Source organism: Pseudomonas sp. RL, from assembly GCF_000647775.1.
Lineage (GTDB): Bacteria > Pseudomonadota > Gammaproteobacteria > Pseudomonadales > Pseudomonadaceae > Serpens > Serpens flexibilis.
Genome location: NZ_JBOY01000005.1, coordinates 1 through 46,243, shown reverse-complemented (window position 1 = coordinate 46,243; position 46,243 = coordinate 1). Strand labels below are relative to the sequence as shown.

46 protein-coding genes are annotated in these 46,243 nt (G+C 64.5%); 36 read left to right on the top strand and 10 right to left on the bottom strand.

Annotation, left to right across the window (positions count from 1 at the left end; translation table 11 throughout):
- The first annotated feature begins 2 nt into the window (after positions 1-2).
- From rsmB to AS93_RS0101590, 3 genes are read left to right on the top strand one after another with little or no spacing between them, the layout of a single operon-like run.
- Entirely contained in the window at positions 3-1,286 is a 1,284-nt protein-coding gene (gene rsmB, locus AS93_RS0101600; protein ID WP_027588946.1) for a 16S rRNA (cytosine(967)-C(5))-methyltransferase RsmB, read from the top strand.
- Positions 1,287-1,324: 38 nt separating this feature from the next.
- On the top strand, positions 1,325-2,698 hold the full coding sequence (gene trkA / locus AS93_RS0101595) for a Trk system potassium transporter TrkA (protein ID WP_027588945.1): 1,374 nt from the start codon (positions 1,325-1,327) through the stop codon (positions 2,696-2,698).
- A 30-nt stretch (positions 2,699-2,728) separates the two neighbouring features.
- A complete protein-coding gene (locus tag AS93_RS0101590) occupies positions 2,729-3,046 on the top strand; it encodes a tetratricopeptide repeat protein (protein WP_027588944.1) in 318 nt (105 codons plus the stop codon).
- Between the two features lie 71 nt (positions 3,047-3,117).
- Here AS93_RS0101590 and AS93_RS0101585 read toward each other — a convergent pair whose 3' ends face one another.
- From AS93_RS0101585 to AS93_RS0101570, 4 genes are all read right to left on the bottom strand, one after another.
- Complete coding sequence (locus AS93_RS0101585; RefSeq protein ID WP_027588943.1) at positions 3,118-3,765, bottom strand: 7-cyano-7-deazaguanine/7-aminomethyl-7-deazaguanine transporter; 648 nt, start codon at positions 3,763-3,765, stop codon at positions 3,118-3,120.
- 75 nt (positions 3,766-3,840) lie between these two features.
- A complete protein-coding gene (locus tag AS93_RS0101580) occupies positions 3,841-4,128 on the bottom strand; it encodes a hypothetical protein (protein WP_037008361.1) in 288 nt (95 codons plus the stop codon).
- The gene (locus tag AS93_RS0101575; protein ID WP_027588941.1) at positions 4,125-5,012 is read right to left on the bottom strand and encodes a lysophospholipid acyltransferase; all 888 of its coding nucleotides are present in this window, start codon (positions 5,010-5,012) and stop codon (positions 4,125-4,127) included. Before AS93_RS0101575 ends, AS93_RS0101580 begins: the two co-directional genes overlap by 4 nt.
- A gap of 147 nt (positions 5,013-5,159) precedes the next feature.
- Positions 5,160-5,720 carry a DNA-3-methyladenine glycosylase I gene (locus AS93_RS0101570; RefSeq protein ID WP_027588940.1) on the bottom strand — a complete coding sequence of 187 codons (561 nt, stop codon included), beginning with the start codon at positions 5,718-5,720 and terminating at the stop codon, positions 5,160-5,162.
- A gap of 134 nt (positions 5,721-5,854) precedes the next feature.
- Between AS93_RS0101570 and glyQ the strand changes: the two genes are divergently transcribed.
- The 7 genes from glyQ to AS93_RS0101535 all read left to right on the top strand — a co-directional run bounded on the left by glyQ (position 5,855) and on the right by AS93_RS0101535 (position 13,263).
- Entirely contained in the window at positions 5,855-6,802 is a 948-nt protein-coding gene (gene glyQ, locus AS93_RS0101565) for a glycine--tRNA ligase subunit alpha (RefSeq protein WP_027588939.1), read from the top strand.
- Positions 6,802-8,856, top strand: a complete 2,055-nt coding sequence (gene glyS, locus AS93_RS0101560; RefSeq protein ID WP_027588938.1) for a glycine--tRNA ligase subunit beta — start codon at positions 6,802-6,804, stop codon at positions 8,854-8,856. Before glyQ ends, glyS begins: the two co-directional genes overlap by 1 nt.
- 51 nt (positions 8,857-8,907) lie before the next feature.
- Entirely contained in the window at positions 8,908-9,450 is a 543-nt protein-coding gene (gene gmhB / locus AS93_RS0101555; protein ID WP_027588937.1) for a D-glycero-beta-D-manno-heptose 1,7-bisphosphate 7-phosphatase, read from the top strand.
- Positions 9,447-10,211, top strand: coding sequence for a lysophospholipid acyltransferase family protein (locus AS93_RS0101550; RefSeq protein ID WP_027588936.1), 765 nt, complete (start codon positions 9,447-9,449; stop codon positions 10,209-10,211). Before gmhB ends, AS93_RS0101550 begins: the two co-directional genes overlap by 4 nt.
- A 44-nt stretch (positions 10,212-10,255) precedes the next feature.
- Positions 10,256-11,632, top strand: coding sequence for a diguanylate cyclase (locus tag AS93_RS0101545; protein ID WP_027588935.1), 1,377 nt, complete (start codon positions 10,256-10,258; stop codon positions 11,630-11,632).
- Positions 11,633-11,703: 71 nt separating this feature from the next.
- Entirely contained in the window at positions 11,704-12,318 is a 615-nt protein-coding gene (gstA, locus tag AS93_RS0101540) for a glutathione transferase GstA (RefSeq protein ID WP_027588934.1), read from the top strand.
- Positions 12,319-12,822: 504 nt separating this feature from the next.
- Positions 12,823-13,263 (top strand): YqaA family protein, encoded by a 441-nt coding sequence (locus AS93_RS0101535; protein ID WP_027588933.1) that lies wholly within the window; start codon positions 12,823-12,825, stop codon positions 13,261-13,263.
- A gap of 60 nt (positions 13,264-13,323) precedes the next feature.
- On the opposite strand, the gene gyrB is transcribed toward AS93_RS0101535, so the two are convergent.
- From gyrB to dnaA, 4 genes are read right to left on the bottom strand one after another with little or no spacing between them, the layout of a single operon-like run.
- Positions 13,324-15,747 (bottom strand): DNA topoisomerase (ATP-hydrolyzing) subunit B, encoded by a 2,424-nt coding sequence (gyrB, locus tag AS93_RS0101530; RefSeq protein WP_027588932.1) that lies wholly within the window; start codon positions 15,745-15,747, stop codon positions 13,324-13,326.
- On the bottom strand, positions 15,744-16,847 hold the full coding sequence (gene recF, locus AS93_RS0101525) for a DNA replication/repair protein RecF (protein WP_027588931.1): 1,104 nt from the start codon (positions 16,845-16,847) through the stop codon (positions 15,744-15,746). The genes gyrB and recF overlap by 4 nt, the downstream gene beginning before the upstream one ends.
- A gap of 22 nt (positions 16,848-16,869) precedes the next feature.
- Positions 16,870-17,973 carry a DNA polymerase III subunit beta gene (gene dnaN, locus AS93_RS0101520; RefSeq protein WP_027588930.1) on the bottom strand — a complete coding sequence of 368 codons (1,104 nt, stop codon included), beginning with the start codon at positions 17,971-17,973 and terminating at the stop codon, positions 16,870-16,872.
- Between the two features lie 26 nt (positions 17,974-17,999).
- Positions 18,000-19,433 carry a chromosomal replication initiator protein DnaA gene (dnaA, locus tag AS93_RS0101515; RefSeq protein ID WP_027588929.1) on the bottom strand — a complete coding sequence of 478 codons (1,434 nt, stop codon included), beginning with the start codon at positions 19,431-19,433 and terminating at the stop codon, positions 18,000-18,002.
- A 517-nt stretch (positions 19,434-19,950) separates the two neighbouring features.
- Here dnaA and rpmH point away from each other — a divergent pair.
- The 26 genes from rpmH to AS93_RS0101385 all read left to right on the top strand — a co-directional run bounded on the left by rpmH (position 19,951) and on the right by AS93_RS0101385 (position 44,381).
- Entirely contained in the window at positions 19,951-20,085 is a 135-nt protein-coding gene (rpmH, locus tag AS93_RS0101510) for a 50S ribosomal protein L34 (protein ID WP_021702523.1), read from the top strand.
- A gap of 17 nt (positions 20,086-20,102) precedes the next feature.
- Entirely contained in the window at positions 20,103-20,495 is a 393-nt protein-coding gene (gene rnpA / locus AS93_RS18560) for a ribonuclease P protein component (protein WP_175610502.1), read from the top strand.
- Positions 20,488-20,733: a membrane protein insertion efficiency factor YidD gene (gene yidD, locus AS93_RS0101500; protein ID WP_027588928.1), complete on the top strand. Its 246-nt coding sequence runs from the start codon at positions 20,488-20,490 to the stop codon at positions 20,731-20,733. The genes rnpA and yidD overlap by 8 nt, the downstream gene beginning before the upstream one ends.
- A 2-nt stretch (positions 20,734-20,735) precedes the next feature.
- Entirely contained in the window at positions 20,736-22,400 is a 1,665-nt protein-coding gene (yidC, locus tag AS93_RS0101495) for a membrane protein insertase YidC (protein ID WP_027588927.1), read from the top strand.
- A gap of 70 nt (positions 22,401-22,470) precedes the next feature.
- Positions 22,471-23,835, top strand: coding sequence for a tRNA uridine-5-carboxymethylaminomethyl(34) synthesis GTPase MnmE (gene mnmE, locus AS93_RS0101490; RefSeq protein ID WP_027588926.1), 1,365 nt, complete (start codon positions 22,471-22,473; stop codon positions 23,833-23,835).
- A gap of 383 nt (positions 23,836-24,218) precedes the next feature.
- A complete protein-coding gene (gene mnmG / locus AS93_RS0101485) occupies positions 24,219-26,111 on the top strand; it encodes a tRNA uridine-5-carboxymethylaminomethyl(34) synthesis enzyme MnmG (RefSeq protein ID WP_027588925.1) in 1,893 nt (630 codons plus the stop codon).
- On the top strand, positions 26,111-26,758 hold the full coding sequence (gene rsmG, locus AS93_RS0101480; protein ID WP_027588924.1) for a 16S rRNA (guanine(527)-N(7))-methyltransferase RsmG: 648 nt from the start codon (positions 26,111-26,113) through the stop codon (positions 26,756-26,758). The genes mnmG and rsmG overlap by 1 nt, the downstream gene beginning before the upstream one ends.
- A 19-nt stretch (positions 26,759-26,777) precedes the next feature.
- Positions 26,778-27,554, top strand: coding sequence for a ParA family protein (locus AS93_RS0101475; protein ID WP_027588923.1), 777 nt, complete (start codon positions 26,778-26,780; stop codon positions 27,552-27,554).
- 14 nt (positions 27,555-27,568) lie between these two features.
- Positions 27,569-28,441 (top strand): ParB/RepB/Spo0J family partition protein, encoded by an 873-nt coding sequence (locus AS93_RS0101470; RefSeq protein WP_027588922.1) that lies wholly within the window; start codon positions 27,569-27,571, stop codon positions 28,439-28,441.
- Between the two features lie 121 nt (positions 28,442-28,562).
- Positions 28,563-28,961, top strand: a complete 399-nt coding sequence (locus AS93_RS0101465; RefSeq protein ID WP_234702712.1) for a F0F1 ATP synthase subunit I — start codon at positions 28,563-28,565, stop codon at positions 28,959-28,961.
- A 16-nt stretch (positions 28,962-28,977) separates the two neighbouring features.
- Complete coding sequence (atpB, locus tag AS93_RS0101460) at positions 28,978-29,832, top strand: F0F1 ATP synthase subunit A (RefSeq protein ID WP_027588920.1); 855 nt, start codon at positions 28,978-28,980, stop codon at positions 29,830-29,832.
- 51 nt (positions 29,833-29,883) lie between these two features.
- The gene (gene atpE / locus AS93_RS0101455; RefSeq protein ID WP_027588919.1) at positions 29,884-30,123 is read left to right on the top strand and encodes a F0F1 ATP synthase subunit C; all 240 of its coding nucleotides are present in this window, start codon (positions 29,884-29,886) and stop codon (positions 30,121-30,123) included.
- A gap of 87 nt (positions 30,124-30,210) precedes the next feature.
- On the top strand, positions 30,211-30,681 hold the full coding sequence (locus AS93_RS0101450) for a F0F1 ATP synthase subunit B (protein ID WP_027588918.1): 471 nt from the start codon (positions 30,211-30,213) through the stop codon (positions 30,679-30,681).
- 12 nt (positions 30,682-30,693) lie between these two features.
- Positions 30,694-31,230 (top strand): F0F1 ATP synthase subunit delta, encoded by a 537-nt coding sequence (locus AS93_RS0101445; protein ID WP_027588917.1) that lies wholly within the window; start codon positions 30,694-30,696, stop codon positions 31,228-31,230.
- A 15-nt stretch (positions 31,231-31,245) separates the two neighbouring features.
- Positions 31,246-32,790 (top strand): F0F1 ATP synthase subunit alpha, encoded by a 1,545-nt coding sequence (gene atpA / locus AS93_RS0101440; protein ID WP_027588916.1) that lies wholly within the window; start codon positions 31,246-31,248, stop codon positions 32,788-32,790.
- A gap of 50 nt (positions 32,791-32,840) precedes the next feature.
- The gene (gene atpG / locus AS93_RS0101435) at positions 32,841-33,707 is read left to right on the top strand and encodes a F0F1 ATP synthase subunit gamma (RefSeq protein ID WP_027588915.1); all 867 of its coding nucleotides are present in this window, start codon (positions 32,841-32,843) and stop codon (positions 33,705-33,707) included.
- Positions 33,708-33,737: 30 nt separating this feature from the next.
- Positions 33,738-35,114, top strand: coding sequence for a F0F1 ATP synthase subunit beta (gene atpD, locus AS93_RS0101430; protein WP_027588914.1), 1,377 nt, complete (start codon positions 33,738-33,740; stop codon positions 35,112-35,114).
- 74 nt (positions 35,115-35,188) lie between these two features.
- Positions 35,189-35,617, top strand: a complete 429-nt coding sequence (locus tag AS93_RS0101425) for a F0F1 ATP synthase subunit epsilon (RefSeq protein ID WP_027588913.1) — start codon at positions 35,189-35,191, stop codon at positions 35,615-35,617.
- A gap of 134 nt (positions 35,618-35,751) precedes the next feature.
- The gene (glmU, locus tag AS93_RS0101420; RefSeq protein ID WP_027588912.1) at positions 35,752-37,116 is read left to right on the top strand and encodes a bifunctional UDP-N-acetylglucosamine diphosphorylase/glucosamine-1-phosphate N-acetyltransferase GlmU; all 1,365 of its coding nucleotides are present in this window, start codon (positions 35,752-35,754) and stop codon (positions 37,114-37,116) included.
- A 103-nt stretch (positions 37,117-37,219) separates the two neighbouring features.
- Complete coding sequence (locus AS93_RS0101415; protein ID WP_037008356.1) at positions 37,220-38,005, top strand: DeoR/GlpR family DNA-binding transcription regulator; 786 nt, start codon at positions 37,220-37,222, stop codon at positions 38,003-38,005.
- A 12-nt stretch (positions 38,006-38,017) separates the two neighbouring features.
- Entirely contained in the window at positions 38,018-39,853 is a 1,836-nt protein-coding gene (gene glmS / locus AS93_RS0101410; RefSeq protein WP_027588910.1) for a glutamine--fructose-6-phosphate transaminase (isomerizing), read from the top strand.
- A gap of 287 nt (positions 39,854-40,140) precedes the next feature.
- Positions 40,141-40,737: a paraquat-inducible protein A gene (locus AS93_RS0101405; RefSeq protein WP_027588909.1), complete on the top strand. Its 597-nt coding sequence runs from the start codon at positions 40,141-40,143 to the stop codon at positions 40,735-40,737.
- Complete coding sequence (locus tag AS93_RS18555) at positions 40,734-41,360, top strand: paraquat-inducible protein A (protein WP_037008355.1); 627 nt, start codon at positions 40,734-40,736, stop codon at positions 41,358-41,360. The genes AS93_RS0101405 and AS93_RS18555 overlap by 4 nt, the downstream gene beginning before the upstream one ends.
- Entirely contained in the window at positions 41,360-42,970 is a 1,611-nt protein-coding gene (locus AS93_RS0101395; RefSeq protein WP_037008354.1) for an MlaD family protein, read from the top strand. Before AS93_RS18555 ends, AS93_RS0101395 begins: the two co-directional genes overlap by 1 nt.
- Positions 42,971-42,989: 19 nt before the next feature.
- Complete coding sequence (locus AS93_RS0101390; protein WP_051587302.1) at positions 42,990-43,577, top strand: PqiC family protein; 588 nt, start codon at positions 42,990-42,992, stop codon at positions 43,575-43,577.
- Between the two features lie 132 nt (positions 43,578-43,709).
- Positions 43,710-44,381, top strand: coding sequence for a DUF3313 domain-containing protein (locus tag AS93_RS0101385; protein ID WP_027588906.1), 672 nt, complete (start codon positions 43,710-43,712; stop codon positions 44,379-44,381).
- Positions 44,382-44,408: 27 nt separating this feature from the next.
- On the opposite strand, the gene AS93_RS0101380 is transcribed toward AS93_RS0101385, so the two are convergent.
- Both AS93_RS0101380 and AS93_RS0101375 read right to left on the bottom strand, forming a co-directional pair.
- Entirely contained in the window at positions 44,409-45,437 is a 1,029-nt protein-coding gene (locus tag AS93_RS0101380; protein ID WP_027588905.1) for a DUF2955 domain-containing protein, read from the bottom strand.
- The coding region (locus AS93_RS0101375) for an efflux RND transporter periplasmic adaptor subunit (protein ID WP_027588904.1) at positions 45,427-46,243 on the bottom strand (817 nt) is incomplete at its 5' end. The genes AS93_RS0101375 and AS93_RS0101380, both read right to left, overlap by 11 nt.

The following is a 46,243-nucleotide window of genomic DNA, read 5'->3' as shown; positions in this document are numbered from 1 at the left end:
CCCTGGCGGCCGTCCTGCAGGGCCGCGCCTCGCTGGGCAGCAGCCTGCCGCCGCTGCTCGAGCGCGTCGAAGCCCGCGACCGCGGACTGGTGCAGGAACTGGCCTTCGGCACCGCCCGCTGGCAACCGCGCCTGGCGCTGTTGGCCGAGAAGCTGCTGCAGAAGCCGTTCAAGGCCGCCGATCGCGATGTCGAGGCCCTGCTGCTGGTCGGCCTCTACCAACTCTTCCACACCCGCGTCCCGGCGCATGCCGCCATCGGCGAAACGGTTGGCTGCACGGACAAGCTGAAGAAGCCCTGGGCCAAGGGCCTGCTGAATGCCGTGCTGCGCCGCGCCCAGCGCGAAGGCGAGGCGCTGTTCGCCGAACTGGAGCGCGATCCGGTCAGCCGCACCGCTCATCCGCGCTGGTTGCAGAAGCGCCTGAAGGCCGACTGGCCGGAGCACTGGGAAGCCATCTGCGCGGCCAACAACCTGCACCCGCCGCTGATCCTGCGCGTCAATCGGCGCCACGGCAGCCGCGACGCCTATCTGGACGAATTGCGCGCCGCCGGCCTTTCAGCCGAACCCTGCGCGTTCAGCGCCGACGGCATCCGCCTGCTGCAGCCCTGCGACGTCACCGGCCTGCCGGGCTTCGCCGAGGGGCGGGTCAGCGTGCAGGACGAGGCCGCGCAGCTGGCCGCCGGCCTGCTGGAACTGGCGCCCGGCCAGCGCGTGCTGGACGCCTGCGCCGCACCGGGCGGCAAGACCTGCCACCTGCTGGAGCGCGAGCCGGGCCTGGGCGAGGTGATCGCGCTGGATGCCGAGCCGCTGCGCCTGACCCGAGTGCGTGAAAACCTGGATCGCCTGCGCCTGCAGGCCACGCTGGTCGCCGCCGATGGCCGCGACATCGCCGCCTGGTGGGACGGCACGCCGTTCCAGCGCATCCTGCTGGATGCCCCCTGTTCGGCCACCGGGGTAATCCGCCGCCATCCAGACATCAAGCTCACCCGCCAGGCCGAGGACATCAGTGCCCTGGCCACTTTGCAGAGCGAACTGCTGGATGCCCTGTGGCCGACCCTCGAGGTCGGCGGCATTCTGCTCTACGCCACCTGCTCGGTGCTGCCCGAGGAAAACAGCGCTAACATCGACGCCTTCCTGGCGCGCACGCCGGGCGCGCGCGAACTGGATATTCCGGGCAACTTCGGCATCAAACCGGCCCACGGACGCCAGCTGCTGCCGCAGCCGGACGGCCACGATGGTTTCTACTACGCCAAGCTGATGAAGATTGCCGCTGGCCCGCGCGGCTAGTGGCTGACCTCTCAGTGGCCTGCTAACGGAGCTAACAGGTGAAGATCATCATTCTCGGCGCCGGCCAGGTGGGTGGCACCCTGGCCGAGCACCTGGCCAGCGAGGCCAACGACATCACCGTGGTCGACACCGACGGCGACCGCCTGCGCGAGCTGGGTGATCGCCTGGACATCCGCACCATTCAGGGCCGCGGCTCGTTTCCCACCGTGCTGCGCCAGGCCGGCGCCGACGATGCCGACATGCTGGTGGCGGTGACCAACAGCGACGAGACCAACATGGTCGCCTGCCAGGTGGCCTACACCCTGTTCCACACGCCGACCAAGATTGCCCGCGTGCGCGAACCCGCCTACCTGACCCGCGCCGGGCTGTTCGACAACGAGGCCATCCCGGTCGACGTGCTGATCAGTCCCGAGCAGGTAGTGACCAACTACATCAAGCGCCTGATCGAATACCCCGGCGCCCTGCAGGTGATCGACTTTGCCGATGGCAAGGCCCAGCTGGTGGCCAGCAAGGCCTACTACGGCGGGCCGCTGGTCGGCCAGCAGCTCAAGGAACTGCGCGCCCACATGCCCGGCGTGGACACTCGGGTGGCGGCCATCTACCGGCGCAACCGGGCCATCGTGCCGCGCGGCGACACGGTGATCGAGGCCGACGACGAGGTGTTCTTCATCGCCGCGCGCGGCAACATCCGCGCGGTGATGAGCGAGCTTCGTCGCCTGGAAGACAGCTACCGGCGCGTGGTGATCGCCGGCGGCGGCAACATCGGCGAGCGCCTGGCCGAGGCCATCGAAAGCCGCTACCAGGTGAAGATCATCGAGAAGAGCCCGGCGCGCTGCCGGCATCTCTCGGAAGTGCTGGACAGCACCATCGTGCTGCAGGGCAGCGCCTCGGACCGCGACCTGCTGCTGGAAGAGAACATCAACGACGCGGACATGTTCCTGGCGCTGACCAACGACGACGAGGCCAACATCATGTCCTCGCTGCTGGCCAAGCGCCTGGGCGCGCGCAAGGTGATCACCCTGATCAACAACACCGCCTACGTGGACCTGGTGCAGGGCGGCGAGATCGACATCGCCATCAGCCCGCAGCTGGCCACCATCGGCACGCTGTTGACCCACGTGCGCCGTGGCGATGTGGTCAGCGTGCACTCGCTGCGCCGGGGCGCCGCCGAGGCCATCGAGGCCATCGCCCATGGCGACGCCAAGTCCAGCAAGGTAGTGGGGCGGCGCATCCGCGATATCGCCCTGCCGCCGGACACCACCATCGGCGCGGTGATCCGCGACGAGGAAGTACTGATCGCCCACGACGACACCCTGATCGAGTCCGGCGACCACGTGATCCTGTTCCTGATGGACAAACGCCATATCCGCGATGTGGAACGGCTCTTCCAAGTGGGGTTGGCATTCTTTTAAGGTGAGCGGGTCCGCACGGAGACCGCCGTCATGCTCGCATCGCTGGAAAACATGCTCGCCAAGGGAATCGACAACCCGCTGCTGCGCTTCGGGCTCGGCAAGGGCTATCTGGATGCCGGCGATCCGGCCAGGGCCGCCGAGCATCTGCGCCGCTGCGTGGCGCAGGACCCCAAGTATTCCGCCGCCTGGAAGCTGCTGGGCAAGGCGCTGCAGGCCAGCGGCGACCTCGACGGCGCGCGCCAGGCCTGGCAACAGGGCCTGCAGGCGGCGCAGGGTCACTGCGACAAGCAGGCCGAGAAGGAGATGACGGTGTTCCTGAAGAAGCTGGACAAGCCGGCGCGCTCGTAAACAGCGCCGACCGCCCTACACGGAGACGCACCGTAGGGTGGGCAACGCACAGCGTTGGCCACCACCAGCGATTACACCGTGGCCGGGTGCCCCGGCAGCAGTCGCATCAGCGCGTTGAGCAGCATGCCGTAGAGCGGCACGAACAGCGCCAGGCTGATGGCCAGCTTGATCACATAGTCCACTGCGGCGATCTCCACCCAGTTGGCCGCCATGAATGCATTGCTGCTGTTCCAGAAGGCCACCGAAAAGAACACGAAGGTGTCCACCAGCGTGCCCAGCGTGGTCGAGGCGGCGGGCGCCACCCACCACTGGCGCAGACGACGCAGGCGGTCGAACACCTGGATGTCCAGCCACTGGCCGACCACATAGGCGGCGAAGCTGGCCAACGAGATGCGCAGCACGAAGTCGTTGAACTCCAGCAAGGCCGCGACGCCGCGGTAGGTGCCTTCCTGGAACAGCACCGAGACCCCATAGGAGACCAGCAGCGCCGGCAGCATGACCCGGGCAATCACCCGCCGCGCAACCTGCTTGCCGAGCAGACGCACGGTGAGGTCGGTGGCCAGGAAGATGAACGGGAAACTGAAGGCGCCCCAGGTGGTGTGCCAGCCGAACAGGCTGACCGGGATCTGCACCAGGTAGTTGCTGGCGATGATGATGAGGATGTGAAACGCGATAAGCACGGCCAGCGCACGCTGGACCGCCAGGGTAGGCAACGGCATCGGATGATCCTTTTTTTGACCTGGGGTGAGGGAACCCATGAAGCCCGCTTGGGGCGGGCGGCATTCTAGCGGCTTTCAGCCGCGCGCGTCATTGAGGATGAACAGCAGACCGGCGCCGCGCTCGTCGGTACGCTGAATCTCCATCTCCAGCACCGGAGCGGGGGATGGCAGTCCCTGGATCTGCGCCTTCAGGCGCGTACCCACCGGCAGCCTGACCAGCTCGCGCAGTTCCACATAGACACCCACGGCGGATACGTCCCGGGTATGTGCGTCCTTTTCACCGAAGCTCTCGTGCCAGACGCGGATATGCCAGTAGAGCGGCGTACGCGAATGGCGACGGCGGTCGCCGCTGACAGCAGTCAATACCACTTCGCCTCACCCTCGGGGCGTTGCTTGAAGCGCTTCATGGTCCACATGTACTGGTCCGGGTAGGCGCGCACATAACGTGCGATGACCTCGCTCTGCGCCGCCACGGCGGTTTGTGCATCTTCGCTGTACATGGCCTCCGGAGCGGCTTCCATGATCACCTTGAAACCGGAGCCGTCGGGCAGACGCACCGCATGCAGGAACAGCGCCTCCGCCTTGTGGCCGCTGATCATGCCGTGCACGAACTTGCTGGTCAGCGCCTGGGTACCCAGGAAGGGCACGAACAGACCGCTGCTGCGGCTCGGCTCCGGATCGGCCGGAATGCCGGCCTGCCCGCCACTGCGCACTTCCTTGATCACGCTGAGGATGCCTTCCTTGGTGGAAGGTGCCACGCGGTTGCCCATCTGGGTGCGCTGCGCGGCCAGCAGGTCATCGAGCGCCTGGATCTTCGGCGGACGGTAGAAAATGATCGGCTTGCAGTGCGAGCAGTAGAAGTGGTTGAGCACTTCCCAGTTGCCCAGGTGGCTGGTGATGCCGACCACGCCCTTGCCCGAGGCCAGGGCCCGCTCGAGGACGTCGAGACCCTCCACTTCACGCACCTTCTGCAGCGTGCGCTGCGGATGCCAGATCCAGGCGCAGGCGCTTTCGGTGAAGGTCTTGCCAATGGCTTTCAGCGTGTCGCGCAGCAGGGCTTCCCGGGCGGCCGGGTCAAGCTCCGGGAAACAGCGTTCAAGGTTGATGCGCGCCACCTCGCGGGAGCGGTTCGGCAGGCGATACATGAGTACGCCCACGGCGGAGCCCAGCGCCTGCACGGCGCGCCAGGGCAACAGGGCCAGCAGCTTCAGGAAACCGACTGCCAGGGCTCCCTTGATTCTTTCCACACGCGTTTCCTCTCTACAGGAATGGCATTTCGTCATCACGAAACGTTCATTGCAAAAAAATGGCCAGCCGCTATCAGGCCGGGGCGGCAAGGATCTTTCACAGGGGCATCCCGCGCAAGCGCAATCCGGGTCGGGAAGGCTCGCCGACTAGCGCGGCGGCTGGCTGAGCTCGGCGTGACGCGAGCAATCCACGACATGGTCCATCACCATGCCGGCCGACTGCATCAGCGCATAGCAGATGGTCGGCCCGACGAAGCTGAAGCCGGCCTTCTTCAAGGCCTTGCTCATCGCCTCGGCCTCGGGGGTGTGTACCGGCACCTCGCCGATATGCGCAGGGCGGTTGATTATCGGCGTGCCGCCGACGAACGACCACAGCCAGTCGGCGGGTGCGTCGATGCGCAGCCAGGCGCGGGCGTTGCCACGCACCGCCTCCAGCTTGCGGCGATTGCGGATCAGGCCAGGATCCTGCAGCAGACGCAGGATGTCCTCGTCACTGAAACTGGCCAGACGCTGCGGGTCAAAACCGTGCAGTACCTGACGAAAATAGTCACGCCGGCGCAGCACGGTCAGCCACGACAGTCCCGCCTGGAAACCTTCCAGGATCAGCAATTCGAACAGCACCGCCGGATCGCGCTGGGGGACGCCCCATTCGCGGTCGTGGTAGGCGATGTAGATCGGATCGTCAGTGCACCAGGCGCAGCGTGGCATCGGTGTTTCCTAGCATCGAGGGCCGGTCATTCGGATATACTTCGCGGCTTTGAACGTCGTCAAAGCGCCTGTCGGATCCACCAGGCTTCATCCGGCCGGGACGCTTCTCCCCGCATCAGCACAGGTGAAATTCCGTGAGCCAGACTACGCCCGCCGTGCGCACCTTCCAAGACCTGATCCTGGCCCTGCAGCAATTCTGGGCCGAACAGGGCTGCGTGATCCTGCAGCCCTACGACATGGAAATGGGCGCCGGCACCTTCCACACCGCCACCTTCCTGCGCGCCATCGGTCCGGAAACCTGGAACGCCGCCTACGTGCAGCCGTCCCGCCGGCCGACCGACGGTCGCTACGGCGAGAACCCCAACCGCCTGCAGCACTACTACCAGTTCCAGGTGGTGCTCAAGCCCAACCCGGCCAACATCCAGGAGCTGTACCTGGAATCGCTGCGCCGCATCGGCGTGGACACCTCGGTGCATGACATCCGCTTCGTCGAGGACAACTGGGAATCGCCGACCCTGGGCGCCTGGGGCCTGGGCTGGGAAGTCTGGCTCAACGGCATGGAGGTGACCCAGTTCACCTACTTCCAGCAGGTGGGTGGGGTGGAGTGCTACCCGGTGACCGGCGAGATCACCTACGGCCTGGAACGCCTGGCCATGTACCTGCAAGGCGTGGACTCAGTGTACGACCTGGTCTACTCCGACGGCCCGTTCGGCAAGGTCACCTATGGCGACGTGTTCCACCAGAACGAGGTGGAACAGTCCACCTACAACTTCGAACACGCCAACGTCGACAAGCTGTTCGAGCTGTTCGACCACTACGAGTCCGAGGCCAACCGGCTGATGGAGCAGCAGCTGCCGCTGCCCGCCTACGAAATGGTCATCAAGGCCTCGCACAGCTTCAACCTGCTGGACGCGCGCCGCGCCATCTCGGTGACTGCCCGCCAGCAGTACATCCTGCGTGTGCGCACCCTGGCGCGGAACATCGCCCAGAGCTACCTGCTGGCCCGCGCCCGCCTCGGCTTCCCGATGGCCACCCCCGCACTGCGTGACGAAGTCCTGGCCAAGCTGAAGGAGGCCGAATAATGAGCGCACAAGATTTTCTGGTCGAACTGGGCACCGAAGAGCTGCCGCCCAAGGCGCTCAAGAGCCTGGCCGAAGCCTTCCTGGCCGGCATCGAGAAGGGCCTGAAGGACGCCGGCCTGGCCTATGCCACTGCCTGCTACTACGCCGCGCCGCGCCGGCTGGCCGTGCAGGTCAGCCAACTGGCCGTGCAGCAACCCGATCGTGAAGTGAACCTCGATGGCCCGCCGGTGCAGGCCGCCTTCGACAAGGACGGCAACCCGACCCAGGCCGCCCTGGGCTTTGCCCGCAAATGTGGCGTGGACCTCGCGGAGATCGACCGCAGCGGCGCCAAGCTGCGCTTCTCCCAGCGCATCGCCGGCCAGCCCGCCGTGGCCCTGCTGCCGGGCATCGTCGAAGCGTCGCTCAATGCCCTGCCGATCCCCAAGCGCATGCGCTGGGCCGATCGCAAGGAAGAATTCGTGCGTCCGACCCGCTGGCTGGTGATGCTGCTCGGCGACAGCGTGGTCGAGTGCGAGATCCTTGCCCAGAAGGCCGGCCGCACCTCGCGCGGGCATCGCTTCCATGCCAACCACGACGTGCGCATCAGCCGTCCGGACAGCTACGTGGAAGATCTGCGCAGCGCCTACGTGCTGGCTGATTTCGCCGAGCGCCGCGCGCAGATCGAATCCCGCGTCGCCGAACTGGCCAAGGCCGAGAACGGCACCGCCATCGTGCCGCCGGCACTGCTGGATGAGGTGACCGCGCTGGTCGAGTGGCCGGTGCCGCTGGTCTGTTCCTTCGAAGAACGTTTCCTGGCCGTGCCGCAGGAAGCGCTGATCTCCACCATGCAGGACAACCAGAAGTACTTCTGCCTGCTGGATACCCACGGCAAGCTGCTGCCGCGCTTCATCACCGTGGCCAACATCGAATCGAAGGACCCGGCGCAGATCGTTTCCGGCAACGAGAAGGTGGTGCGTCCGCGCCTCACCGACGCCGAGTTCTTCTTCAAGCAGGACAAGAAGCAGAAGCTGGAAAGCTTCAACCAGCGCCTGGCCAACGTGGTGTTCCAGGCGCAGCTGGGCACCGTGCTGGACAAGGCCGAACGCGTCTCGGCGCTGGCCGGTTTCGTCGCCGAACGCATCGGTGGCAATGCGGACAACGCCCGCCGCGCCGGCATCCTCTCCAAGTGCGACCTGGCCACCGAGATGGTCGGCGAGTTTCCGGAAATGCAGGGCATCGCCGGCTACTACTACGCCAAGCATGACGGCGAAGCCGACGACGTCGCCCTGGCGCTCAACGAGCAGTACATGCCGCGCGGCGCCGGCGCCGAGCTGCCGCAGACCCTGACCGGCGCTGCCGTGGCCGTGGCCGACAAGCTGGATACCCTGGTCGGCATCTTCGGTATCGGCATGCTGCCCACCGGCTCCAAGGACCCCTACGCCCTGCGCCGCGCCGCCCTCGGCGTGCTGCGTATTCTCATCGAGAAGCAACTGGACCTGGACCTGGTCGAAGCCGTCGAGTTTGCCGTCGCCCAGTACGCCGACAAGGTCAAGGCCGCCGGCCTGGCCGAACAGGTGCTGGAGTTCGTCTTCGACCGTCTGCGCGCTCGCTACGAGGACGAAGGCATCGACGTCTCCACCTACCTGTCGGTGCGCGCCGTGCAGCCGCGTTCCGCGCTGGACTTCGACCAGCGCGTGCAGGCCGTGCAGGCGTTCCGTGCGCTGCCGGAAGCCGGCTCGCTGGCCGCGGCCAACAAGCGCGTGTCCAACCTGCTGAGCAAGCAGGAAGGCCAGCTTCCAGCCGCTGTCGAGGCCCGCTATTTCGACCACGCCAGCGAGTTCTCGCTGAATGCTGCCATCCAGCATGCCCTGCAGGACGTACAGCCGCTGGCGGCCGCGCGCTGCTACCGCGAGGCGCTGGAGCGTCTGGCCAAGCTGCGCGAGCCGGTGGACGCGTTCTTCGATCAGGTGCTGGTCAATGCCGAGGACGCCAGCGTGCGCGCCAACCGCTATGCCCTGCTGGCGCAGCTGCGCGGCCTGTTCCTGGGCGTGGCGGACATCTCGCTGCTCGGCTAGGTGACGATCGGGCTTCAGGCACCCCCTGAAGCCCCTCTTCGAGGCTGCTGTATGAAGCTGATCATTCTTGACCGCGACGGCGTCATCAACCAGGACTCCGACGACTACGTGAAGAGTCTGGAAGAGTGGGTTCCGATTCCCGGCTCGATCGAGGCTATCGCCCGACTCAGCCGAGCCGGCTGGACGGTGGCGGTAGCCACCAACCAATCCGGGCTGTCCCGCGGCTATTTCAGCGCGCAGACCCTGGACGCGATGCACCAGCGCCTGCGGCGGCTGGTGGAAGAGCAGGGCGGCGTGATCGCCCTGATCGAACACTGTCCTCACGGTCCGGACGACGCCTGCGATTGCCGCAAGCCGCTGCCCGGCCTGTTCCGGCGCATCGCCACGCATTTCCGCCTGAGCGACCTGCGCGGCGTCCCCGCGGTGGGCGACAGCCGCCGCGATCTGGAAGCCGGCCTGGCGCTCGGTGCCGATCCGTTCCTGGTGCGCACCGGCAAAGGCCAGCGCACGCTGGAGAAGCCGCTTCCATCCGGCACACAAGTCTTTGATGACCTGGCCGCCGTGGCCGACCATTTGCTGGAAACCCGTCCATGAGCGCAACGCAACGCCTGAGAACCGTGGTGTTCTATCTGCTGCTGTCGGCCAGCGCCTTTGTGTGGGGCACCGCCAGCCTGGTCATCGCGCCGCTGCTGCCGTTTCGCCAGCGCTACCGGATCATCGTGCAGAGCTGGTGCCGGCTGGCGATCTGGCTGGCCCGCTCCCTGGTGGGTATCCGCTATGAGGTGCATGGGCTGGAGAACATTCCCGAGCGCCCCTGCGTGATCCTTGCCAAACACCAGAGCACCTGGGAAACCTTCTTCCTGTCCGGGCTGTTCAGTCCGCTGAGCCAGGTGCTCAAGCGCGAACTGTTGCTGGTGCCGTTCTTCGGCTGGGCCCTGGCGCTGATGCGCCCCATCGCCATCGACCGCGACAATCCCAAGTTGGCCCTCAAGCAGCTGGCCAAGCAGGGACATGAGCACCTGATGCGCGGCAACTGGGTGTTGGTATTCCCGGAAGGCACCCGCGTGCCGGTAGGGGAAACCGGCAAGTTCTCCCGCGGCGGTTCGGCGCTGGCCGTCAACGCCGGTCTACCGGTGCTGCCTATCGCACACAATGCCGGCCACTGCTGGCCCAAGCAGGGCTGGGCCAAACACCCCGGCACCATCCAGGTGTTCATCGGCCCGCCCATGTACGCCGAAGGCGAAGGCCCGCGCGCGATCAGCGAGCTGAATCAGCGTGCCGAACGCTGGATCGGTGAGCGCATGGCCGAGATCGATCCCCCTCGTGCTGTCAGCAGCGCCTCGCTGGCCAGCTGACGGTCTACCCCGTATTCCGGGCCGGCGTTGCCGGCCCCGCCTTGATCCGTGCTCCCATGAATGAAGAACTTCTCGCGCAAGAATGGCAGGCACTGATCCGCCAATACGCCGATGCCCTGCCGATTCTCCAGTCGCTGGCCGAGACGTACCGCGTCGCGCTGGCCCGCGAATTTTACGAACAGATGCTGGAAAACCCCGGTTCCTCTCCCTACCTCAGTCATGAGCAGGTACGTACCCAGCTGAGCAGTTCGCTGCAGCGCTGGATCATCAACGTGTTTGCCGCCCAGCAGACGGAACAGGTGATCGAGTGCATTCGCCTGCAGCAGCACGTCGGCAAGGTGCACGCACGCATCGAGGTGCCGGTGTCCCTGGTGCTGCGCGGCGCCCGCCAGCTGAAGACCCACCTTTCCCGGCTGCTCATGGACAGCGGCCTGGACGATCACGCCCAGCACGCCGCCACGCGCCTGGCCTGCCAGTTGATCGATCTGACCATGGAGATCATGAGCCAGGCCTATTCGCTGTCCCACGACCGCAACTCGCGTGCCGAAGAGGCCTACCGACTGTTCTCGGTGTCGCAGAACCTGGGTACGGAGAAGGAACGGCAACGCGGCGCACTGCTGGACTGGGAGAACCAGCTGATGTTTGCCCTGGCCACCGGCCAGCAGGCCAGCTATCTGCCGAAGCTCAGCGATTCGGAGTTCGGCCTGTGGTTTCGCCACAAGGCCTCGCACGCCTTCCAGGGTTCGCCGGAGAGCACGTCCATCCTCACCTACATCCGTGCCATCGATGCCCAGCTGGAGGATTTGCGCAGCCAGGAACACGGCGGGCGCAGCGATCTGCCCATCGATCTGCTGCGCCAGATCCGCGAGCAGACCAAGTCGATCCGATTCCTGCTCGACAGCCTGTTCGAGCAGGCCAACGACCTGGAGGCCGGCCGTGATGCACTCACCCACCTGCTCAACCGCAAGTTCCTGCCGGTGGTGATGAGCAAGGAGGTGCTCTACAGCCGACAGAGTGGTCATAGCTTCGCGGTGCTGCTGATCGACGTGGACCACTTCAAGCAGATCAACGACACCTACGGACACGAGGCCGGGGACCAGGCGCTGCAGCAGATTGCCGGCCTGCTGACCAGCAACACGCGCGGCGGCGACTATGCCTTCCGCCATGGGGGCGAGGAGTTCCTGCTGGTCCTGGTGGACATCGAGCCGACACGCGCCTTGCAGGTGGCCGAGAGTCTGCGGCAGCGCATTGCCTCCGAATCGTTCCGCATCGGCGGCCAAGTACTTCAGCTCAGCGTCAGCATCGGTGTGGCGGTACACGACGGCCATCCGGACTACCAGCGCCTGCTGCGCCGTGCCGATCAGGCGCTGTACCAGGCCAAGCGCGACGGTCGCAATCGCAGCGTTCTACTGGCAAGCTGAACGGTGCCCTGCCCGGGTGTGGAACCAGGGCAGGGCTGCGACGCCATTTCCAACCTGCATAGGATTCCATCATGAAGCTCTACTACGCCCCGGGCGCCTGCTCGCTTTCTCCGCACATCGTGCTGTGCGAGCTGGGTCTCGATCACCAGCTGGAAAGGGTCGACCTGCGTACCCAACCGCACCGCACCGCCTCCGGTGAGGACTTCAGCCAGATCAACGCCAAGGGTTACGTGCCCGCGCTGCGCCTGGACGATGGTGAACTGCTGACCGAAGGCCCGGCGATTGTCCAGTACCTGGCTGACCAGAAGCCCGACGCCGGCCTGCTGGCTCCGGCGGGCAGCCTGGCCCGGGCGCGTGCTCAGGAGTGGCTGAACTACATCGCCACCGAACTGCACAAGAACTTCGGCGCGCTGTTCCGTCCAGGCACTGCGGAGGAGGTCAAGGAGGCCGCTCGCGCCACGATCGCCCAGCGCCTGACCTATACCGCCGATGCCCTGCAAGGACGTGATTATCTGGTGGGTGACCGCTTCGGTGTCGCCGATGCCTACCTGTTCGTGGTGCTGGGCTGGTGCCAGTTCCTGGCCGTCGATCTCGCGCCCTATCCGGCGCTGCAGGCATTCCAGCAGCGCATCGCCGCACGCCCGGCGGTACAGGCTGCACTCAAGGCCGAAGGGCTGCTCAAGTAACCCCCACCGGAGGATTTTGCGCGCGCAGCAAAAAGGGGAGCCTGAGGCTCCCCTTGAACATTCAACTGCGTATCTTTGCCTGCCCCCGGCCTTGTTGTTGTTATGGCCGTTGGTGTCTGTTGCTGACGGCTCCCACATGGAGCCAAGAGCGAACGTATTTTTTTGACTGCGGGTGTCGGCTACTTCAACCGGTACCGGGCTGCTGCCTGAAGTGACAGTCCGTTCTTTCCCGGGCACCTACAGCCACGTCAAAAGAATCTGTTTGCTACGTCCCTGCCGTCTTGTCGTTGTTATGTCAGAGGCGTTGACTGTTGTTGTTATTGAGTTCGGGTTTGTCATTGTTGTTGTGAGTGTCATTAGGCCTGTTAACCACCACAGTCGGCTATAAGACCTAAGTCCATGATTTTCCGTGGGTTGCCGGCGACGCTTCGGTTACCCTGCCGTGCCTTTTCCCAGAGACATGTTTCTCATGCGCCGTTTTCCCCGCTACGCAGTGCCCACACGATGATCGAAGCCGGCGCCTACAGCGGGTTATTTCTTGCGGCCCTCGGAGCGGCAACCCTGCTGCCCCTGCAATCCGAAGCCCTGCTGGTGGCACTGCTGCTGAGCGGGCAGTATTCAATCGTCGCCTTGCTGGGGATCGCAACCGCCGGCAACGTGCTGGGCTCCTGCCTGAATGCGCTGCTGGGTCGTTCTCTGCAACACTGGCAGCACAAACGCTGGTTCCCTGTCAGCCCCCAGCAGTTGGAACAGGCCCGCCAGCGCTATCAACGCTACGGCCGCTGGAGCCTGCTGCTGAGCTGGCTCCCCATCATCGGCGATCCGCTGACGGTCATTGCCGGCGTGATGCGTGAGCCTTGGTGGAGCTTTCTGTTACTGGTCCTGGTCGCCAAGGGTGCGCGCTACCTGATGCTCACCGGCCTCACCCTTGGCTGGATGGGCTAGGGCTCTTTCGCGGCAAAAAAAACCCGGCGCAGGCCGGGTTTTTTTCATCGTCTGCAGGTGTTAGACGTCCAGATTCGACACCGCCAGGGCATTGGCCTCGATGAAGTCGCGGCGCGGCTCCACGGCGTCGCCCATCAGGGTATTGAAGATCTGGTCGGCGGCAATGGCGTCCTCGATGGTCACCTTGAGCATGCGCCGGGCGGCCGGGTCCATGGTGGTTTCCCACAGCTGATCCGGGTTCATTTCGCCCAGGCCCTTGTAGCGCTGCACGCTGTAGCGCTTGCTGGTTTCCGCCATAAGCCAGTCCATGCCTTCCTTGAAGGTGCTAACCGCCTTGCGCCGCTCGCCACGCTTCACATACGCGCCTTCCTCGAGCAGGTTGCCCAGCTTCTCGCCCAATGCCACGACGCTCTTGTAGTCGTTGCTGGCAAAGAAGTCGCGGTTGAAGGTGATGTAGTGCGACAGGCCGTGGGACTTGATCTCCACCTCCGGCAGCCAGAAACCGCGCTCGCGGTCCTCGCGCAGCTGCAGCTGGTAGGTGGCCTGGCCCGAGCGTTCCTCGGCCTTCAGGCGCTCGCGCAGCCCATCCAACCAGCCCTGCATGGCGCTTTCGCTGGCGAACTGCTCCAGGCCAATGGCCGGCAGGTACATGAAGTGTTCAGTGAGCTCCTGCGGATACAGGCGCGACAGGCGCTTGAGGGTCTTCATCACCGCGCGGTAATCGTTGACCAAGGCTTCGAGGGCCAGGCCGGAAATGCCCGGCGCGTTCTCGTTGACGTGCAGGCTGGCATCCTCAAGGGCGGTCTGGGTCATGTACTCCTCCATGGCCTCGTCGTCCTTGATGTACTGCTCCTGCTTGCCCTTCTTGACCTTGTACAGCGGCGGCTGGGCGATGTAGACGTAACCACGCTCGATCAGCTCCGGCAGCTGCCGGAAGAAGAAGGTCAGCAGCAGGGTACGGATGTGGGCGCCGTCGACGTCGGCGTCGGTCATGATGATGATGTTGTGGTAACGCAGCTTGTCGATGTTGTACTCGTCGCGGCCGATGCCGCAGCCCAACGCGGTGATCAGGGTGCCCACTTCCTGGGAGGAAAGCATCTTGTCGAAGCGCGCCTTCTCCACATTGAGGATCTTGCCCTTGAGCGGCAGGATCGCCTGGGTGCGCCGGTTGCGGCCCTGCTTGGCGGAACCGCCGGCGGAGTCACCCTCCACCAGGTAGAGCTCGGACAGCGCGGGGTCCTTTTCCTGGCAGTCAGCCAGCTTGCCCGGCAGGCCGGCGATGTCCAGGGCGCCCTTGCGACGGGTCATTTCCCGGGCCTTGCGCGCGGCCTCGCGAGCCCGTGCGGCATCGATCATCTTGCCGACCACCGCCTTGGCGTCGTTGGGGTTCTCCAGCAGGAAGTCAGCGAAGAACTTGCCCATTTCCTGTTCCACCGCAGTCTTCACTTCCGAGGACACCAACTTGTCCTTGGTCTGCGAGCTGAACTTGGGATCCGGCACCTTCACCGAGATGATCGCGGTCAGGCCTTCACGGGCATCGTCGCCAGTGGTGGAAATCTTGAACTTCTTGGCCAGGCCCTCGGCCTCGATGTAGTTGTTCAGATTGCGTGTCAGCGCCGAGCGGAAGCCCGCCAGGTGGGTGCCGCCATCACGCTGCGGAATGTTGTTGGTGAAGCACAGGATGTTTTCATTGAAGCCGTCGTTCCACTGCAGGGCCACTTCTACGCCCACACCGTCCTCTTCGCGCTGCACGGTGAAGTGGAACACGCTGTTGACTGCGGTCTTGTTGGTGTTCAGGTATTCGACGAAGGCCTTCAAGCCGCCTTCGTATTTGAAGAGTTCTTCCTTGCCGCTGCGTTCGTCGCGCAGCACGATGCCGACGCCGGAGTTGAGGAACGACAGCTCGCGCAGGCGTTTGGCCAGGATGTCCCAACTGAAATGGATATTGCGGAAGGTCTGCGCGGACGGCTTGAAGTGGATCTGCGTGCCAGTGCCCTCGGTTTCGCCCACTGCGGCCAGAGGCGCCTGCGGCACGCCATGCACGTAGGTCTGCTCCCACACTTTTCCGGCACGCCGAATGGTCATCACCAGCTCTTCGGAGAGCGCATTGACCACCGAGACGCCCACGCCATGGAGACCGCCCGAGACCTTGTAGCTGTTGTCATCAAACTTACCGCCAGCGTGCAGCACGGTCATGATGACCTCAGCAGCCGAAACGCCTTCTTCCTTGTGGATATCCACAGGAATGCCCCGCCCGTTGTCGCGGACGGTGATCGATTCGTCGGTATGAATGGTAATGGTGATTTCGGAGCAGTAGCCGGCCAGGGCTTCATCGATGGAGTTGTCCACCACCTCGAACACCATATGGTGCAGACCGGTGCCATCGTCGGTATCGCCGATGTACATACCGGGGCGTTTGCGCACTGCATCCAATCCCTTCAGCACCTTGATACTGGAGGAGTCGTAGGTGTTTTGTTCGCTCATGCTTCACTCCGATAGTCTTGGGTGATTCGACCATGTTCCACGTGGAACATGGCAACCGGCGTATCCGTGCGCCAGCCATCCTTCAATACGTGGGGTTCGACGCAGGTGATGAATACCTGGCACTGCAACTCTTCAAGGAGGCGACACAACGCCATCCGGTGACGCTCGTCCAGCTCCGAGGGCAGGTCGTCTACCAGATAGAGGCAACGACCCTGTTTGGCCTGATTGAGCAGATGCCCCTGGGCTATGCGCAAGGCGCACACCACCAGCTTCTGCTGACCGCGGGATAGAATGTCTGCCGCATTGTGGCCCTCCAGGCGCAAACGCAGATCGGCGCGCTGAGGACCTGCCTGGGTGTGGCCGAGCGACATGTCTCGCTGCAGGCTGCTCTCCAGCACTTCCTCCAGCTCGCGATCCTTGTCCCACCCTCGGTAGTAGCTGAGGGACAGCCCGGGAAGATCCAGCAGCTGGGCCAGCGTGTTCTCGAAAACCGGTTTCAGGGAGTGGAGATAAGCGCGTCGATAGGTGTCGATTTCTCGGCTTGCCAGGCACAGCTCCCGGTCCCAGGCAGCCTGCGCAATGGCGTCCAGTCTACCATGCCGAAGCCACGAATTCCGCTGCCTGAGGGCCTTTTGCAGGCGTTGCCAGCTGCCTAGGAAGCGAGGTTCCACGTGGAACACTCCCCAATCCAGGAACTGGCGGCGTACCTTGGGCGCGCCCTCAAGCAGCCGGAAACTGTCCGGATTGATTAGCTGCAACGGCAGCGCTTCGGCCAACTGCGCGGCACTGCGTGCGTTCTGTCCGTCGATACGGATCTGCAGCTCGCCGTTTCGTTCACGGCCGAGGCCCAAGCTGCTGCAGCCACCCTCGGCAAGCTGGATCTCACCAAAAACAGTCAGGGCGCTATGCTCGGTCTGAATGACCGGTTGCAGGCGCGGACTACGAAAGGACCGCGCCATGCCCAGCAGATGGATAGCCTCGAGCACGCTGGTCTTACCGCTGCCGTTGGCACCGTGGAGGATGTTGATACCGGGGGAAGGCTGCAGGGTCACCGGCTGCAGATTGCGCACGCCGGTGACCATCAGACGAAGCAGGGACACTTCGAAAAGGCAGGTGCGCGTATTACAGGCGCATCGGCATGACGACGTAGGAAGAGTCGTCGTTGTCGGCTTCCTGCACCAGCGCACTGCTGTTGGCATCGGAGAGCACCAGGCGCACCTGCTCCGCACTCATCACACCGAGCACATCCAGCAGGTAGCTGACGTTGAAGCCGATCTCCAGAGGCGAGCCCTGGTATTCCACTACCACTTCTTCCTCGGCCTCTTCCTGCTCCGGGTTGTTGGCCTGCAGCTTTAGCAGGCCATTCTCCAGCTGCAGCCGGATGCCACGGTACTTTTCGTTGGAGAGGATGGCAGTGCGACTGAACGCTTCGCGAAGCTGCTGGCGGTCGCCGATCACCACCTTGTCGCCGCCACGGGGCAGCACGCGCTCATAGTCGGGGAACTTGCCGTCGACCAGCTTGGACGTAAAGGTGAATTCACCGGTGGTGGCGCGGATATGGTGCTGGCCCAGGGTGATAGCCACTTCGCCGTCCTGGTCGGTGAGCAGGCGGGCCAGCTCGAGAATCCCCTTGCGTGGCACGATGACCTGATGGCGGTCGCCATGAGGAATACCGGCATTCAGGGCACACATGGCCAAACGATGCCCATCGGTGGCCACGGCGCGCAGCACACCGGCATTGACCTCCAGCAACATGCCGTTGAGGTAATAGCGCACGTCCTGCTGGGCCATGGCAAAGCCGGTCCGCTCGATCAACCGACGCAGCTTGCTTTGTGCAACGCTGAAACCCAGCGAACCGGGACCTTCCTCGACGCTGGGAAAATCGTTGGCGGGGAGGGTAGAGAGCGTGAAGCGGCTGCGGCCGGATTTGATCAGCAACTTCTGATCATCGACGCGCATGTCGATCAGCGCATCGCTGGATAGGCTCTTGCAGATATCCATCAGCTTGCGCGCCGGCACGGTGATCTCCCCCGGCTCGGCTGGCTCCTCCAGGCTGACGCGGCCAACCAGCTCCACTTCCAGGTCGGTACCGCTCAGAGACAGTTGCTGGCCCTGAACCACCAGCAGAACGTTGGAAAGCACGGGCAGCGTCTGACGGCGCTCAACGACGCCGGCCACCAGTTGCAGGGGTTTCAACAGGGCTTCGCGTTGAATGGTGAAATGCATGGTGGGTTCCTTGCGAACAGGTGGAATCAGGTGGTCAGCGTGCGCAGCAGGTTCTTGTAATCCTCACGGATGTCCGCGTCGGATTCCTTGAGCTCGGCAATCTTACGGCAGGCGTGCAGGACCGTGGTGTGGTCTCGCCCACCGAACGCATTACCAATCTCCGGCAGGCTGTGATTGGTCAGCTCCTTGGACAGCGCCATGGCCACCTGTCGTGGCCGGGCGATGGAACGCGAGCGTCGCTTGGAGAGGAGCTCGGTCAGCTTGATCTTGTAGTACTCGGCCACGATGCGCTGGATGTTGTCGATGCTGACCAGCTTGTCCTGCAGGGCGAGCAGGTCCTTCAGCGACTCGCGAATGAGCTCGATGCTGATCGGGCTGTTGGTGAAATGCGAGTGAGCAATCACACGCTTGAGTGCCCCTTCCAGCTCACGGACGTTGGAGCGGATGCGCTGCGCGATGAAGAACGCGGCGTCATGGGGCAGCTCGATACGCGTCTGCTCGGCCTTCTTCATCAGGATCGCCACGCGAGTTTCCAGCTCGGGCGGCTCGACCGCCACCGTCAGGCCCCAGCCGAAGCGCGATTTCAGCCGCTCCTCCAACCCCTCGATTTCCTTGGGGTAGCGATCGCTGGTCAGGATGACCTGCTGACCACCTTCCAGCAGCGCGTTGAAGGTGTGGAAGAACTCCTCCTGGGAGCGCTCCTTCTTGGCAAAAAACTGGATATCGTCGATCAGCAGCGCATCCACCGAACGGTAGAAACGCTTGAACTCGTTGATGGCATTGAGCTGCAGCGCCTTGACCATGTCGGCCACGAAACGCTCGGAATGCAGGTAGACCACCTTGGCATTGGGATTCTTCTTCAGGAGGTGGTTACCCACCGCGTGCATCAGGTGCGTCTTGCCCAGGCCGACCCCGCCGTACAGAAACAGCGGGTTGTAGCCGTGCTTGGGATTGTCGGCCACCTGCCAGGCGGCCGCCCTCGCGAGCTGGTTGGACTTGCCCTCGACGAAGTTCTCGAAGGTGAAGGTGCGATTAAGGTAGCTGGTGTGCTTGAGCGCACCTTCCACCTGGACGTTGCGCTCGACCACCCGGCTGGGCGCCGGCGGCGGAGCAACCATTGGGGCCTCGACTGCAGGCGCCGGCATCGCATCGATGGCCGGCGCAGGAGCCGCAGCAGCCACCGGCCGCGGCGCAGTGGCAGCCGGGCGAGCACTGCGGCGGGCACCGATCAGCAACGACACGGCGGGAGACAGGCCATTCCCGCGCTCACCGAGCAGCTCGATCAGACGACCCAGGTACTTTTCATTGACCCAGTCGAGCACGAAGCGATTGGGCGCATACACGCGCAGCTCATCGGCATCCCCTTCGACCTGCAGCGGGCGAATCCAGGTGTTGAATTGCTGGGCCGGCAGCTCATCGCGAAGCAGTTCCACACACTGCTGCCATAGTTCCACAGACACGGATACCCCCAAGCCTCGAAGGCGTAAAACATGGTCGCCAAACAAGCGGGCATTGTAGCGAGCAGGGGGGATGTTATCCACAACAAACAGGGCGATCGCCGCGCCGGCGAGCCGATGGGTCAGGCGCAACGCAGCTGTGCGCCAATCTGTTGATAAACCAAGGGATACTTCTGTGGGCAAGCCACCGGATAACGATCGGGATAAATCGGGTGTGGGTAAGCGGCCATTCCATCCACCGCTTATCCGCAACCCGTGCACCGGAACGCCAACGCTTATCCGCTGACCTATACAGCGCCGCAAGCCCTAGAACAGACGGCTTAGGCAAGGTTATCCACAACAGTCTCGGCGACCAATACATAACGACATAAACAATCTTTTTCTCAAAAGTACCTATTCCTTTTCTTCAGACGAGCCGGGGCTGGCTGGAAATTGACCTGCCCCCTCGCTTTCTCTAGAATTGCCGGTCTCTTAAAACGGGGGCCACTCCCGGCCCGTAGTGACCACCAGGTAATCCATCATGAAACGCACTTTCCAACCCAGCACCCTGAAGCGCGCTCGCGTCCACGGTTTCCGCGCCCGCATGGCCACCAAGAACGGCCGTGCTGTCCTGTCGCGTCGTCGCGCCAAGGGCCGCAAGCGTCTGACCGTCTGACCACAGCAGCACTCGTGGTGAGCCGAAGTTTCGGTCGGGAAAAGCGCCTGCTCAAACCCCGACAGTTCAAAGCAGTCTTCGACTCACCCAGCGGTAAGGTCGCGGGCAGGAACGTTCTGCTCCTCGCCCGCGCAAACGGTCTGGATCACCCCCGCCTTGGGCTGGTGATCGGCAAGAAGAGCGTCAGGCTCTCGGTCGAGCGCAACCGTCTGAAGCGCCAGATCCGCGAAACATTCCGCCAGCAGCAGTGCGATCTGGCTGGCTGGGATGTCGTGGTCGTGGCCCGCAAGGGCCTCGGCGACCTGGACAATCCGGAGCTTGCCGGCCAGTTCATCAAGCTCTGGAAGCGTCTTGCCCGGCTGCCACGCCCCCAGGACGGTTCCCATGCCCAACAGCTCGCGGATGCGTAAACTGGTCGTCGCACCGATCAAGTTCTACCGCTATGCCATCAGTCCCATGATGGCCAGCCACTGTCGCTTCTATCCGTCCTGTTCCTGCTACGCGCTGGAAGCCATCGAACAGCATGGCGTTCTGCGCGGCGGCTGGCTGAGCCTGCGCCGACTTTCCCGCTGCCACCCCTGGAACCCGGGCGGTTACGATCCGGTTCCACCCGCTTCAACTCCCCGACCCCCTTCGATGGCCGAGTAACCATGGATATCAAACGTTCGATATTGCTCGTCGCCCTGGCAGTCGTCTCCTATCTGCTGGTTCTGCAGTGGAATGAGGACTACGGCCAGGCGGCACAGCCGCCGGCACACAGCTCCATTGCCGCCAACCCCGCCAGCGATCTGCCGGATACCACGCAGAGCAACACGGCGCACGACGATGTGCCCGTGGCGGAGCAGGCGCAGCCGCAACCCAGCCAGGTGGCCGATGCCGCCGGGGCCGACCAGCTGATCCGTGTCAGCACCGACGTGCTGGAACTGGCCATCAGCCCGGTCGGTGGCGATATCGTCCAGTTGAGCCTGCCGAAGTACCCGCGCCATCAGAAGAACCCCGATGTACCGTTCCAGCTGTTCGACAATCGCAACGGCAGCACCTATCTGGCCCAGAGCGGTCTGCTCGGCAACAACGCGCCGGATAGCAGCAGCGGCCGGGCGCGCTGGAGCGCGGAATCGCGCCAGTACCAGCTGGCCGAAGGTCAGGACCGTCTGGTGGTCGACCTGACCTACGCCGACCAGGGCATCAGCTACACCAAGCGCTTCACCTTTACCCGCGGCAGCTATGACCTGAAAGTCGAGTACCTGGTCGACAACCAGAGCGGCCAGGCCTGGCGCGGCACCCCGTACGCGCAGCTCAAGCGCGACGGCAGCGCCGATCCGTCTTCGACCACCGCCACGTCGGCCACCTACCTCGGCGCGGCGATCTGGACCCCCGAGGAGAACTACAAGAAGGTCTCCATGGGCGACCTGGACGACAAGCCGCTACGCACTACCGTGCAAGGTGGCTGGGTCGCCTGGCTGCAGCATTACTTCGTCACTGCCTGGATTCCGCCAGCCGACAGCAGCAACGGCGTCTACGGCCGCAAGGACAGCCAGGGCAACTACATCGTCGGCTTCACCGGTCAGGCACTCGACGTCCCCGCCGGCAGCCAGGGCGCAACCGGCATGACCCTCTACGCCGGTCCGAAGATCCAGGAAGACCTCAAGGCCCTGGCCCCTGACCTGGACCTGACCGTCGACTACGGCATCCTCTGGTTCCTCGCCCAGCCGATCTTCTGGCTGCTGGAGCTGATCCACGACGTGCTGGGCAACTGGGGCTGGTCGATCGTGGTGCTGACCCTGATCATCAAGCTGATCTTCTTCCCGCTCTCGGCGGCCAGCTACAAGTCCATGGCCCGCATGCGCGCCGTGTCGCCCAAGCTGCAGGCGCTCAAGGAGCAGTACGGTGACGATCGCCAGAAGATGTCCCAGGCGATGATGGAGCTGTACAAGAAGGAGAAGATCAACCCGCTGGGCGGCTGCCTGCCGATCCTCGTGCAGATGCCGGTGTTCCTGGCCCTGTACTGGGTGCTGCTGGAAAGCGTGGAGATGCGCCAGGCGCCGTGGATCCTGTGGATCACCGACCTGTCGATCACCGACCCGTACTTCATCCTGCCGATCATCATGGGCGTGACCATGTTCATCCAGCAGCAACTCAACCCGACGCCGCCGGACCCCATGCAGGCGCGCGTGATGAAACTGCTGCCGATCATCTTCACGTTCTTCTTCCTGTGGTTCCCGGCTGGTCTGGTGCTGTACTGGGTGGTCAACAACGTCCTGTCCATCGCCCAGCAGTGGTACATTACCCGGCAGATCGAGGCTGCGGCCAAGTAAGCCGGCGCCATTCGCCAAACCCTGCAAACGCCCCGTTCTCGGGGCGTTTTGCATTGTGGAGAAACGTTCCATGCACAGCCGTGACACCATTGCCGCCGTCGCCACCGCCCAGGGTCGTGGAGGGGTAGGCATCGTGCGGGTTTCCGGGCCGCTGGCCCTGTCGATCGCCGAGGCGCTCAGCGGCCGCACGCCGCGCCCGCGGCACGCCCACTACGGGCCCTGGCGCGACGCCGAGGGCCAGGTGCTGGACGAGGGCATCCTGCTGTTCTTCCCCGGCCCGCATTCGTTCACCGGCGAAAACGTGCTGGAGTTGCAGGGGCATGGCGGGCCGGTGGTGCTCGATCTGCTGCTGGATCGCTGCCTGGCACTCGGCGCGCGGCAGGCGCGTCCGGGCGAGTTCAGCGAGCGCGCCTTCCTCAACGACAAGCTCGACCTGGCCCAGGCCGAGGCCATTGCCGACCTGATCGAGGCCAGCTCGGCCCAGGCGGCGCGCAACGCCCTGCGCTCGCTGCAGGGTGAGTTCTCGCGGCGCGTGCACGAGCTGAGCGAACAACTGATCCAGCTGCGCATCTATGTGGAAGCGGCCATCGACTTCCCCGAGGAGGAAATCGACTTCCTCGCGGATGGCCACGTGCTGCGCCAGCTGGAAGCCATCCGCGCCTACCTGGCCGAGGTACAGCGCACGGCCGGGCAGGGCGCGTTGCTGCGCGACGGCATGACGGTGGTGATCGCCGGCCGCCCCAATGCCGGCAAGTCCAGCCTGCTCAATGCCCTGGCCGGCCGCGAGGCGGCGATCGTTACCGACATCGCCGGCACCACCCGCGACCTGCTGCGCGAACATATCCACATCGATGGCATGCCGCTGCACGTGGTGGATACCGCCGGGCTGCGCGACACCGAGGATCAGGTGGAGCGTATCGGTGTGGAACGCGCGCTCAAGGCTATCGAGGAGGCCGACCGCATTCTGCTGCTGGTCGACTCCAGCGCTGCGGAGGCCGACGATCCCTTTGCGCTGTGGCCGGAATTCCTGGACAAGCGCCCGGCACCCGAGCGGGTCACCCTGATTCGCAACAAGATCGACCTGAGCGGCGAGCCGGCCGGCCTCCAGCAGGGCGCCGATGGCCATGTCACCCTGAGCCTGTCGGCACGCAGTGGCGCCGGTCTGGACCTGCTGCGCGAGCATCTGAAGACCTGCATGGGTTATCAGCAGACCGCCGAAAGTGGCTTCAGCGCACGCCGCCGGCACCTGGAAGCCTTGCATCAGGCAGCCGCCCACCTGGATCACGGGCATGCCCAGCTGACCCTGGCCGGCGCCGGCGAGCTGCTTGCCGAGGATCTGCGTCAGGCGCAGCAGGCACTGGGCGAGATCACCGGTGCGTTCAGTTCCGACGATCTGCTGGGACGCATCTTTTCCAGTTTCTGCATCGGCAAGTGACCCGCAAACCCTGTGCACAACTGCCTGTGAACCCGGTCGATAAGCCTGGGGATTGGCCACTGGAAAACGCGCTTGTGGATAGATAGGCCACTTCTCCCCAGCTTGCCGACCGCTTATGCCAAGCTTGCACCCGGGTTCGGCACAGGGTTGTCATTGTCTGAAAGCCCTTTGCCAGAGGGCTTACAGGCCGTTATCCACAGAACGGAACGTTGCTAAACATAGCTTTAAGAGAAAGCTCTTTAAGAAATTCATATCTCTCTATCTATAAAAGACCTGGCGTACCGAGTGGCGGGCAAGCGACGGCCATGACTTCTTTCAGGCACTCTCTGCGCCTATACTTGCCGGCTTCCCCGAATTCACAGTTCATAACCGCGAGGTGCGTGGTGGACTTCCCTTCCCGTTTCGACGTCATCGTGATCGGCGGTGGCCATGCCGGTACCGAGGCGGCCCTGGCCGCTGCGCGCATGGGCGTGAAGACCCTGCTGCTCAGCCACAACGTGGAAACCCTCGGCCACATGAGCTGCAACCCGGCGATCGGCGGCATCGGCAAGAGCCACCTGGTCAAGGAGATCGATGCGCTGGGCGGTGTCATGGCGCAAGCCACCGACCTGGCCGGCATCCAGTTCCGTGTGCTCAATGCGCGCAAAGGGCCCGCCGTACGCGCCACCCGCGCCCAGGCGGATCGCGCGTTGTACAAGGCCGCCATCCGCAGCCTGCTGGAAAACCAGCCCAACCTGTGGATATTCCAGCAATCCGCCGATGACCTGATCGTCGAACAGGATCAGGTCAAGGGTGTCGTCACTCAGATGGGCCTGCGTTTCCTGGCCGATAACGTGGTGTTGACCACCGGAACCTTCCTCGGCGGACTTATCCACATCGGGTTGCAGAACTACTCTGGCGGTCGCGCTGGCGACCCGCCCTCGATCGCCCTGGCCCGTCGCCTGCGCGAGCTGCCGCTGCGCATCGGCCGCCTGAAGACCGGCACGCCCCCGCGCCTGGATGGCCGCACCATCGATTTCTCGGTGATGACCGAGCAGCCGGGCGACACGCCCACGCCGGTGATGTCCTATCTGGGCCGGGTCGAGCAGCATCCGCGTCAGGTCAGCTGCTGGATCACCCACACCAACGCGCGCACCCACCAGATCATCGCCGGCAACCTGGATCGCTCGCCGATGTACTCCGGGATCATCGAGGGCATCGGGCCGCGCTACTGCCCGTCCATCGAAGACAAGATCCACCGTTTCGCCGACAAGGACAGCCATCAGGTGTTCCTCGAGCCGGAAGGGTTATCCACCAACGAGTACTACCCGAACGGGATTTCCACCTCGCTGCCGTTCGATGTGCAGCTGGAGATCGTGCGCTCCATCCGCGGCCTGGAAAACACCCACATCGTGCGCCCGGGCTACGCCATCGAGTACGACTACCTGGACCCGCGCGACCTGAAGAGCTCGCTGGAGACCAAGGTGATCGGCGGGCTGTTCTTTGCCGGTCAGATCAACGGCACCACCGGTTACGAAGAGGCCGGCGCACAGGGCCTGCTGGCCGGCGCCAATGCCGCGCTGCGTGCGCAGGGCCGCGAGGCCTGGAGTCCGCGCCGTGACGAGGCCTATCTGGGTGTGCTGGTCGACGACCTGATCACCCTGGGCACCCAGGAGCCGTATCGCATGTTCACCTCGCGCGCCGAGTACCGGCTGATCCTGCGCGAGGACAACGCGGACCTGCGCCTGACCGAGAAGGGCCGCGAACTGGGCCTGATCGACGACGCACGCTGGGCAGCCTTCGAAGCCAAGCGCGAGGGCATCGCCCGCGAGGAACAGCGCCTGAAGAGCACCTGGGTCCGTCCAGGCACGCCGGAGGGTGAGGCGATTGTGCAGCGCTTCGGCACTCCGCTGACCCACGAATACAACCTGCTCAACCTGCTGGCCCGTCCGGAGGTGGACTACGCCGGCCTGCTGGCTGTCAGCGGCGACACGGAAGTGGACCCGCAGGTTGCCGAACAGGTGGAGATCCGTACCAAGTACGCCGGTTATATCGGGCGTCAGCAGGACGAGATTGCTCGCCTGCGGGCCAGCGAGGACGTCCGCCTGCCGGAGGATATCGACTACACGGCGATTTCCGGCCTGTCGCGGGAGATCCAGCAGAAGCTCGGCCAGGCCCGCCCGGAAACCCTGGGGCAGGCCGGACGCATCCCCGGCGTCACTCCGGCGGCGATTTCCCTGCTGCTCATCCACCTGAAGAAACGCGGCGCTGCCCGCGGCCTGGAGCAAAGCGCCTGATGAGCCTGGTGACCGAACGGCATGCCGAAGAATTGCGCCAGGGCGCGCGTCAGCTTGGCGTGAGCCTGCAGGCCCGCCAGGAAGAACAGCTGCTTGCCTACCTGGCCCTGCTGATCAAGTGGAACAAGGCCTACAACCTCACGGCGGTGCGCGACCCCGACGAGATGGTGTCCCGTCATCTGCTCGACAGCCTGAGCATCGTGCCCAGTGTGGCGCCGCTGGGCGAGCGCTGGCTGGATGTGGGCTCCGGCGGCGGCATGCCCGGTGTGCCGCTGGCCATCCTGTTCCCGGAGCGGAAGTTCACCCTGCTGGATTCCAACGGCAAGAAGACCCGCTTCCTGACCCAGGTGAAGCTGGAGTTGCAACTGTCGAACCTGGATGTTGTCCACAGTCGCGTCGAGGCCTACACCCCGGCGCAGTCCTTTGCTGGCATCTGCTCGCGCGCGTTCAGTTCGCTGCAGGACTTCGCCGACTGGACCCGCCATCTGGGCGATGGCGAAACCCGCTGGCTGGCCATGAAGGGCGTGCAGCCGGATGACGAGCTGCAGGCCCTGCCGGAAGACTTCCGCCTGGAAAGTTGCCAGGTGCTGAAGGTCCCTGGTTGCCAAGGCCAGCGGCATCTGCTGATACTGCGCCGCACGGTCTAGACAGGGGAATGTGACAGCCATGGGCAAGGTATTTGCCATCGCCAACCAGAAGGGTGGGGTCGCCAAGACCACCACCTGCATCAACCTGGCAGCTTCGCTGGTGGCCACCAAGCGCAAGGTGCTGCTCATCGACCTTGATCCACAGGGCAACGCCACCAGTGGCAGCGGTGTGGACAAGTCCGCCGTCGAGCTGACCATCTACGATGTGCTGCTGGGCAACTGCAGCGTCGACGAGGCGCTGCAGCACTGCGAACACGGCGGCTATCCACTGCTGCCGGCCAACCGTGACCTCACCGCCGCCGAGGTGGAGCTGCTCAAGGTGCCGAACCGCGAGTTGCGCCTGCGCGAGGCCCTGGCGCCGGTGCGCGACCGTTTCGACTACATCCTGATCGATTGCCCGCCGACCCTGTCCATGCTGACCGTCAACGCCCTGGCCGCGGCGGACGGGGTGATCATTCCCATGCAGTGCGAGTACTACGCCCTGGAAGGTCTGACCGATCTGGTCAACTCCATCCAGCGCATCGCCCAGGCGCTCAATCCCGGGCTGAAGATCGAAGGCCTGCTGCGCACCATGTACGACCCGCGCATCAGCCTGGCCAACGAAGTGTCCGAGCAGCTCAAGGCGCATTTCGGCGACCGTCTCTACGACACCATCATTCCGCGCAACGTGCGGCTGGCCGAAGCGCCCAGCTACGGCATGCCCGCGTTGGCCTACGACAAGCAATCCCGCGGGGCGCTGGCCTATCTGGCGCTGGCCGGCGAACTGGCGCGCCGCCAGGCCGCAGTCCCCGCCTGACTCAAGGAACCCGCATGGCGATCAAGAAAAAAGGTCTCGGACGTGGACTCGATGCCCTGCTCGGCGGAGCCAGCGTGACCGCCATGCAGGAAGAGGCCGCTACGGCCGACCAGCGCGAGCTGCAACACCTGCCGCTCGACCTGATCCAGCGCGGCAAGTACCAGCCGCGTCGCGACATGGACCCCGAGGCCCTGGAGGAGCTGGCCCATTCGATCCAGGCCCAGGGCGTCATGCAGCCGATCGTGGTGCGCCCGATCGGCGACAACCGCTACGAGATCATCGCCGGCGAGCGCCGCTGGCGGGCCAGCCAACAGGCCGGACTGGAAAAGATCCCGGCCATGGTGCGTGAAGTGCCCGACGAGGCCGCCATCGCCATGGCGCTGATCGAGAATATCCAGCGCGAGGACCTCAACCCCATCGAGGAAGCGGTGGCCTTGCAGCGGCTGCAGCAGGAATTTCAGCTGACCCAGCAACAGGTGGCCGATGCGGTCGGCAAGTCGCGGGTGACCATCAGCAACCTGCTGCGCCTGATCGCCCTGCCTGAGGAAATCAAGACCTTGCTGGCTCATGGCGACCTGGAGATGGGGCATGCGCGCGCCTTGCTGGGCCTGCCGGCGGAACGCCAGGTGGAAGGTGCGCGGCATGTTGTCGCACGCGGGCTGACCGTGCGGCAGACCGAAGCCCTGGTGCGTCAGTGGCTTAACGAGAAGGAGCGTCCGGCGCGCGAGGAGCGCGCGGACCCCGATATCGAGCGACTGGAGCAGCGGCTGGCGGAGCGCCTGGGCTCACCCGTGCAGATCCGTCATGGACAGAAAGGCAAGGGCCAACTGATCATCCGCTACAGTTCTCTGGACGAGTTGCAGGGCGTCCTGGCGCATATCCGCTGAAACACTTCACATTCGGCGATAGTCGGAAATCCACCATAAGGCGGTTGAGTGCCAGAGGGGACCACCCTATACTCGCCCCGCATTTTTCGGCGGCGGGTCCGCCGAGCCAATGGGACGATCGGTGAACTACCGCAACAAGACACCGCTGTATCGCCTGCCGGTTTTCCGGGTGTTGCGGGCGCAGAGCCTGGTGATGCTGGTCGCAGCCCTGTGTGGCACGGTCCTGTTCGGCCGGCTCACGGGGTACTCCATGCTTCTGGGCGGACTGATTGCCCTGTTGGCCAATGTGTATTTCGCGTTCAAGGCCTTTCGTTATTTTGGCGCGCGATCGGCCCGGGCCATCGTCCAGTCCTTCTGGGCGGGCGAAATGGGCAAGCTGATTCTGACAGCAGCGCTGTTCGCGCTGGTGTTCGTGGCGGTAAAGCCCTTGCAGCCGCTCGCTCTGTTCACCGGCTACCTGCTGGTGCTGGGCACGGGGGCAAGCGCATTGCTGCTGCTGAAAAACAATCCGAAGCATTGAGCATTTTGAGGCGACTATGGCAAGCACCCCGGCTGAGTATATCCAGCACCACCTGCAGAACCTGACCTATGGCAAGTTGCCGGAAGGCTATGTTCGCGCAGATGGCAGCGTCCTCGATCAGGCCACCTGGACCGTCGCCCAGACCGGCGCCGAAGCCCAGGCCATGGGCTTCATGGCCGTCCACCTGGATACCCTGGGCTGGTCGCTGCTGATGGGCTTCATCTTCATCTTCCTGTTCCGCATGGTTGCCAAGAGCGCCACCGAAGGCGTGCCTGGCAAGCTGCAGAACCTGGTGGAAATCAGCGTCGAGTTCATCGAAGGCATCGTCAAGGACACCTTCCATGGTCGCAATCCCGTCATCGCGCCGCTGGCCCTGACCATCTTCGTCTGGGTGCTGCTGATGAACAGCCTGAAGTGGATCCCGGTCGACTACATCCCGGGCATCGCCACCCTGCTGGGCCTGCCGGCCTTCAAGATCGTGCCGACCGCCGACCCGAACGGCACCTTCGGCCTGTCGCTGGGCGTGTTCATCCTGATCCTGTTCTACAGCGTCAAGGTCAAGGGCGTCGGCGGCTTCGCCAAGGAACTGGGCTTCACCCCGTTCAAGCACTGGTCGCTGATCCCCTTCAACCTGTTCCTCGAAATCCTCGGTCTGCTGACCAAGCCGCTGAGTCTGGCTCTGCGTTTGTTCGGCAACATGTATGCCGGTGAGGTGGTGTTCATCCTCATCGCACTGCTGCCGTTCTACGTGCAGTGGGCACTGAACGTGCCGTGGGCGATCTTCCATATTCTGGTGATCCCGCTGCAGGCGTTCATCTTCATGGTGCTGACCGTGGTGTACCTCAGCGCTGCCCATGAAGAACACCACTGAGCAACGCTCGATCCTTTGCAAACCCTAACCCCTTAGCTTCAGGAGCTTTACATGGAACTCGTCATCATCGCCGCCTCTATCATGATCGGTCTGGGTGCTCTGGGCACCGGCATCGGCTTCTCCATCCTGGGTGGCAAGCTGCTGGAATCCACCGCTCGTCAACCCGAGCTGGCTCCCCAGCTGCAAACCAAGACCTTCCTGATGGCCGGTCTGCTCGACGCCGTTCCGATGATCGGTGTTGGTATCGCCATGTACCTCATCTTCGTTGTTGCTCCCAGCGTCGCTGGCTAATCAATGATTACTTCCGGGCGGCGGCGCCTGAGGCCCGCCACCCGGCTGCAATCACTGTGAAACAACGAAATAGCATGAGGTAGATCAGTGAACATTAATCTGACGCTGCTCGGTCAAACGCTCGCCTTCGCTATTTTCGTCTGGTTCTGCATGAAGTTCGTCTGGCCGCCGGTAACGGCCGCCATGAGTGCCCGCCAGAAGAAAATCGCCGAAGGTCTGGATGCCGCCGGCCGTGCGCAGCAAGACCTGAAACTGGCTCAGGAGAAGGTGTCCAACACCCTCCGCGAGACCAAGGAACAGGCTGCCCAGATCCTCGAGCAGGCGAACAAGCACGCCAACTCGATCATCGAGGAAGCCAAAGAACAGGCTCGCGCCGAAGGCGAACGCCTGATCGCCGGTGCCCGCGCCGAAATCGAACAGGAAGTGAACCGCGCCAAGGATCAACTGCGCAACCAGGTGGCGGCTCTGGCCGTGGCCGGTGCGGAGAAGATTCTGGAGTCCCAGGTGGACGCCAAGGTACACAACGATCTGGTCGAAAAACTGGCCTCCCAACTCTAAGCGAGGCGAGCGATGATCAATACCCAGACGCTTGCTCGGCCTTACGCCAAAGCCGCTTTCGAGGTCGCCAGCGCGGCCGGTCGTGCGGATGCCTGGTCGGCCATGCTGAACCTGGCAGCCGTCGCCGTCGAAGTTCCCGAAGTCGCCGCGTTGCTGAACGACCCGCGCCTGACCCGCGAAAGCAAGGTCGAGGCTCTGGTTCGTCTGTTCGGTAGCGATATCGACGAAGCGTTCCGCAATTTCGTGCTGACCCTGGGCGAGAACGATCGCCTGGCGGTGCTGCCGACCGTGCGCGAGCTGTTCGAGGAGCTCAAGGCCGAGTCCGAAAAAACGCTCGATGCGCAGGTGGAAACCGCGTACGAGCTTAGCAACGAGCAACTCCAATCCTTGGCTGCCGCCCTGTCCAAGCGACTAGATCGCACCGTCAACCTCCAGCAGGCGGTGAATCCTGCGCTGATCGGCGGCGTCGTGATTCGCGCCGGCGACGTGGTTGTCGACGGTTCGGTCCGCGGCAAACTGAGCCAGTTGGCCGAATCGTTGAAATCCTGATTTGAGGGTCATGGCATGCAGCAACTGAATCCTTCCGAGATTAGTGAAATCATCAAGCAGCGCATCGAGAAAACCGATGTCGCCGCTCAAGCCCGCAACGAGGGCACCGTCGTCAGCGTTTCCGACGGTATCGTGCGCATCTTCGGTCTCGCCGACGTCATGTACGGCGAAATGATCGAATTCCCCGGTGGTGTCTACGGCATGGCGTTGAACCTGGAGCAGGACTCCGTGGGCGCCGTGGTGTTGGGCAGCTACCTGAGCCTGAAGGAAGGCATGAGCGCCAAGTGCACCGGCCGCATCCTGGAAGTCCCGGTCGGTCCGGAACTGCTGGGTCGCGTGGTCGATGCCCTGGGCAACCCGATCGATGGCAAGGGCCCGATCAACGCCAAGCTGACCGACGCAGTCGAGAAGGTCGCTCCGGGCGTGATCTGGCGTAAGTCCGTGGACCAGCCGGTGCAGACCGGTTACAAGTCCGTTGACGCCATGATCCCGGTCGGCCGTGGCCAGCGCGAGCTGATCATCGGTGACCGTCAGATCGGCAAGACCGCCATGGCGATCGACGCGATCATCAACCAGCGCAACAGCGGCATCAAGTGCGTCTACGTGGCCATCGGCCAGAAGCAGTCCACTATCGCCAACGTGGTTCGCAAGCTGGAAGAGCACGGCGCCCTGGCCAATACCATCATCGTTGCCGCTTCCGCCTCCGAGTCCGCCGCCCTGCAATACCTGGCGCCGTACTCCGGTTGCACCATGGGCGAATACTTCCGCGACCGCGGTGAAGACGCCCTGATCGTGTACGACGACCTGTCCAAGCAGGCCGTTGCCTACCGCCAGATTTCCCTGCTGCTGCGTCGTCCGCCGGGACGTGAAGCCTACCCGGGCGACGTGTTCTATCTCCACAGCCGCCTGCTGGAGCGCGCTTCCCGCGTGTCCGAAGAGTACGTGGAGCAGTTCACCAAGGGCGAAGTGAAGGGCAAGACCGGCTCGCTGACCGCACTGCCGATCATCGAAACCCAGGCTGGCGACGTTTCCGCGTTCGTTCCGACCAACGTGATTTCCATCACCGACGGTCAGATCTTCCTGGAATCGGCCATGTTCAACGCAGGCATCCGTCCGGCCGTCAACGCCGGTATCTCGGTATCCCGCGTGGGTGGCGCCGCTCAGACCAAGATCATCAAGAAGCTGTCCGGTGGTATCCGTACCGCGCTGGCCCAGTACCGTGAACTGGCTGCGTTCGCGCAGTTCGCTTCCGACCTGGACGAAGCGACCCGCAAGCAGCTGGAGCATGGTCAGCGTGTCACCGAGCTGATGAAGCAGAAGCAGTACGCGCCGATGTCCATCGCCGAGATGGCCGTTTCGCTGTACGCCGCCGAGCGTGGCTACCTGGTCGACGTTGAAGTGTCCAAAGTGGGCGCCTTCGAGCAGGCCCTGATCGCGTACTTCCAGCGCGAGAAGGCCGACCTGCTGGCGAAGATCAACGAGAAGGGCGACTTTAACGACGACATCGATGCCGGCATCAAGGCGGGTATCGAAGCGTTCAAAGCCACCCAGTCCTGGTAAGCCGCAGCGGGAGCCGCAAGGCTCCCGCCTGCTAACCCGAAAGGTGTGAAATGGCAGGCGCAAAAGAGATTCGCAGCAAGATTGCGAGCATCAAAAGCACGCAGAAGATCACCAGCGCCATGGAAAAGGTGGCGGTCAGCAAGATGCGCAAGGCACAAATGCGCATGGCTGCCAGCCGCCCCTATGCGGAGCGGATCCGTGAAGTGATCGGTCACCTGGCCGACGCCAATCCGGAATACCGTCATCCGTTCATGGTGGAGCGCCCGGTCAAGCGAGTCGGCTACATCGTCGTCTCCACCGACCGTGGTCTGTGCGGCGGCCTGAACATCAACCTGTTCAAGGCCCTGATCAAGCACATGAAGGAATGGCACGACCAGAAGGTCGAGGCCGACCTGTGCGTGATCGGCAACAAGGGCGCAAGCTTCTTCCGCAGCTTCGGCGGCAACGTGGTCGCGGCGATCGGCAACCTGGGCGAAGCCCCGTCGATCAATGACCTGATCGGCAACGTCAAGGTCATGCTGGACGCCTTCCACGCCGGCCGTATCGACCGTCTGTACCTGGTGTCGAACAAGTTCATCAACACCATGACCCAGAAGCCGAACATCGACCAGCTGCTGCCCCTGGCATCGCTGGACGCCGGCGAGACCCCGCGCAAGGGTCTGTGGGACTACCTCTACGAGCCGGATGCCCAGCAGTTGCTGGATGCCCTGCTGGTTCGTTTCATCGAGTCCCAGGTCTATCAGGGTGTGGTCGAGAACGGTGCTGCCGAGCAGGCTGCGCGGATGATCGCCATGAAGAGCGCCACCGACAACGCCGGTGAGCTCATCAGCGAACTGCAACTGGTCTACAACAAGGCCCGTCAGGCTGCGATCACTCAAGAGATTTCGGAAATCGTCGGCGGCGCTGCCGCGGTTTAAGAACGGTTCAAATATTCAGAGGAACCAAACATGAGTAGTGGACGTATCGTTCAAATCATCGGCGCCGTCATCGACGTGGAATTTCCGCGCGATCAGGTGCCGAACGTCTATGACGCGCTGAAAGTTCAAGGCGCGGCAACCACCCTGGAAGTCCAGCAGCAGCTGGGCGACGGCATCGTCCGTTCCATCGCCATGGGTTCCACCGAAGGCCTCAAGCGTGGCCTGGACGTGACCAACACCGGCGCCGCCATCGCCGTTCCGGTCGGCGCAGGTACCCTGGGCCGCATCATGAACGTGCTGGGCGAGCCGATCGACGAAGCTGGTCCGATCGCCACCGACGAGCATTGGGGCATCCACCGCGCCGCGCCGAGCTACGCCGATCAGGCGGGCGGCAACGAGCTGCTGGAAACCGGCATCAAGGTTATCGACCTGGTCTGCCCGTTCGCCAAGGGCGGTAAGGTCGGTCTGTTCGGTGGCGCCGGCGTCGGCAAGACCGTGAACATGATGGAACTGATCAACAACATCGCCAAGGCGCACAGCGGTCTGTCCGTGTTCGCCGGCGTGGGCGAGCGTACCCGTGAAGGGAACGACTTCTATCACGAAATGAAGGACTCCAACGTCCTCGACAAGGTGGCGATGGTGTACGGCCAGATGAACGAGCCGCCGGGAAACCGTCTGCGCGTCGCCCTGACCGGCCTGACCATGGCCGAGAAGTTCCGTGACGAAGGCCGTGACGTTCTGCTGTTCGTCGACAACATCTACCGTTACACCCTGGCCGGTACCGAAGTGTCCGCGCTGCTGGGTCGTATGCCGTCCGCAGTGGGTTACCAGCCGACCCTGGCCGAGGAAATGGGCGTTCTGCAAGAGCGCATCACCTCCACCAAGATCGGTTCGATCACCTCCGTGCAGGCCGTTTACGTTCCCGCGGACGACCTGACCGACCCGAGCCCGGCGACCACCTTCGCCCACCTCGACGCCACCGTCGTACTGTCCCGTGACATCGCCTCCCTGGGTATCTACCCGGCCGTGGACCCGCTGGACTCCACCAGCCGTTCGCTGGACCCGCTGGTGGTTGGTCAGGAGCACTACGAGACCGCGCGTGGCGTGCAGTACGTGCTGCAGCGCTACAAGGAACTGAAGGACATCATCGCCATCCTGGGTATGGACGAACTGTCCGAGACCGACAAGCAGCTGGTGGCCCGCGCTCGTAAGATCCAGCGCTTCCTGTCCCAGCCGTTCCACGTGGCCGAAGTGTTCACCGGTGCCCCCGGCAAGTACGTTCCGCTGAAGGAAACCATCCGTGGTTTCGCTGGCATCCTCGCTGGTGACTACGATCACCTGCCGGAGCAGGCGTTCTACATGGTTGGCACCATCGACGAAGCCATCGAGAAAGCCAAGAAACTGTAATGGGTCGCGCCCGGCAACGGGCGCCGTACCAGGGCGGGGGCAACCCCGCCTGACCTGACTACCGAGGCATTTGTATGGCTATGACAGTCCATTGCGACATCGTCAGTGCAGAAGAGCAGCTGTTCTCCGGGCTGGTGGAAATGGTCGTTGCCCATGGTCACCTCGGCGACCTGGGTATCCTGCCCAACCACGCGCCCCTGCTCAGCGACCTCAAGCCCGGCCCGGTGCGCGTGATCAAGCAGGGCGGTGAGGAAGAAATCTTCTACATCTCCGGCGGCTTCATCGAAGTGCAGCCGAACATGGTGAAGGTGCTTGCCGATACCGCCACTCGCGCCAAGGACCTCGACGAGGCTGCCGCCCAGGAGGCCATCAAGGCCGCCGAGAAGGCCCTCAACGAGAAGGGCGCCGAGTTCGATTACGGTTCGGCCGCCGCTCGCCTGGCCGAGGCCGCTGCCCAGCTGCGGACCATCGAGGCGATGCGCAAGAAGTACGGCCGCGGCTGATCGCCACGCCGTATTTTCCGCAAGACGAGAAAGGGTAGCTTCGGCTACCCTTTTTTCATTTTGGAAGGGCCGTACGGCCCTGCATGAAGCCCAGCGCGCACGGCGTTCGCCGGCGCCCCGTTCAGGATCTTTCCATGTCGCTCGATATCGTCATTCTCGCTGCCGGCCAGGGTACCCGCATGCGTTCGGCCCTGCCCAAGGTTCTCCATCCGGTCGCCGGCAAGCCCATGCTCGGCCACGTCATCGACACCGCCCGCCAACTTGCGCCGCAAAGCATCCAGGTGGTGATCGGCCATGGTGCCGAGAAGGTGCGCGAGCGCCTGGCGGCCGATGACCTGTCCTTCGTGGTGCAGGAGCAGCAACTGGGCACTGGCCACGCTGTGGCCCAGGCGCAGCCGCATCTGAGCGCCGAGCGTGTGCTGATCCTCTACGGCGATGTGCCGCTGATCGAACCCGCTACGCTGCAGCGCCTGCTGGAGCAGGTGAACGCGCGTCAGCTCGGCCTGCTTACCGTCGAACTGGCCGATCCCACCGGCTATGGTCGCATCCTGCGTGACGGGCACGGCGAAGTGCAGGCGATCGTCGAACACAAGGATGCCAGCGAGGCGCAGCGCGCCATCCGCGAAGGCAACACCGGCATCCTCGCCGTACCTGGCCACTGCCTGGGCGACTGGCTGGGGCGGCTGTCCAACAGCAACGCCCAGGGCGAGTACTACCTGACCGACGTGATTGCCATGGCCGTGGCCGACGGCCTGCGCATCGCCACCGTACAAGCCGCCGACGAGATGGAAGTACTGGGCGCCAACGACCGCATCCAGCTCGCCCAGCTGGAGCGCCACTACCAGGGCCGTGCCGCGCGCCGGCTGATGGCCCAGGGCGTGACGCTGATCGATCCGGCGCGTTTCGACCTGCGCGGCGAGGCCAGTGTGGGTCGCGACGTGCTGATCGACGTCAACGTGATCCTCGAAGGCAAGGTCATCATCGAGGACAACGTGCAGATCGGCCCGAACTGCGTGATCAAGGATTCCGTGCTGCGTGCCGGCGCCGTCATCAAGGCCAATTCGCACCTGGAAGGCGCGCAAGTCGGCGAGGGCGCCGACTGTGGTCCGTTCGCCCGCCTGCGCCCGGGCGCCGTGCTGGGCAAGAAGGCCCACGTCGGCAACTTCGTCGAGCTGAAGAACGCGGTGCTCGGCGAGGGCGCCAAGGCCGGTCACCTGAGCTACCTGGGCGATGCCGAGATCGGTGCGCGCACCAACATCGGCGCGGGCACCATCACCTGCAACTACGACGGCGCCAACAAGCACCGCACGGTGATGGGCGAGGACGTGTTCATCGGCTCCAACAGCTCGCTGGTGGCGCCGCTCAACCTGGGCGCCGGCTCGACCACCGGTGCCGGTTCGACCATCACCCAGGACGTGCCGGCCGACAGCCTGGCGGTTGGGCGCGGCAAGCAGCGCAACATCGAAGGCTGGAAGCGTCCGGTGAAGAACAAGCCCTGAGGCCAGTCCGCTCCCACGGAAAGCGCGCTAGCGATCAGCTTTCGCTTGCCGCTGCGCCCGCTGCTATGTTTTGATTCGCGCCCTGAAAGTTTCGGATCGAAACATGTCGCTTCCCAAACGCAACACCTTGCAGCGTCGCCACGCCATTCTCAGCCTGCTCGCCGAGCAGGGTGAGGTGGGTGTCGACGCCTTGGCCAAGCGTTTTTCCACCTCCGAAGTCACCATCCGCAAGGACCTGGCGGCGCTGGAAAAGAACGGGCTGCTGCTGCGTCGCTATGGCGGCGCCGTGCCGATGCCCCAGGAACTGATTGCCGAGGAGCAGGCACAGACCGCTTCCCCCTGGAAGCAGGCCATCGCCCGCGCTGCGGTGGGGCTGATTCGCGAGCATGCGCGGGTGATCATCGACAGCGGCAGCACCACCGCCGCGATGATTCCGCAGCTGGGCCGCAAGCCCGGTCTGGTGGTGATGACCAACTCGTTGAACGTGGCCAACGCGCTGCGCGAGCTGGAGCATGAGCCGGCGCTGCTGATGACCGGCGGAACCTGGGACCCGAACTCGGAATCCTTCCAGGGTCAGGTGGCCGAGCAAGTGCTGCGTTCCTACGATTTCGACCAGCTGTTCATCGGTGCCGACGGCATCGACCTGGAGCGTGGCACCACCACCTTCAACGAACTGCTCGGCCTGTCGCGGGTGATGGCCGAGGTGGCCCGTGAAGTCATCGTGCTGGTGGAGAGCGACAAGATCGGCCGGCGCATTCCCAACCTGGAGCTGCCCTGGGCGCAGATCCATACCCTGATCACCGATACGCGCCTCGAAGACGACGCGCGCAGACGCATCGAGGCCCATGGCGTGAGGCTCATCTGTACCGCCATGGCCGAGCACCCCTAAGGAGAAACAACCATGTGTGGCATCGTAGGCGCCGTCGCCGAACGCAACATCACGCCGATCCTGCTCGAAGGCCTCAAGCGCCTGGAATACCGCGGCTATGACAGCGCCGGCATCGCCGTCATCGACAGCGATGGCCAGCTGATGCGCCTGCGCCGCTCCGGCAAGGTCGCCGAGCTGGAACAGGCCCAGCAGCAGGAGCCCCTGGCCGGGCGCATCGGTATCGCCCACACCCGCTGGGCCACCCATGGCGCACCCTGCGAGCGCAACGCCCACCCGCACTTCTCCAGCAACGAGATTGCCGTGGTGCACAACGGCATCATCGAGAACCACCAGGCGCTGCGCGAGCAGCTGAAAGGCCTGGGCTACCTGTTCACCTCGGACACCGACACAGAGGTCATCGTCCACCTGCTGCACTACAAGCTGCACGAGATGGGCGACCTGGCCGCGGCCCTCAAGGCCGCCGTGCAGGAACTGCATGGCGCCTATGGCCTGGCGGTGGTCGCCGCCAGCCAGCCGGACCGTCTCCTCGCCGCACGCAGCGGCAGCCCGCTGGTGGTGGGCCTGGGCCTGGGCGAGAACTTCCTGGCCTCCGACCAGTTGGCCCTGCGCCAGGTGACCGACCGCTTCCTCTACCTGGAAGAGGGCGACATCGCCGAGATCCGCCGCGACAGCGTGCGCATCTGGGACATCGAAGGCCGCGAGGTACAGCGCGAAACCCTGCAACTGCAGGAAGGTGCCGAGGCCGCGGACAAGGGCGAATACCGCCACTTCATGCTCAAGGAGATCCACGAGCAGCCCAAGGTGGTGCAGCGCACCCTGGAAGGCCGTCTGGCCGACGATCAGGTGCTGGTGCAGGCCTTCGGCCCGCAGGCCGCCGAGCTGTTCGCCAAGGTGCGCAACGTGCAGATCATCGCCTGCGGCACCAGCTTCCACGCCGGCATGGTGGCGCGCTACTGGCTGGAAGGCCTGACCGGCATTCCCTGCCAGGTGGAAGTGGCCAGCGAGTTCCGCTACCGCAAGGTCGCGGTGCAGCCCGACACGCTGTTCGTGACCATCTCCCAGTCCGGCGAAACCGCCGACACCCTGGCCGCGCTGCGCAATGCCAAGGGCGCCGGCTACCTGGCCAGCCTGACCATCTGCAACGTGGCCACCAGCTCGCTGGTCCGCGAATCCGACCTGTGCCTGCTGACCAACGCCGGCCCGGAAATCGGCGTGGCGTCCACCAAGGCCTTCACCACCCAGCTGGTCGGCCTGCTGCTGCTCACCCTGGCCCTGGGCCGCAGCCAGCAGCGCCTGGCCACTGGCCTGGAGGCCGAGCTGGTCGGCGAGCTGCGTCGCCTGCCCAGCCGCCTCGGCGAAGTGCTGGGCATGGAAAAGGCTGTGGAAAAGGTCGCCGAACTGTTTGCAGAGAAGCATCACACCCTGTTCCTCGGCCGTGGCGTCCAGTACCCGGTGGCCATGGAAGGGGCGCTCAAGCTCAAGGAAATCTCCTACATCCACGCCGAAGCCTACCCGGCCGGCGAGCTCAAGCACGGCCCGCTGGCCCTGGTGGACAGCGACATGCCGGTGGTCACCGTGGCGCCCAACGACGAGCTGCTGGAAAAGCTCAAGTCCAACCTGCAGGAAGTGCGCGCCCGTGGCGGCCAACTGATCGTCTTCGCCGACGAACAGGCCGGCATGGACAAGGAAGATGGCGTGCAGGTCATTCCCATGCCGCATGTGCACGAGGTGTTGGCGCCGATCTACTACACCCTGCCGCTGCAGCTGCTGTCCTACTACGTTGCCGTGCTGCGCGGCACCGACGTCGACCAGCCGCGCAACCTGGCCAAGTCGGTGACCGTGGAGTAATTCGTACCTGTCCGACCACTTGGTCTGGTCGGTCTGTTGTTGCTGCACTGCTTAAAAAAAGAAGCCGCATCTGCGGCTTCTTTTTTTCGTATCGGCCGCCTCGCCAGCTCGCCTCGTCACCCCGGCATATGCCTGAACTAATTCGCGCATCGTCCGCTCTACAGCTGAGCCTGCTTCGCTAATCCGGTCAGGACTGGAAGCGAGCGACCCGCAGAGGCGCGGCTGCCCGTCCATGGCTTCGACGGTGGTCGCATTGGGTGGATGGGCTTGGCCAGGTTGCATGCGCCATGACGAAAACCAGCGAGCTGATCGTTTGCGAGTACTGCGATGCGGTCTATCGCAAGACGTCTCTGGCGCGCCACCAGCGCTCGGTTTGCGTGCGTTGCGGGGGCGTTCTGCAGCGGCATGTCGGCCTTACCGTACAGCAGCGCCTGGCCCTGAGCGTGACGGCCGCGATCCTGATGGTCTACGCCCACTTCTATCCCGTGATGAGCATCAGGCTGCAGGGCGTGAGCAACTCCGCGACGCTGTGGGACTCGGTCCAGATCCTCAGTCAGGGCTCCATCACCTTCATCGCGCTGGTAGCCGCACTGACCATCATCATCGCGCCCGTCCTGCAGGTGCTGTTGCTGATCTGGGTGTTGGCGTTCGCCATGCTCCGGCGTCGCTCGCCGGCGTTCGCGCTGTGCATGCGCGGGCTGGAGAGCCTGCGGCCGTGGAACATGCTCGAAGTGTGCCTGCTCGGTGCGCTGGTGGCGGTGATCAAGCTGGCCGGCATGCTTGATGTGATACCCGGCGCGGGGCTGATCGCGCTGGCCGCCCTGAGCGTGGTGCTGATCTACATCGCCGGGCGCGATGTGCGCGACCTCTGGGACAGGTTATGAACGAGCCACCGCTGGCCATCACCCTGAACCTGTGCCTGTGTCACGGCTGCGGCCTGGCCTGCGACATGCAGGGGAATCCACAGCGCTGCGTCCGCTGTGGCGCGCCGCTGCACTGGCGCAAGAGCGATGCGATTGCCCGCAGCTGGGCCTACCTGCTCGCGGCACTGGTGCTCTACATACCCGCCAATGTGGTGCCGGTCATGCACACCAGCATGTTCGGCAGCAGTGGCGGCAGCACCATCATCGGCGGCGTCGTGGAGTTCTGGAAGGGCGGCGCCTGGGATATCGCACTGATCATCTTCATCGCCAGCGTCGGCGTCCCCTGCATCAAGTTCCTGGGCCTGTCCCTGCTGCTGATCACCACGCAGCGGCACAGCGACTGGGCACTGCGCCAGCGCGCGCAGCTCTATCGCTTCATTGAAGTGATCGGCTACTGGTCGATGCTGGATGTGCTGGTCGTGGCGCTGGTCGCCGCGCTGGTGCAGATGCAGGAGCTGGGCACCATCGAACCCCGCCCGGGCATCCTGTTCTTCGGCCTGGTGGTGGTGTTCACCATGCTCTCGGCCATGAGTTTCGATCCCCGTCTGATCTGGGACGGCGCGACACCCCGGAGGGACGGCTGATGCAGCAGACGCCGCCGCAACCGGCTCCCATCAAGACCCGGCGCTGGAACGTGTCGCTGGTGTGGATCGTGCCGATCGTGGCCCTGCTGGTGGGCGCCTCGCTGGTGGTGCGCAACTGGATGCAGGAAGGTCCGACGCTCACGATCACCTTCAGGACCGGGGAAGGCCTGGTGGCCAACAAGACGGAGGTCAGGTACCGCAACCTGGTCATCGGCCAGGTGACCTCGATCAAGCTGGCCGAGGACAAGAAAAGCGTGAAGGCCACGGTGCGTCTGTCCAAGGAAGCGGAGTCCTTCGCCAGCGAGGATTCCCAGTTCTGGGTGGTGCGTCCGCGCATCGGAGCCGGCGGCGTCACCGGGCTGGATACGCTGTTATCGGGCAGCTTCATCGGCGCCGACGCCGGCCAGTCCGCGCGGCGCGCCGAACATTTCACCGGGCTCGAATCTCCGCCGCCCATCACCTACGGCGAGGAGGGCAAGCGCTTCCTCCTCTCGGCGCCGGACCTTGGTTCGCTGGACATTGGCTCCCCCATTTACTATCGCCGGATCCCGGTGGGCCAGGTGATTTCCTATGCCCTGGACGCCGATGGCGGAAGCGTCACCATCGAGATCTTCATTCGCGCCCCCCACGACGCGTATGTCACGCAAAACTCCCGTTTCTGGAATGCCAGCGGCATCGATGTGACCCTGGACGCCAAGGGCATCCGGGTCGATACCGCGTCGCTGGCCGCGATGCTGGCCGGCGGATTGGCCTTCCGTTCCCCGGAGTACGCCGCCGACGGGCCGCCCGCTGCCCAGGGGCAACGTTTCGAGCTGTTTGCCGATGAGCAGAGCGCACTGGCACCGCCCACTGGCCAGGCGAAATTCATTCGCCTGCGTTTCGATCAAGCGTTGCGCGGGCTGGCGGTCGACGCGCCGGTCGAGTTCATGGGCGTCGAGTTCGGCAAGGTCGTGGCGGTGAAGCTGGACTTCGATGAGCAGAAGCAGTCGTTCCCGGTCATGGTAGACGCGGTGGTCTATCCGGATCGCCTCGGGCCGGCCCATGCCAAGATGCTCAAGGCGCTCAAGCACTCCCCCGACGACGAGATGGCCACGGCGCGGCTCATCGGCAATTTCGTGGAGCATGGCCTGCGCGCCCAGGCCCGCAGCGGCAACCTGCTGACCGGCCAGCTGTACATCTCCCTGGACTTCTATCCGGACGAGCCCGCGGTGGCCGTTGATCTGTCGGAACGGCCGATTCGCATTCCCACGGTGCCAGGTGATCTGGAGCGTGTTCAGGAGCGCTTCCAGCGCCTGGTCGACAAGCTGAGCCAGCTCCCGCTCGAAAGCATCGTCACCAATCTGGATGGGAACCTGAACGAGCTGCGGCAAGGGCTGCGCTTCTTCAATCGGCAGACCCTGCCGGGCCTGCAGACCACCCTGGAAGAGCTGCAACAAACCCTGGAGTCGGCCAATCGTACGCTGGCCGATGACTCCCCGCAGCGCCAGCAACTCAACCAGGCCATCACCGAGCTGCGACGCATGTCACGCTCCCTGCGCGAGCTGACCGACTACCTGGGCCGGCATCCCGAATCGCTGATCCGGGGCCGCCCGAAATCCTCGGAACCCTGAGGGGAGTGAGCCCATGTCGATGCAGCCCGTAAACCTCACGAGTCGCCTGGCTCCGGCGTTAGGCATCGTTCTGGTGCTGATCCTCACGGGCTGCGCGAGTGAGCCGGTCAACTTTCATACGCTGGTGCCTGCCTATGGGGCGCCGGCCGACGGCCAGGCACCGGGCTTGGATATCCGTATTCAGCAGGTGACCGTGCCGGCCCAGGTGGACCGTACGCAAATCGTCATTCGCCAGGGACGCAGTGGCCTGGCCGTGCTCGAAACCGAGTGGTGGGGCGCCCCGCTGGTCGACGAAATCCACAGCGCATTGCAGTACCGGCTGAATCCACCGCCGGGTTCCCCGCCTACCCAACCCAAGGCTGCGCTTTGGGTCGACGTGCAACGCTTCGATTCGGTGCTTGGGGAGTACGCCCTGCTGGACGTGAAATGGCGGCTCAAGCCGGCGGTTTCGAGCGCCGAGACGCTGTGCCATACGGTGCTGAAAACGCCGGCCGGCGCCGACATGGAGGCACTGGTGAATGCGCATCAGACCAATCTGATCGCCCTGGCGGCGTTGATTGTCGACGCCAGTCATGGCCGATTGCGCAGCTGCGCGGGCGGCGGGTAGGTCGGGGCCATTCGGGAAGAAGGAGCGCTGGCAGGCACGAGGCTGGTCGCGCAGGGCAGGGTGCCACATCCACCGTCCGGTGCGTGGTTTCGCTGGACGCCATCAATCCCTCGTCAAGGCAGGAGCGACACCATGAAACGTTCGAGTACCGCACTCTCCGGGCTGCTGTTTTCCGCCCTGTTGCTCGGTGGCTGTGCATCCAAAGACGTCACCCAGCCGGAGCAGTACTCCGGATTCCTTTCCGACTATTCGCAGCTGCAGCCGGCGGTGTCGGCCACCGGCCAGCCGGTGATGCGCTGGATCGCCCCAGGCGTGAAGGTGGGCAACTACAAGTACCTGCAAATCCGCTCGGTCGATTTCTACCCCAAGCCGAGCGCCTCCGAGCAGATCAGCAACCAGACCCTGGATGAGCTGCGGGTCTATGCCCGGCAGCAGATCTCCGCGGCCTTCGGTCGTCGCTTCCAGTTGCTCGACCCCAACGCGGCGCCGCGTCCGCAGACCCTGGTATTGAGGGCGGCCGTCACCGGCGTGGACACCAAGGCCGAAGGGCTCAAGGCCTATGAGGTGATTCCCATCGCATTGGTGGTGGCGGCTACCACCACGGCCGCGGGGAGCCGCGACCGGACGACGGAGCTGTTCGTCGAGGCGGAAATGCTGGATGCCTCCACCGGTCAGCCGGTGATGCGCGTGGTGCGCAAGGGCTATGGGCAGGAACTCGAGAACCGCGAGGAGCAGGTGACCCTGGACACGCTCAAGAGCGTGATCGACACCATCGTCAACGATATCGAGCGCTTCCAGGACTGAGCGCTGCAGCGATCAGGGTCGGCCGGGCTAGCCTGCGAGGGCGCGCCCGCGCCGCCGCTGGCGCAAGGAGGCCAGCAGATGCACCATCAGGCCGGCGTACAGGCTGATGGCAATGAACAGGCTCATGCGCACCGCGAAGGCATGGTAGACATCCTGCCCGTTGGCGCTGTCCTGCACCGACAGGCCGAGCAGGATGAGCATGGTCACCTGGGTGTTCAGCCAGAACCCCGGGCTGTGCCGACTTGGCCGCAGGCCATGGAGCTTGCGCGCCAGCAGCAGGCCGACCAGCAGCATCCACAGGAAAAACATCCACAGGTGCACGAACAGGCCCAGCGCCCACCAGAACAGGATGGCCAGCAGGCCGCCCAGCAATGTCGAGCCGAGCAGTTCCCGGATGGCCGTGCGCACCGGGGTGCCGCTGCTCTGCTGGCCGAGGCTGACCGCCTTGAGAATGATCGCCAGGTAGGCGGACGGGTCGATCAGCGCCAGCAGGTAGGCCGGCATCACCACCAGCGTGGCCTGCAGGGCCAGCCAGTCGGCCTCCTCGGACAGCGGCGGCGCCGCCGGCGCGGCCGTTGCACTGGGCGGTTCGGGAAACAGCACGTGGCCAACCCATAGCGCCAGCACGGCGAGCAGCAGGCCCTGGACCAGGGCGCCGATCACCGCCAGCGCCAGGGCGAACTCGAGGCTGCCCAGTGCGGAAATCATCGTCAGCCCGATCACCAGGAAGGTGGTCACCAGGGCGCTGCCCTCGCCCCGCAAGCCGCGGCGAAAGCTCAGGAACAGCGCCACGGCCACCAGCAGCAGGGCCGTCAGCGGGGTGTGTCGCAGCAGCGGAATCAGCAGCAGCCCACCGCTGGTGGTGAGCACCACCAGCACGATCAGCCCCAGGCAGGCCTTGAGCGGCAGCGGCTGGTGGAGCCGGACGAGCAGGAAGGTGGCCAGCAACGGGGCAATGAAGGGCAGGGGCAGGCCGAGGCCGAAGCTGGCCGCCAGGCACAGCGCGGTGCCGGAGGCCAGGCGCAGCGCCCGCCGGGCGCGGGGATCAGTAGGCATAGGCCAGCCAGCTCATCAGGCGCAGGAACAGGCGGCCGAGCAGGTTGAGGGGATTGCCCCGGCTGGGAAAGGCCATGACATCGGCCTGACCGCCGACGCGGATGCCCCGCAGGCTGGTCAGCTCGCCAGGATCGATCTCGACGATCACCGGGAAGCGCTGGGCCGGGCGCAGCCAGTCGTGACTGTTCTGCACGCTCGGCAGGCTGCCCGGCGGGGTACTGGAACCGACACTGACGCCATAGCCGACGCTGCGTACCCGGCCGGCGAAGACCCGGCCGGGCAGGGCATCCAGCACGATGCCCACCGGCGTGCCGGGCACCACCCGGCCCAGGTTGTTCTCGGTCATCTCCGCCTGGATCCAGACATCCTGCAGGGTGATCAGGGTCATCACCGGATTGCCGGCCACGGCGAACTGGCCGACGTCGGTGCGCAGGTCGGTGATCAGCCCGGCGGTGCGGGCCCGTACCTGGGTGTTGGCCAGGTCCAGCTCGGCCTTTTCCAGGGCGGTGGCGGCGCTGCGCAGCAGGGCGTTCTGCTCCTCGCTGCCGCCCTGTTGTTCGCGCGCACGCTGCACCTCGGCCTCGGCCATCGCCACCTGGCTGTCGGCCTCGGCATGGCTGGCCCGCGAGACCTCCAGACGGCGCAGGGAGATGGTGCCCGGGTCGTCCCGGTACAGGCGTTCGAGGCGCTCGCGGTCCTGCCGGGCCTTGAGCGCATTGGCCCGGGCCGCCGCCAACTTGGCCAGCGCCGAGTCGATGCCGGCGGTGCTGGCGGCGATCTGCCGGCGGGTCGACTCCAGATCGGCG

What these genes read in the sequence shown, in the direction of transcription:
- AS93_RS0101585 (WP_027588943.1), bottom strand. Translation starts at nt 3,765, where the DNA reads ATGCCGTTGCCTACCCTGGCGGTCCAGCGTGCGCTGGCCGTGCTTATC.
- atpE (WP_027588919.1), top strand. Translation starts at nt 29,884, where the DNA reads ATGGAACTCGTCATCATCGCCGCCTCTATCATGATCGGTCTGGGTGCT.
- AS93_RS0101470 (WP_027588922.1), top strand. Translation starts at nt 27,569, where the DNA reads ATGGCGATCAAGAAAAAAGGTCTCGGACGTGGACTCGATGCCCTGCTC.
- AS93_RS0101535 (WP_027588933.1), top strand. Translation starts at nt 12,823, where the DNA reads ATGATCGAAGCCGGCGCCTACAGCGGGTTATTTCTTGCGGCCCTCGGA.
- AS93_RS0101550 (WP_027588936.1), top strand. Translation starts at nt 9,447, where the DNA reads ATGAGCGCAACGCAACGCCTGAGAACCGTGGTGTTCTATCTGCTGCTG.
- rpmH (WP_021702523.1), top strand. Translation starts at nt 19,951, where the DNA reads ATGAAACGCACTTTCCAACCCAGCACCCTGAAGCGCGCTCGCGTCCAC.
- AS93_RS0101380 (WP_027588905.1), bottom strand. Translation starts at nt 45,437, where the DNA reads ATGCCTACTGATCCCCGCGCCCGGCGGGCGCTGCGCCTGGCCTCCGGC.
- AS93_RS18555 (WP_037008355.1), top strand. Translation starts at nt 40,734, where the DNA reads ATGAACGAGCCACCGCTGGCCATCACCCTGAACCTGTGCCTGTGTCAC.
- AS93_RS0101445 (WP_027588917.1), top strand. Translation starts at nt 30,694, where the DNA reads ATGATCAATACCCAGACGCTTGCTCGGCCTTACGCCAAAGCCGCTTTC.
- atpB (WP_027588920.1), top strand. Translation starts at nt 28,978, where the DNA reads ATGGCAAGCACCCCGGCTGAGTATATCCAGCACCACCTGCAGAACCTG.
- mnmE (WP_027588926.1), top strand. Translation starts at nt 22,471, where the DNA reads ATGCACAGCCGTGACACCATTGCCGCCGTCGCCACCGCCCAGGGTCGT.
- yidC (WP_027588927.1), top strand. Translation starts at nt 20,736, where the DNA reads ATGGATATCAAACGTTCGATATTGCTCGTCGCCCTGGCAGTCGTCTCC.
- dnaN (WP_027588930.1), bottom strand. Translation starts at nt 17,973, where the DNA reads ATGCATTTCACCATTCAACGCGAAGCCCTGTTGAAACCCCTGCAACTG.
- AS93_RS0101385 (WP_027588906.1), top strand. Translation starts at nt 43,710, where the DNA reads ATGAAACGTTCGAGTACCGCACTCTCCGGGCTGCTGTTTTCCGCCCTG.
- AS93_RS0101425 (WP_027588913.1), top strand. Translation starts at nt 35,189, where the DNA reads ATGGCTATGACAGTCCATTGCGACATCGTCAGTGCAGAAGAGCAGCTG.
- AS93_RS0101390 (WP_051587302.1), top strand. Translation starts at nt 42,990, where the DNA reads ATGCAGCCCGTAAACCTCACGAGTCGCCTGGCTCCGGCGTTAGGCATC.
- AS93_RS0101405 (WP_027588909.1), top strand. Translation starts at nt 40,141, where the DNA reads ATGACGAAAACCAGCGAGCTGATCGTTTGCGAGTACTGCGATGCGGTC.
- AS93_RS0101415 (WP_037008356.1), top strand. Translation starts at nt 37,220, where the DNA reads ATGTCGCTTCCCAAACGCAACACCTTGCAGCGTCGCCACGCCATTCTC.
- AS93_RS0101570 (WP_027588940.1), bottom strand. Translation starts at nt 5,720, where the DNA reads ATGCCACGCTGCGCCTGGTGCACTGACGATCCGATCTACATCGCCTAC.
- gmhB (WP_027588937.1), top strand. Translation starts at nt 8,908, where the DNA reads ATGAAGCTGATCATTCTTGACCGCGACGGCGTCATCAACCAGGACTCC.
- atpA (WP_027588916.1), top strand. Translation starts at nt 31,246, where the DNA reads ATGCAGCAACTGAATCCTTCCGAGATTAGTGAAATCATCAAGCAGCGC.
- AS93_RS0101475 (WP_027588923.1), top strand. Translation starts at nt 26,778, where the DNA reads ATGGGCAAGGTATTTGCCATCGCCAACCAGAAGGGTGGGGTCGCCAAG.
- AS93_RS0101590 (WP_027588944.1), top strand. Translation starts at nt 2,729, where the DNA reads ATGCTCGCATCGCTGGAAAACATGCTCGCCAAGGGAATCGACAACCCG.
- rsmG (WP_027588924.1), top strand. Translation starts at nt 26,111, where the DNA reads ATGAGCCTGGTGACCGAACGGCATGCCGAAGAATTGCGCCAGGGCGCG.
- yidD (WP_027588928.1), top strand. Translation starts at nt 20,488, where the DNA reads ATGCGTAAACTGGTCGTCGCACCGATCAAGTTCTACCGCTATGCCATC.
- glmU (WP_027588912.1), top strand. Translation starts at nt 35,752, where the DNA reads ATGTCGCTCGATATCGTCATTCTCGCTGCCGGCCAGGGTACCCGCATG.
- atpG (WP_027588915.1), top strand. Translation starts at nt 32,841, where the DNA reads ATGGCAGGCGCAAAAGAGATTCGCAGCAAGATTGCGAGCATCAAAAGC.
- glmS (WP_027588910.1), top strand. Translation starts at nt 38,018, where the DNA reads ATGTGTGGCATCGTAGGCGCCGTCGCCGAACGCAACATCACGCCGATC.
- atpD (WP_027588914.1), top strand. Translation starts at nt 33,738, where the DNA reads ATGAGTAGTGGACGTATCGTTCAAATCATCGGCGCCGTCATCGACGTG.
- glyS (WP_027588938.1), top strand. Translation starts at nt 6,802, where the DNA reads ATGAGCGCACAAGATTTTCTGGTCGAACTGGGCACCGAAGAGCTGCCG.
- gstA (WP_027588934.1), top strand. Translation starts at nt 11,704, where the DNA reads ATGAAGCTCTACTACGCCCCGGGCGCCTGCTCGCTTTCTCCGCACATC.
- AS93_RS0101395 (WP_037008354.1), top strand. Translation starts at nt 41,360, where the DNA reads ATGCAGCAGACGCCGCCGCAACCGGCTCCCATCAAGACCCGGCGCTGG.
- gyrB (WP_027588932.1), bottom strand. Translation starts at nt 15,747, where the DNA reads ATGAGCGAACAAAACACCTACGACTCCTCCAGTATCAAGGTGCTGAAG.